The organism is Clostridium sp. UBA5119, from assembly GCF_002414285.1.
Classification (GTDB): domain Bacteria; phylum Bacillota; class Clostridia; order Clostridiales; family Clostridiaceae; genus Clostridium_J; species Clostridium_J sulfidigenes.
Map to the genome: position 1 here is coordinate 1 of NZ_DHYX01000103.1, position 52,554 is coordinate 52,554.

The 52,554-nt window shown below is 31.3% G+C and carries 48 protein-coding genes, 1 tRNA gene and 3 pseudogenes; 50 read left to right on the plus strand and 2 right to left on the minus strand.

Annotated features, from left to right (window positions below):
- The 23 genes and pseudogenes from mreB to B2671_RS15910 form a co-directional block, all read left to right on the plus strand.
- Positions 1-609 (plus strand): annotated as a pseudogene (mreB, locus tag B2671_RS15800) (rod shape-determining protein MreB); the annotation flags it as partial.
- 3 nt (positions 610-612) lie between these two features.
- Positions 613-1,458: a rod shape-determining protein MreC gene (gene mreC, locus B2671_RS15805; protein WP_346871268.1), complete on the plus strand. Its 846-nt coding sequence runs from the start codon at positions 613-615 to the stop codon at positions 1,456-1,458.
- A complete protein-coding gene (mreD, locus tag B2671_RS15810; RefSeq protein ID WP_346871269.1) occupies positions 1,445-1,960 on the plus strand; it encodes a rod shape-determining protein MreD in 516 nt (171 codons plus the stop codon). Before mreC ends, mreD begins: the two co-directional genes overlap by 14 nt.
- A 7-nt stretch (positions 1,961-1,967) precedes the next feature.
- Positions 1,968-4,805 carry a penicillin-binding transpeptidase domain-containing protein gene (locus tag B2671_RS15815; protein WP_346871270.1) on the plus strand — a complete coding sequence of 946 codons (2,838 nt, stop codon included), beginning with the start codon at positions 1,968-1,970 and terminating at the stop codon, positions 4,803-4,805.
- Between the two features lie 158 nt (positions 4,806-4,963).
- Positions 4,964-5,596 carry a septum site-determining protein MinC gene (minC, locus tag B2671_RS15820; protein WP_346871271.1) on the plus strand — a complete coding sequence of 211 codons (633 nt, stop codon included), beginning with the start codon at positions 4,964-4,966 and terminating at the stop codon, positions 5,594-5,596.
- Positions 5,597-5,612: 16 nt separating this feature from the next.
- On the plus strand, positions 5,613-6,422 hold the full coding sequence (gene minD / locus B2671_RS15825; RefSeq protein ID WP_346871272.1) for a septum site-determining protein MinD: 810 nt from the start codon (positions 5,613-5,615) through the stop codon (positions 6,420-6,422).
- A gap of 2 nt (positions 6,423-6,424) precedes the next feature.
- A complete protein-coding gene (gene minE / locus B2671_RS15830) occupies positions 6,425-6,694 on the plus strand; it encodes a cell division topological specificity factor MinE (RefSeq protein ID WP_150843815.1) in 270 nt (89 codons plus the stop codon).
- Positions 6,695-6,769: 75 nt separating this feature from the next.
- Entirely contained in the window at positions 6,770-7,876 is a 1,107-nt protein-coding gene (gene rodA, locus B2671_RS15835) for a rod shape-determining protein RodA (protein WP_346871273.1), read from the plus strand.
- Between the two features lie 11 nt (positions 7,877-7,887).
- A complete protein-coding gene (locus tag B2671_RS15840) occupies positions 7,888-8,256 on the plus strand; it encodes a methylglyoxal synthase (RefSeq protein WP_346871274.1) in 369 nt (122 codons plus the stop codon).
- A gap of 232 nt (positions 8,257-8,488) precedes the next feature.
- Positions 8,489-9,304 (plus strand): M23 family metallopeptidase, encoded by an 816-nt coding sequence (locus B2671_RS15845; RefSeq protein WP_346871275.1) that lies wholly within the window; start codon positions 8,489-8,491, stop codon positions 9,302-9,304.
- 22 nt (positions 9,305-9,326) lie between these two features.
- Positions 9,327-10,175: a site-2 protease family protein gene (locus B2671_RS15850; RefSeq protein WP_035128790.1), complete on the plus strand. Its 849-nt coding sequence runs from the start codon at positions 9,327-9,329 to the stop codon at positions 10,173-10,175.
- A 104-nt stretch (positions 10,176-10,279) separates the two neighbouring features.
- Positions 10,280-12,139, plus strand: coding sequence for a TIGR03960 family B12-binding radical SAM protein (locus tag B2671_RS15855; RefSeq protein WP_346871276.1), 1,860 nt, complete (start codon positions 10,280-10,282; stop codon positions 12,137-12,139).
- Positions 12,114-12,815: a TIGR03936 family radical SAM-associated protein gene (locus B2671_RS15860; protein ID WP_346871312.1), complete on the plus strand. Its 702-nt coding sequence runs from the start codon at positions 12,114-12,116 to the stop codon at positions 12,813-12,815. The genes B2671_RS15855 and B2671_RS15860 overlap by 26 nt, the downstream gene beginning before the upstream one ends.
- Before the next feature lie 11 nt (positions 12,816-12,826).
- Positions 12,827-14,284, plus strand: a complete 1,458-nt coding sequence (locus B2671_RS15865; protein ID WP_346871277.1) for an Rne/Rng family ribonuclease — start codon at positions 12,827-12,829, stop codon at positions 14,282-14,284.
- A 201-nt stretch (positions 14,285-14,485) separates the two neighbouring features.
- Positions 14,486-14,797: a 50S ribosomal protein L21 gene (gene rplU / locus B2671_RS15870; protein WP_035128800.1), complete on the plus strand. Its 312-nt coding sequence runs from the start codon at positions 14,486-14,488 to the stop codon at positions 14,795-14,797.
- Between the two features lie 2 nt (positions 14,798-14,799).
- Positions 14,800-15,147: a ribosomal-processing cysteine protease Prp gene (locus B2671_RS15875; RefSeq protein WP_150843809.1), complete on the plus strand. Its 348-nt coding sequence runs from the start codon at positions 14,800-14,802 to the stop codon at positions 15,145-15,147.
- Position 15,148: 1 nt separating this feature from the next.
- The gene (gene rpmA / locus B2671_RS15880) at positions 15,149-15,451 is read left to right on the plus strand and encodes a 50S ribosomal protein L27 (RefSeq protein ID WP_150843808.1); all 303 of its coding nucleotides are present in this window, start codon (positions 15,149-15,151) and stop codon (positions 15,449-15,451) included.
- A gap of 196 nt (positions 15,452-15,647) precedes the next feature.
- Positions 15,648-16,925 carry a GTPase ObgE gene (obgE, locus tag B2671_RS15885; RefSeq protein ID WP_346871278.1) on the plus strand — a complete coding sequence of 426 codons (1,278 nt, stop codon included), beginning with the start codon at positions 15,648-15,650 and terminating at the stop codon, positions 16,923-16,925.
- A 21-nt stretch (positions 16,926-16,946) separates the two neighbouring features.
- Positions 16,947-17,240 (plus strand): ribosome assembly RNA-binding protein YhbY, encoded by a 294-nt coding sequence (gene yhbY / locus B2671_RS15890; protein ID WP_346871279.1) that lies wholly within the window; start codon positions 16,947-16,949, stop codon positions 17,238-17,240.
- 116 nt (positions 17,241-17,356) lie between these two features.
- On the plus strand, positions 17,357-17,965 hold the full coding sequence (gene nadD / locus B2671_RS15895) for a nicotinate-nucleotide adenylyltransferase (protein ID WP_346871280.1): 609 nt from the start codon (positions 17,357-17,359) through the stop codon (positions 17,963-17,965).
- Positions 17,966-17,968: 3 nt separating this feature from the next.
- Positions 17,969-18,541: a bis(5'-nucleosyl)-tetraphosphatase (symmetrical) YqeK gene (yqeK, locus tag B2671_RS15900; RefSeq protein WP_346871281.1), complete on the plus strand. Its 573-nt coding sequence runs from the start codon at positions 17,969-17,971 to the stop codon at positions 18,539-18,541.
- A gap of 59 nt (positions 18,542-18,600) precedes the next feature.
- The gene (locus B2671_RS15905; RefSeq protein ID WP_346871282.1) at positions 18,601-18,981 is read left to right on the plus strand and encodes a RidA family protein; all 381 of its coding nucleotides are present in this window, start codon (positions 18,601-18,603) and stop codon (positions 18,979-18,981) included.
- 66 nt (positions 18,982-19,047) lie between these two features.
- Positions 19,048-19,947, plus strand: coding sequence for an RluA family pseudouridine synthase (locus B2671_RS15910; RefSeq protein WP_346871283.1), 900 nt, complete (start codon positions 19,048-19,050; stop codon positions 19,945-19,947).
- Between the two features lie 135 nt (positions 19,948-20,082).
- On the opposite strand, the gene B2671_RS15915 is transcribed toward B2671_RS15910, so the two are convergent.
- Complete coding sequence (locus B2671_RS15915; protein ID WP_346871284.1) at positions 20,083-21,378, minus strand: D-alanyl-D-alanine carboxypeptidase family protein; 1,296 nt, start codon at positions 21,376-21,378, stop codon at positions 20,083-20,085.
- A gap of 143 nt (positions 21,379-21,521) precedes the next feature.
- Between B2671_RS15915 and B2671_RS15920 the strand changes: the two genes are divergently transcribed.
- The 8 genes from B2671_RS15920 to holA all read left to right on the plus strand — a co-directional run bounded on the left by B2671_RS15920 (position 21,522) and on the right by holA (position 32,513).
- Positions 21,522-22,193, plus strand: a complete 672-nt coding sequence (locus tag B2671_RS15920) for a ComEA family DNA-binding protein (RefSeq protein ID WP_346871285.1) — start codon at positions 21,522-21,524, stop codon at positions 22,191-22,193.
- Between the two features lie 108 nt (positions 22,194-22,301).
- A complete protein-coding gene (selD, locus tag B2671_RS15925) occupies positions 22,302-23,330 on the plus strand; it encodes a selenide, water dikinase SelD (protein ID WP_346871286.1) in 1,029 nt (342 codons plus the stop codon).
- A 49-nt stretch (positions 23,331-23,379) separates the two neighbouring features.
- Entirely contained in the window at positions 23,380-24,762 is a 1,383-nt protein-coding gene (gene selA, locus B2671_RS15930) for an L-seryl-tRNA(Sec) selenium transferase (protein ID WP_346871287.1), read from the plus strand.
- A 76-nt stretch (positions 24,763-24,838) separates the two neighbouring features.
- The gene (selB, locus tag B2671_RS15935) at positions 24,839-26,746 is read left to right on the plus strand and encodes a selenocysteine-specific translation elongation factor (protein ID WP_346871288.1); all 1,908 of its coding nucleotides are present in this window, start codon (positions 24,839-24,841) and stop codon (positions 26,744-26,746) included.
- Between the two features lie 85 nt (positions 26,747-26,831).
- Positions 26,832-26,928 (plus strand) — tRNA-Sec (locus B2671_RS15940).
- Positions 26,929-27,331: 403 nt separating this feature from the next.
- Complete coding sequence (locus B2671_RS15945; RefSeq protein WP_346871289.1) at positions 27,332-29,611, plus strand: bifunctional diguanylate cyclase/phosphodiesterase; 2,280 nt, start codon at positions 27,332-27,334, stop codon at positions 29,609-29,611.
- A 49-nt stretch (positions 29,612-29,660) separates the two neighbouring features.
- Positions 29,661-31,445 (plus strand): ComEC/Rec2 family competence protein, encoded by a 1,785-nt coding sequence (locus B2671_RS15950; protein WP_346871290.1) that lies wholly within the window; start codon positions 29,661-29,663, stop codon positions 31,443-31,445.
- Between the two features lie 57 nt (positions 31,446-31,502).
- Positions 31,503-32,513 (plus strand): DNA polymerase III subunit delta, encoded by a 1,011-nt coding sequence (holA, locus tag B2671_RS15955; RefSeq protein ID WP_346871291.1) that lies wholly within the window; start codon positions 31,503-31,505, stop codon positions 32,511-32,513.
- A 61-nt stretch (positions 32,514-32,574) separates the two neighbouring features.
- On the opposite strand, the gene rpsT is transcribed toward holA, so the two are convergent.
- A complete protein-coding gene (rpsT, locus tag B2671_RS15960) occupies positions 32,575-32,841 on the minus strand; it encodes a 30S ribosomal protein S20 (protein WP_150844380.1) in 267 nt (88 codons plus the stop codon).
- Positions 32,842-33,070: 229 nt separating this feature from the next.
- On the opposite strand from rpsT, the gene gpr reads away from it, so the two are divergent.
- The 19 genes and pseudogenes from gpr to B2671_RS16055 all read left to right on the plus strand — a co-directional run.
- Positions 33,071-34,084 (plus strand): GPR endopeptidase, encoded by a 1,014-nt coding sequence (gpr, locus tag B2671_RS15965; protein WP_346871292.1) that lies wholly within the window; start codon positions 33,071-33,073, stop codon positions 34,082-34,084.
- An 83-nt stretch (positions 34,085-34,167) separates the two neighbouring features.
- Positions 34,168-35,196 (plus strand): stage II sporulation protein P, encoded by a 1,029-nt coding sequence (locus B2671_RS15970; RefSeq protein ID WP_346871293.1) that lies wholly within the window; start codon positions 34,168-34,170, stop codon positions 35,194-35,196.
- A 92-nt stretch (positions 35,197-35,288) separates the two neighbouring features.
- Positions 35,289-35,573 carry a hypothetical protein gene (locus B2671_RS15975; RefSeq protein WP_346871294.1) on the plus strand — a complete coding sequence of 95 codons (285 nt, stop codon included), beginning with the start codon at positions 35,289-35,291 and terminating at the stop codon, positions 35,571-35,573.
- Between the two features lie 264 nt (positions 35,574-35,837).
- A complete protein-coding gene (lepA, locus tag B2671_RS15980) occupies positions 35,838-37,643 on the plus strand; it encodes a translation elongation factor 4 (RefSeq protein WP_346871295.1) in 1,806 nt (601 codons plus the stop codon).
- Between the two features lie 237 nt (positions 37,644-37,880).
- The gene (gene hemW / locus B2671_RS15985) at positions 37,881-39,008 is read left to right on the plus strand and encodes a radical SAM family heme chaperone HemW (RefSeq protein WP_346871296.1); all 1,128 of its coding nucleotides are present in this window, start codon (positions 37,881-37,883) and stop codon (positions 39,006-39,008) included.
- Positions 39,009-39,217: 209 nt separating this feature from the next.
- A pseudogene (hrcA, locus tag B2671_RS15990) lies at positions 39,218-40,233 on the plus strand (heat-inducible transcriptional repressor HrcA).
- Positions 40,234-40,300: 67 nt separating this feature from the next.
- Positions 40,301-40,927, plus strand: a complete 627-nt coding sequence (gene grpE / locus B2671_RS15995; protein WP_346871297.1) for a nucleotide exchange factor GrpE — start codon at positions 40,301-40,303, stop codon at positions 40,925-40,927.
- 96 nt (positions 40,928-41,023) lie between these two features.
- Positions 41,024-42,883: a molecular chaperone DnaK gene (gene dnaK / locus B2671_RS16000; RefSeq protein WP_346871298.1), complete on the plus strand. Its 1,860-nt coding sequence runs from the start codon at positions 41,024-41,026 to the stop codon at positions 42,881-42,883.
- Positions 42,884-43,049: 166 nt separating this feature from the next.
- Entirely contained in the window at positions 43,050-44,174 is a 1,125-nt protein-coding gene (dnaJ, locus tag B2671_RS16005) for a molecular chaperone DnaJ (protein WP_346871299.1), read from the plus strand.
- A gap of 412 nt (positions 44,175-44,586) precedes the next feature.
- Positions 44,587-45,456, plus strand: coding sequence for a YitT family protein (locus tag B2671_RS16010; RefSeq protein WP_346871300.1), 870 nt, complete (start codon positions 44,587-44,589; stop codon positions 45,454-45,456).
- Positions 45,457-45,732: 276 nt separating this feature from the next.
- Complete coding sequence (gene prmA, locus B2671_RS16015) at positions 45,733-46,668, plus strand: 50S ribosomal protein L11 methyltransferase (RefSeq protein WP_346871301.1); 936 nt, start codon at positions 45,733-45,735, stop codon at positions 46,666-46,668.
- A gap of 26 nt (positions 46,669-46,694) precedes the next feature.
- Positions 46,695-47,447: a 16S rRNA (uracil(1498)-N(3))-methyltransferase gene (locus B2671_RS16020; protein WP_346871302.1), complete on the plus strand. Its 753-nt coding sequence runs from the start codon at positions 46,695-46,697 to the stop codon at positions 47,445-47,447.
- A gap of 1 nt (position 47,448) precedes the next feature.
- Positions 47,449-48,717: a tRNA (N(6)-L-threonylcarbamoyladenosine(37)-C(2))-methylthiotransferase MtaB gene (mtaB, locus tag B2671_RS16025; RefSeq protein WP_346871303.1), complete on the plus strand. Its 1,269-nt coding sequence runs from the start codon at positions 47,449-47,451 to the stop codon at positions 48,715-48,717.
- A gap of 109 nt (positions 48,718-48,826) precedes the next feature.
- A complete protein-coding gene (locus B2671_RS16030; RefSeq protein WP_346871304.1) occupies positions 48,827-49,171 on the plus strand; it encodes a histidine triad nucleotide-binding protein in 345 nt (114 codons plus the stop codon).
- Between the two features lie 147 nt (positions 49,172-49,318).
- Positions 49,319-49,495: a 30S ribosomal protein S21 gene (gene rpsU / locus B2671_RS16035; protein WP_035128888.1), complete on the plus strand. Its 177-nt coding sequence runs from the start codon at positions 49,319-49,321 to the stop codon at positions 49,493-49,495.
- A gap of 21 nt (positions 49,496-49,516) precedes the next feature.
- Positions 49,517-49,966, plus strand: coding sequence for a GatB/YqeY domain-containing protein (locus B2671_RS16040; protein ID WP_346871305.1), 450 nt, complete (start codon positions 49,517-49,519; stop codon positions 49,964-49,966).
- Positions 49,967-50,078: 112 nt separating this feature from the next.
- On the plus strand, positions 50,079-50,369 hold the full coding sequence (yqfC, locus tag B2671_RS16045) for a sporulation protein YqfC (RefSeq protein ID WP_346871306.1): 291 nt from the start codon (positions 50,079-50,081) through the stop codon (positions 50,367-50,369).
- On the plus strand, positions 50,356-51,525 hold the full coding sequence (gene yqfD / locus B2671_RS16050) for a sporulation protein YqfD (protein WP_346871307.1): 1,170 nt from the start codon (positions 50,356-50,358) through the stop codon (positions 51,523-51,525). The genes yqfC and yqfD overlap by 14 nt, the downstream gene beginning before the upstream one ends.
- Positions 51,526-51,539: 14 nt before the next feature.
- A pseudogene (locus B2671_RS16055) lies at positions 51,540-52,554 on the plus strand (phosphohydrolase); the annotation flags it as partial.

The following is a 52,554-nucleotide window of genomic DNA, read 5'->3' on the forward strand; positions in this document are numbered from 1 at the left end:
TGGCAGCGGCTATAGGTGCTGGACTTCCAGTTGGAGAACCTACAGGAAGTATGGTTGTAGATATCGGTGGAGGTACTACAGAAGTAGCAATAATATCTTTAGGTGGAGTTGTTACAAGTATGTCATTAAGAGTTGCAGGTGATGAATTAGATCAAGCAATAANNAGCAATAATAGCATACATAAAAAAACAGTATAACTTAATGATTGGTGAGAGAACTTCAGAAAATATAAAAATACAATTAGGTTCAGCTTACGAGGTAGAAGAAAAGGCAGAAAATATGCAAATTAGAGGAAGAGATTTGATAAGTGGTCTTCCTAAAGTAGTAGAAATAGGTGAAGATGAAGTAAGAGAAGCTTTAAGAGAACCTGTATACTCTATTATAGAAGCTATAAAAACAACACTAGAAAAAACACCACCAGAACTTGCAGCAGATATTATGGATAAAGGTATAATGCTTACAGGTGGAGGAGCTTTATTAAAAGGATTAGATGCACTAATAGCCCATGAAACCCATATGCCAGTAAATATAGCAGAAATACCATTAGATTGTGTAGCTGTAGGAACTGGAAAAGCATTAGATAATGTAGATATTATGAGTAGAAGATAAAAAATGAAGATATTCAAGAATAAGCTGGCAGTAATAGTTATACTACTGTCAGTGTCCTTTTTGGGGTTAATTGGTTATTCAGTTCAAAAAGACAATATGTCCATGGTGGAAAATGGTGTAGGAAGTGCTATAAACTCTGTTCAAGGTGTTGTTTATAAAATAGGTGGTAAAATAAAAAGTTCTTTTAGTTTAGTACTTAATATAGGAAATATAAAAAGTGAAAATGATGAGTTAAAAAAACAAAATGAGAAATTGAAATTTAATGCCATTCAAAATGATATTTTAAGAAAAGAAAATGATAGACTTAGAGGCATGCTAAACTTTGCTGATGCAAATGCTCAGTATAATTATATAGGCGTAGATATTTTGGGTTTAGTTGGAAATAATTTTTTGGATGGATATATAATCAATAAAGGTGAAAAAGATGGAATAGAAAAAGGTATGATTGCATTGGAAGGAGAAGGACTAGTTGGTCGAGTTGCTAGTGTTGGTAGTAATTGGAGTATAGTTCAATCTATTTGTAATGAGAATATGGCTGTAGCAGGATATGTATTGAGCACTGAAGAAAGTAATGGTATTGTAAAGGGGTATAAGGGAAATGAAGATAAATTTCTTACAGAAATTACACGCCTTTCCTTAGATTCAAAAATTAAAGAAGGGGACACTATACTAACCTCTGGACGAGGTGGCATATATCCAAAAGGAATTAAAATAGGAGAAGTTCTAGAAATTTATGAGGATAGAGCAAAGGTTGTGAAGAGTGCAATTGTGAAGCCTGCAGTAGATTTTAACAAGGTAGAGCAACTTGTAATTATAGTGCCAAAGGAAAAAAGAGATGTCAAAAACTAATAATAAATTAAAAAAAATATTATATTTATTTTTAATAATCACCATTCTTTTTATTTTTGATAATACTATTTTAACTTTTTTTGCTATTAAAAATATATATCCAAACGTTATTTTTGTATTTATAGTTTGTTATTCCATGATAAATGGATATGGTGAAGCAACAATTATTGGTGTTATAACAGGGGTTCTTCAAGACATTTATTTTCCAGGAGTCATGGGAATTAACATGTTAATAAACATGTTAATTTGTTTAATGGCAGCTAAAATTGGAAAAGGAATTTTTAAGGATAAGGTTATAATACCTATTTTTTCAACATTCCTACTAAGTTTACTAAAGAGTATTGCTATTTTTGCTATATTTATATTAATAGGAGCTAGTAATAATTTTTTACACTTAATTATATATAAAGCTATTTATGAGATGATAATAGCTTTACTGATATATAGGATTATACTTAAGTTTAGTGAAACCAAAACTATAAAAAAGGAATGGAGATTCTAAAGAAAGTATGAAAAAAAATAAAAAAATAATTAGAAATAAAAAAAATAAAAAAAGTTTTTCAAGATATAATTTATTTTATATATCTATGGTAGTTATCTTCATTGGAATTACTTCAAGATTACTTTTTTTACAGATAGTAATGGTAGAGGATTTTAGAGAAACAGCAAATAGCAATAAATATAAAACAGTATCCGTTGCAGCAGCTAGGGGAGATATAGTAGATAGAAATGGTAAAGTTTTTGCGGAAAGTGTTCAAAATTATGTATTACAATTTAGTGAGACAGAAGAAAGTAAAGAGCATTTCTTTAAAACTATGTCTAGAGTTTTTGAAATATTAGATAAAAAGCAAATACCAATTGTAGATGAATTTCCTATAATTATAAATAATGAAGGAAAGCTAGAATATAACTTCAAAGCTACCGATGAATCAAGTAGAAAATGGCTAGAACTTAGATTTAAAAAGGATAGAGGTTTTTTAGAGCAGGTAGTAAAGAAAGAATATGGTGAGGGTAAGAAGTTTTCAGAGCTTACAGAAGAACAAAAAAATTATATGGATGTTTTGTTATTACAGATAACTGCAGAAGAGGCCTATAAGACTTTAGAGAAAGATTATGGTGTAGATAGATACTATGAATTAACTCTTCATGAAAGAAGAAGATTTTTACTATTAAAAGATGCTATGAAGATGCAAAGTTTTTCAGGTTATAGTCCAGTAGTAATTGCAAACACTTTAGATCAAGAAACAGCCTTTGTATTTGAGCAACTACAACCAGATATGCCAGGTATAATAGTTGATACTCAGCCTATGAGATCTTATCCTAATGGAGAATTAGGTTCTGCGTTTCTAGGGTATATGTCTCAAATTAACCCTTGGGAACAAGATAAATATGAAGAAAAGGGTTATGATGTAAGTACTGATGACATAGGAAAAGCAGGTATTGAGGCAGCCTATGAAGCCTATTTAAAGGGAACTAAGGGACAAGAGAGTATAGAAATTAATAAGCAGGGGCGGAGAGTTAGAACTCTAGGACAGGTAGAAGCTTACCAAGGAAAAACTGTGCAATTAAATATTGATATGGATGTACAAAGAGCTGCAGAAAAGGCACTGGATGAAGTGATGACTAATCTTCAAAAGAGTGGTAAAAATTATTATGGAGATAGTACTAATGCCACTAGAGGAGCAGCAGTAGCCATAAGTACTAAGGGGGAAGTGTTAGCCCTTGTTAGTAGACCTGGCTTTGATCCTAATATATTTACTGACCCTGGAAAATTAACTACTGAATTGTCACAGCAATACTTTAATCCAGATTTAGAAGCTATGGGAAAAGAATATATTAAAAAAAGAGGTCTTGCAAATATAAAGGGTATTTTAACAGATAAGGAATTAACTTTAAGTTTAGCAGAAAGAGAACAACTATTGCTTGATAGAATGTTCCCAATAGATAAAAGTATACCAGGAAATACTACAAGAAGAGAAGATAGATATGATATATTCCCTAAACCTTTTTATAATTACGGAACATTATCATTAGTTCCACCAGGATCTACCTTTAAACCGGCTACTGCGCTTGCGGGGTTAGAGGAAGGTGTTATTACTGGAGATACTGAGATTTTAGATGCTGGTGAATATGGAAAATACGGGTACAGGGGAGCTTGTTGGATATGGAATATGAATAAGCAACATGGGTCCCATGGTCGAATTAATGTTAAAGAAGCCTTAGAAGTTTCTTGTAACTATTTTTTCTTTGATGTGGCAGACCGCCTTTTTACAAAGGGTGGTGGAATGGAAAATACTAAAAATGCTTTAAATTTAATAGCAAAATATGGTTGGCAACTAGGACTAGGATTACCGCAAGGTAGCGATTTAAAAGCTTCTACAGGTATAGAAATTGAAGAAAACTTTGGTCAAATATATAATTATGAATCAAATAAAAATGTTCAAGCCAATACATTTATAAATCGAATGGCTGAAGACTTACAAAAGGGAATTAGCTCTATGAATGCAGCATCTCATTATAAGCCTTTTGACATTGTACAGCAAGAGGAAATTGGAACAGGTAAAGAATTAGAGCAAATAAAACTTACCAATTCTAAGAAAAAGGTTTTAGTGGATGCAATTAGAGAAGAAATAAAAAAAGAAGAGATGTCTACCTCTAATGATATCCTAGAAAGATTTAAACCTTTAATTCAAGATATAATTAATACTAATGAGACTATAAAAGCCTTAGGATATTCTGAAGATGATATAGAAAGCATTGCTGTAGCAATGTTCTATTGTGTAAATGATGCACATTCATATATTAAATCTCCAGCTAATGCCTATGATGCATCCATAGGTCAAGGTATGAATCAATTTACGCCATTACAATTAGCTAGTTATCTTGCTACCCTTTTAAATGGTGGAGAAAGATATGAAGTAAAGCTAGTTGATAAAATCATTGATAGTAAGACTAAAGAAGTTATAGAAGATATAGAACCAAAGCTTATAAGCAAAGCTAGTTTCAATAAGGCAAATATTGAAATTATTAAAGAGGGAATGGGTAAGGTTACTCAAGGAGAAAATGGTACAACTTCAGCTGTATTTAATGGGTTTCCTATACCTACTGGAGGTAAAACAGGTACATCTAATATAATATCAACTGAAGAGATGCAAAAAGCTACTGGAAGGGATGCAGCTTCTGTATATGTAGGCTTTGCACCCTATAAAAATCCAGAGATTGTAGTATGTTCTATAGTATTCGATGCTGCCCATGGTGATGGAACTATTGCCAAGGCAATGTTTGAAGCTTATTTTAAGGAAGAAATATTAAAAACTGATCCTAATTATGAATTTAAATATAAATAAAGAAAATAACAAATGGATTACCATTTGTTATTTTTTTAAAAGAATATTGTTATATAATAAGTATTTCAACAAAAAAATTATTTTTTCTCAATATAAAGAAGGAATTTAGGCTCTATACGTTGAAATAGTAAGAATATCTCGATATGTGGAGGTTGCATATGCAAGATGATGGTATAAAATTTAAAGGCGAAAAAGATGGACTTAATTTAGTTGTAAATATTAAACTCTTTAGCTCTATAGAGAGCTTAATTGAAGCATTGAGAGTAAAGCTTCGAAAGGGGAGAAGATTCTATAAGGGTGCCTCCATTAAAATAACTGTAGATATGAGGCAATTAGAAGCTAGAGATTTAAGAGCAATAAGAGACTTTTTATCAACGGAATTTATGATAAAGGATTGCTCCTTTATAAATTTAGAAGATAGTAATAAAAAGGTTTTTAATGGTATACATGAAGGGAAAACTAAGTTTGTCAGAAAAACTATAAGAAGTGGTCAAAGATTTGAATATTCAGGAAACATAGTTATCGTAGGCGATGTAAATTCTGGAGCAGAGGTATATGCTGAAGGAAATATAGTGGTATTAGGCGCTGTTAAAGGTAGTGTGTATGCTGGTATTAATGGTAATAGTGGTGCTATAATAGCCGCCTTTGCATTAACACCACAAATAATGCAAATTGCTGATCTTATCACTAGATCTCCAGAAGATATGGATAAACCTAGGTATCCAGAATTGGCAAGAATTAAAAATGGAAATATTGTTTTAGAACCATATTCAATAAATAAATATATTTAATCGGAGGTATTAGTAAATGGGAGAGGCCATAGTTATAACATCTGGGAAAGGTGGAGTAGGAAAAACTACTACTACAGCAAATATAGGTACAGCTTTAGCATCAATGGATAAAAAAGTAGTTGTTATCGATGGAGACACAGGATTAAGAAACTTAGATGTTCTCATGGGACTTGAAAATAGAGTTGTATTTACATTAGTTGATGTTATTGAAGAAAAGTGTAGATTGAAACAAGCACTTATAAAAGATAAGAGATTTAACAATTTATTTCTTCTTCCAACAGCACAAACTAGAGATAAAAATGATGTAGATATAAATGAAATGTTAAGAGTGGTAACACAGTTAAAGCAAGAGTTTGATTATGTAATTTTAGATTGTCCTGCTGGTATTGAACAAGGATTTGAAAATGCCATTGTAGGAGCAGATTGGGCTATTGTTGTTGTAAATCCAGAAATCACATCTGTCAGAGATGCAGATAGGGTTATTGGAAAGTTAGATGCTAAGGGGATAGAAAGACAGGAGCTTATAGTTAACAGAATGAACTTTGATATGGCTAAGAATGGTGAAATGTTGACTATAGAAGATATAAAGGAGTGTTTAGCTATTAAAGTTATAGGGGTAGTGCCCGATGATAGAAAGGTAACCATATCTACTAATAAAGGTGAGCCTATAGTGTTAGACAGTTCTGCTTATGCTGGTCAAGCTTTTAAGAATATTGGAAAAAGAATTTTAGGAGAAGAAGTGCCATTCCTAGATTTTAATGAAATATACGGTCAAAAAGGATTTATGGGTGCAATAAAAAAATTATTTGGAGGAGGTAGAAGTTAGATATGGACTTGTTTAAAATTTTTTCAAGCAAAGTATCTTCAAAGGATATTGCTGCAGATAGATTAAAGCTTATTCTAGTCCATGATAGAGCTACCGTTTCGCCAGATTTTTTAGAAAACATTAAAATGGAGTTGCTTAAGACTATATCTAATTATGCAGAAATTGAAAGTGGAGAAGAAATTGAAATAAGAATAACTACTAGTGATGAATATGATGGGAATTCCCCGGCTTTAGTGGCTAGTATACCTATTAAAAAAGTTAAGAGAAGGTAATCAATAAAGCTATGTTTTTCATAGCTTTTTTTCCTTGTTATGATATAATAGGAACAGGTATGGAGGGAGATGCAAATGAATAAATTATTAGAAAAATTTAAAATTAATGATAAGTTAATCAAAAATATAGATTTTAGTATTTTAATTGTAGTATTTTTAATTGTAGCCTTTGGTATAGTTAATATTTACTCTGCCATTGGAGCTAAATATGCCATGCTTCAATTTGCTTGGATGATTGTAGGCATGATAACTATATACTTCATATTAACTTTAGACTATGTGCAAATATTAAATTATGCACCTGTTATATATTGGGCAGCGGTTATACTTTTGCTTTTTAATGATATAACTGGTAAAGCGGTAAATGGAGCTAATGCATGGATTAGTTTGGGAAATAGAGCTATTCAGCCTGGAGAGTTTGCAAAAATTGGTATGATCCTTATGGTTGCAAAGGTTATAGAGGATGCTGAAGGTGATATAAATAATATAAAAACATTTTCTAAAATAGCCATGTATGCAGCTATTCCAATGATACTCATTGTAATACAGCCAGATATGGGGCTTACCATGGTTTCATTTTTTATAATGTTGGGAATTGTAATTGTAGCAAACTTAAATTGGAAAATCATAGTTGGAGGTCTTTCAGCAGTAGTAGTGGCAGTTGTAGGAATTTGGAACTCACCTTTTATGAAAGAATATTGGAAAATAAGATTTAAAGCTGTTATTGATCCAGATAGATATGCACAGGCAGAAGGGATGCAGCTAATTCAATCTAAAATAGCCATAGGTTCTGGCGGAATATTTGGTATGGGATTTATGAATGGGAAGCAATATAAGTTTGTACCAGAAAACCATACAGACTTTATCTTTGCTGTATTAGGTGAAGAATGGGGATTAGTTGGGGCTCTAGTACTTATGATGTTATATGGAATACTTTTATGCAAACTTATAAATATAGCAAAGAACTCCAAGGATATAGCTGGAGGTATTATAGTTGTAGGTGTAATAGCATCTATACTATTTTCAATAATTCAAAATATTGGAATGACCATTGGATTACTTCCGATATCAGGTATAACATTGCCTTTTGTTAGTTATGGTGGAAGTTCTATGTTAACTTATTTTATATCTTTAGGTTTAGCTTTAAATATAGGGATGAGAAAGAATAAAATTAATTTTTAGGAGTGATTTAAATGAGAGTTGCATTGGTTGCACACGATAAAAAGAAGGATGACATCATTGATTTTGCTAATAGATATAAGGATGTGCTAAAAGATCATGAACTTTATGCTACAGGCACTACAGGGAAACTTATTAATGAAATAGTTGGTCTTCCTATATATAGATTTTTATCAGGACCCTTAGGTGGCGACCAACAAATAGGAGCAAGACTTGCAGAAGGAAATATGGATATGATTATTTTTTTTAGAGATCCTCTTACAGCTCAACCCCATGAACCGGATGTAACAGCCCTTATAAGACTCTCAGATGTTCACTGTATACCTCTTGCAACTAATATAGGTACAGCAGAAGTATTCATGAAGGCTTTAAAAAACAGATAATTAAATTAATATTAAATAAAAGAAGCTGTCTCAAGACAATTTGTCAATCTTTTTAAAATGTTGAATTTGTACTTTAATATAAGTTCATGATTAACAGTATTTTAGGATTGGCATATACTGAGACAGCCTTTTTTTATTAGGTTCTGATGAAAATAAATTTTCATACCCATCATAAAGTTAGTTTTTTTTAATATATATAAATTAGTAATAGTAAATTATGGGGGGATATTTTATGGGAATTTATAATGAATATTATCAAAAATATTATTCTAATATAAAAAAGCAATCAGGAACTAGTGAGTATAAACCTACAAAATATAGTGGGAATAGTACTAAAGGTAGTAACTATAAATTAAATAGTAGAAGAAATACCTTCCCCGTTTATTTAAATGTTTTTGGGAAAGGATTTGCCAATATATTGATTATTCAATGCGTAATAATTCTAGTTCTTCTAGCTGGACTATTTCTAGCTAGAACATATCCTAACAGTTATGTTAATAAGGCATATGATAAGAGTATAGCAATTATAAATAATGGTTTATTGAAGGAAAAAAATATAACTATTGAGAATATAGTCCAAGCATTTAAAGAGAAAAGTATATTGGATATATTTAAGGAAGAAAAAATAACTGAAGTTTTTAATGAAGTAAAGTCTATGGTTAATTTTGAAGAAAAGAAAGAAAATTATATAAAAGAAAATTATGTAAACCCCATAGCCATAAAGGATAAAAATCAAATCACTATAAAAGATAATAAACTTTCTTTAAGCTTAACTAGTGAAAGTGATATAAAAGCATCATTTCCAGGAAAGGTAAAGAGTATTACTGAAGGAAAAGAAATTACTTTAATCCTAGACTATGGTGATGGTATTGAGATGAAATATTTTGGCCTAAGCGGTAGCAAAGTTAAAATTGGAGATGCTGTTGATACAGGAGAAGTTATTGGTACAGTTAAGGGAGATGAAGGCAATATATTAAGTATAGAAGTATTTTATATGGGAAATATTTTAAACCCAGAGAAATGCTTTAATTTTGAAACTATGATATAGCAAGATTATTAGGGGGAAATCATTGATACGAATAAGCAAATACTTAATACCCTATATAATTTTAATATTGATTATAGGATTTAAAAGTGAGTTAATTATAGGTTTTATAATCATAATCATCCATGAAATCATTCATTTAATAACAGCAAGAATATTAGGTTATTCAGGATTTTCTATAGACATATTACCAATAGGTACTACTTTAAAATTAAAGGAGCTAGAAGAGGCAACCCCTAAGGAAGATATTATTATATCCTTAAGTGGTCCTATAGGAAATTTTTTAATTGCTTTAACTAGTTATTTTTTAGGCAGATATTTTTCTAATTCTAGTTTTATTGAATTTTGCAATTATAATTTAGTTATAGGTATATTTAATCTTATACCAGCATTTCCTTTAGATGGAGGTCGTATATTAAGAGATATTCTTAATATTAAGCTCATATATAAAAAAGCTAATAAGATTGCGCTAAATATAAGTATAGTAATAGGATATATATTTGGAGCAATCTTTTTAATGGGATTATGCATGGAGCGACTGGTTTTAGATTTTGCATTTTTTTCTATATTTATATTAATGATTTCCTATAAGGAAAAAGGGAGGATAGCTTATATAATAATGGGATATATCATCAAAAAAAAGGAAAAGCTAATAGGTAGAGGATACCTAGAAAATAAAAGTATTTCTGTTTATTACAAAATAAATATATTACAATTAATAGAATTAATAGATAAAAACAAGTATAATGTATTTACTGTACTTGATGATGAAATGAACATGATAGGAGTTTTATATGAAGAGGATATATTAAATGGAATTAAGGAATTGGGAAATATAACTCTTGAAGAACTTCTAGAAAGCTATGAAAAATAGTATAGTTACTTGAAATATTATATAGTTGTGCTAAAATGAAACTTAGTTTCAGCGGATGTAAAATCCTCTGAAGCTAAGTTAAATTAACTTAAGGAGGATACTCAATGAATAAAATTTCCGACGATATTTTGTACAGAGTTGAGAAACCAGCTAGATATATAGGTGGAGAATTAAACTCATATAATAAAGAAAAAAACAATGTAAATATCAGATATGCTTTTTGTTTCCCAGATGTTTATGAAGTGGCAATGTCCCACTTGGGAACAAAAATTCTATATCATCTTATGAATGAGAGAGAGGATACCTTCTGTGAAAGATGCTTTGCACCTTGGCCAGATATGGAAAAACTACTAAGAGAAAATAACATTCCACTAGGAACTCTTGAAACTAAGGATTCCCTTAGTGAATTTGATATTTTAGGATTCACTCTTCAATATGAAATGAGCTATACTAATATCTTAAATATGTTGGATATGTGTAATATACCAGTTAGAGCTTCAAAAAGGGGAGAAGAATATCCTATCATCATGATGGGAGGTCCTTGTGCCTACAATCCTGAGCCTTTATATGATATAGCTGATGTCTTCATATTAGGAGAAGGAGAAGAAGTTACCCATGATGTTTTAGATGTTTATAAGGAAATGAAGGATAAATCAAAGGCCGAATATCTAAGAGCTATTTCAAAGATTCAAGGAGTTTATGTACCATCCCTTTATGACGTAAATTACAACGAAGATGGTACTATTAATGAGATGACTCCAAAGTATGAGGATGTACCTAAAACTGTTAAAAAGAGAATAGTCTCAGATTTTAATGCTAACAATTCTCCAGAAAAATTCATAGTTCCTTATACAGAAATTATTCATGATAGAATAGTTATAGAAACCTTTAGAGGATGTACAAGAGGATGTAGATTCTGCCAAGCAGGAATGATATACAGACCAGTTAGAGAAAAAACCACAGAAAAACTTATGGAAGAAATCGATGTTCTTGTAAAAAACACAGGTTATCAGGAGATTTCTCTAAGTTCCTTAAGTATTTGTGACTACTCTAATATCCAAAACTTAATATTTTCTTTAATTGAAAAGTATGGAGAAGAAAAAATAGGAGTATCTATACCATCAATTAGAATAGATGCCTTCTCTGTAGATTTAATAAAGGAGATACAAAAGGTAAGAAAGACAGGATTAACCTTTGCTCCAGAAGCTGGAACTCAAAGGATGAGAGATGTAATAAACAAAGGTGTAACAGAAGAAGACTTACTAAGATCTGCTAGAAATGCCTTTGAATCAGGTTGGTCAACTATAAAGTTATACTTTGTTATAGGACTTCCTTACGAAACCGTAGAAGACGTAGAAGGAATTGCACACTTAGCAGAAAAGGTAGTAGAGGAATACTTCCATGTACCTAGGGATGTAAGAAAGAGGGGCTTAAGAGTTACAGTAAGTACTTCTATATTAGTACCAAAGCCATTTACACCTTTCCAATGGGCTCCAATGAATCAAGTGGCTGAAGTGAGAGAAAAAATTTCAAGTCTTAGAGATGCTATAAAAAGTAAGGCTATTAACTACAATTGGCATGAATCAGCACTTAGCTACCTAGAAGCAGTATTTGCAAGAGGGGATAGAAAACTTTGTGATGTTCTAGTAAAGGCCTTTGAAAAGGGAGCTAGATTTGATGGTTGGAACGAGTACTTCAACTTTGAATTGTGGCAAGAAGCTTTTGAAGAATGTGGGGTAGATGGAGAATTCTATGCTTATAGAGAAAGAAGTTATGAGGAAATCTTACCATGGGACTTCGTTAATATAGGAGTAAGTAAAAGCTATCTAATAAGTGAAAATGAAAAAGCTAAAGAAATGGTTTTAACACCAGACTGCAGAGAGAGATGTACAGGATGTGGAATCAATACTAGCTTTAAGGAAAGGGAGTGCTTTCATGGTGCGTTATTTAATAAAATACACTAAAGAAAGTGAAATAAAGTTTTTATCTCATTTAGATTTAATGAGAACTATACAAAGAGTTATAAGAAGAGCAAAACTACCAATAGAGTATTCTAAGGGGTTTAATCCTCATATGAGCATATCTATAGCACAACCCCTATCAGTAGGGGTATATTCTACAGGAGAATACTTAGATGCAGTGTTTATTGAAGCTATTGATGAAAAGGAAATTATAAAGACTTTAAATGAAAATACAGTAGGGGGAGTTAAATTTTTATCTGTTACCAAGGTAGCCAGAAAAGAAGGACAGAAAAATCAACAAGCCATGGCTACCATAGATGCAGCTAAATATATAATAAAGTTTAAACTTCGGGATGAGTCTGCACTAGATATGGATTCTTTAATGAATTTAAGTCAATGGACAATTTTAAAGAAATCTAAATCAGGAGAAAAGGAAACAGATATTAAGCCTTTAGTTAAAGAGATAAAGTACTCCATAGATAATAAAATGTTAACTATAGAAGGACTTCTTAGTTGTGGAAGCAGAGAAAACCTATCAGCAAGTTTACTGAGTGAATTTATAAAAACTCACGTAAATGGAATTAAGGAAGATGCCTTTGTTGATATAAAAAGAGTAGAAATGTATGCTTTTAAAGGAAAAGAACTACTTACACTTCAAGAGTATTTTGCACAGTACTAGGAGTTGATTTAATGAAAAAAATATTCATTGAAAGACAAAATACATTATTAAAGATTGCAGTAAAATATGGTGATATTCTTAAAGAGTGTTTTATAGAAGAAGATACAGAAGGACCTAAGGTAGGAGACATATATAGAGGTGTAATTAAAAATATAGTACCTTCTATTCATGGTGCTTTCGTAGATATAGGTTATGAAAAAAATGGATATCTTTCCCTAGAAAAAAATCAGCATATAAACACCATTAAAAAAGGTGATGAAGTTATGGTAGAGGTAGTAAAGGAAGAGATAGATAAAAAAGGCCCAAAGGTAACTAGAAACCTTTCTTTACCAGGAGCCTATGTAGTACTTACTAAAGAACATAGCCATATAGAAATTTCAAAAAAGATTAAAACACCAAATTTTAAAGAATTGATAGAAAAAGCTATATCAAAACCTGAGGATGTTGGAATAATAATTAGAACAAAAGCAGAAAATATTGATATAAACATTTTAAAGGAAGAAATAAGTCAGTTAATACATAGATATGAAGAAATATGTAATAAGTTTACTTACTCATCTAAAGTGGGACCTCTCTATAAAGACAATGGGATCCTAAGTAGGGTTTTAAGAAATTATACTGAAGGTGGAGCTGAGATAGTAGTTGATAATTATGAAGATTACCTTTACTATGAAAAGTTAATTAAAGAAAAGCGCTTAGAAAATATTCATCTCAGCTTTTATGAAGGAACTTTATCCATATTTGATAATTATGGCATAGAAAAAGAAATTTTAGCTTTAAGACATAATAAAATTAACTTATCCAGTGGTGGTAACATTGTGTTAGAACGCACTGAAGCCATGAATGTGGTGGATGTAAATACAGCTAAAAACATAAAGCCATCCTTAAAGGAAAAAAATATTTTAGTAACTAACATGGAAGCTGCTAAGGAAGTAGTAAAACAGATAAGACTGAGAAATCTAGGTGGGATAATAGTAGTAGATTTTGTAGATATGAAATCTAATGAAGATAAAGCTGAAGTTTTAAAAGTTCTACAAGAAGAGTTTAAGGATGATAAGCATAATACTAAAATATATCCTTTCACAGAATTAAATTTAGTTCAGATAACTAGAAAAAAATATGGCAAATCCATATGTGATTATGTTTTTAATTCCTGTGTTCATTGTAAAGGTACAGGAGAAAAAGTATCTTTACAATATATATTAAGCATTTTAAAAGGTAAAGTGAAAAAAATAAAATCAGAGCAGGGAATTAAAAGTATCTATATAGAACTAGATAAAAACTATGAGAATGAAATAAGCAATGATATAGTAACTTTTGTGGATAAATTAGATGCACTAGACTGTGATATTTTTATTAGATTTCAGGAAAATCTAGATAATTTTAAAGCTGAATCTTTAATTTTCCATAGCCAAGTTGAAGCTATGCAAGAATTAAAAGTATTTTCTGCAAAAACTAGATGTAACTAATAATTTTGAAAAACATGGTAGTATTAGAGATGATAGTAACCAATAAAAAAATACCATAAGTTGCTTTACAATCATCAGCGTATGTGTTAAAATGTCATTTGTAGACCGCACACATAAGGTTTTTAAACTAACTTTAAAATTTTGTAAAGAATTTGCAAGTTATACCTGAGATGGCGAGACTGGATTGAGGAGGTGTATTTAATGTACGCAGTTTTACTTACTGGAGGAAAGCAATACAGAGTTCAAGAGGGAGACGTTTTATTCGTTGAAAAACTTGAAGCTGAAGTTGATTCAACTGTAGAATTCGATAAAGTTTTAGCAGTTGGAAAAGAAGACGGTTTAGTAGTTGGAAAGCCTGTAGTTGAAGGAGCTAAAGTTGTTGCTAAAGTAGTAGCACAAGGAAAAGCTAAGAAAGTTATAGTTTTCAAATATAAGCCAAAGAAAGACTACAGAAAGAAACAAGGTCATAGACAACCATTTACTAAAGTTGTAATTGAGAAGATTGAAGCTTAATTATGATTAAGGTAACTTTCAAAAGAACAAAAAGCATGTTAGTATCATTTCATGTATATGGGCATGCTGAGTATTTTGATGTTAAGCAAAATACAACTGTTTATGATGATGTTGTTTGTGGTTCTGTAAGTAATTTAGCCCAGGTAACAATCTTAGGAGTGTTAGAGGTGCTAAAGTTAAAACCTACATATATCGCGGAAGAGGGAAACATAGCTTTAGATGTATCTAAGTTATCTCATGTGGAAATAGAAAGTACACAAGTCCTACTAGAAACGATGTTATTGGGATTGAAAAATTTAGAAATTAGTTATGGAAAATATATCAAAGTTGTAGTAGAGGAGGTGCAGTGATATGTTACTAATAAACCTTCAGTTATGTGCTCATAAAAAAGGAGTAGGTAGCTCTAAGAACGGTAGAGATAGTGAATCTAAGAGATTAGGGGTTAAACGTGCAGACGGACAATTTGTACTTGCAGGAAACATCCTTGTAAGACAAAGAGGAACAAAAATTCACCCAGGTACAAACGTTGGTATCGGTGGAGATGACACTCTTTTCGCTAAGGTTGATGGAGTTGTAAGATTTGAAAGAGTGGGTAAAAACAAGAAAAAAGCTAGTGTTTATCCAATCGATGTAGAAATTGCAATAGCTGAATAGTTAATTAAGCACCCGTAAGGGTGCTTTTTTATGACATAGGACAATTATTTATTCTATGTTATAAAAAAACATCCCTAGGTGTTAATTAATTTTAAAATAAAACATAGGTAAAATTATTATTTTTGTAAATAATAATATACGTATACTTAATTCGTAAAAATATCAAAGGATATTTTGTTAGGAAGGTGAAATAATAATGTTTATAGATACAGCCAAGATTTTTGTACAGTCCGGAGATGGTGGTAATGGTTCCATTCATTTTAGAAGAGAGAAGTTTGCTCCACTAGGTGGACCAGATGGTGGAGATGGTGGAGATGGTGGAAGCGTCATATTAGTAGTAGATAGTAATATGACTACCCTATTAGATTTTTCTTATCACCGTAAATTCGTAGCTCCTAATGGAGGAAAGGGTGAAGGCTCTAAATGCTACGGAAGAGGTGGAGAAGATATTATTATCAGAGTTCCAATGGGAACTATAGTTAAAGACTTTGAAACAGATAAGGTTATGTGTGACTTAGCTCATGACGGCGATAAATTTGTAGTATGTAAAGGTGGAAAAGGCGGAAAAGGAAATGCAAAATTTTGTACTCCTACAAGACAGGCACCAAACTTTGCAGAGCCAGGTATGCCAGGAGAAGAAAGATGGATTAAACTAGAACTTAAACTTTTAGCCGATGTAGGACTTCTAGGATTCCCTAACGTAGGAAAATCAACGCTTTTATCCATGGTATCTAAGGCTAGGCCAAAGATAGCCAACTACCACTTTACTACTATAAAACCAAACCTTGGAGTAGTAGCAGTGAAGGGTATAGAACCTTTTGTTATTGCTGATATTCCAGGTATCATAGAAGGAGCAGCAGAGGGAGTAGGATTAGGATTAGAATTCTTAAGACATATAGAGAGAACTAGAATGCTTATTCATGTAGTTGATATTTCTGGAGTTGAAGGAAGAAATCCTATAGAAGACTTTAAAAGAATTAATGAAGAACTTAAAAAATATAGTATAAAGCTATGGGATAGACCACAGATAATTGCAGCAAATAAATCTGATATGCTCTATGATGAAGAAGTTTATGAAAACTTTAAAAAAGAATTACAAGCTATGGGCTATGATAAGATATATAAGATATCTGCAGCTACCAATGAAGGCGTAGATGATCTTATGAAGGCTGCGGCTGAAATGCTTAGCACAATTCCAGTTAAGGAATTAGAGATTTCAGAAGATGATAAATTTATTCCTGAAGAAAAGAGATTTACATATGAAATAAATGAAGTCGAAGAAGGTATATTTGAGATTACAGGATCCTTTGTAGATAGATTATTAACTAGTGTAAATGTAAATGAGCCAGATTCATTAAGATACTTCCATAAAGTTTTAAGAAACAAAGGAATTATCGATGAGTTAAAGGATATGGGAATACAAGATGGTGACCTAGTAAGATTAAATGATTTTGAATTTGAGTTCTTATTATAAAATTAGGGGGAAATAAATAACATGATAACAACAAAACAAAGAAGCTATCTTAGATCTCTTGGAAGTCAATTAGTACCAATATTCCAAGTAGGAAAAGGTGGCATAGAAGAGAACTTTCTTAAGCAGATAGATCAAGCTCTAGAATCAAGAGAGCTAATCAAGATAAAAACTTTAAATAATAGTGGGATTACAGCAAGAGAAGCTTCAGAAATTTTATGTGAAGAATTAGGTTGTGAAGGAATTCAAGCTATAGGAAGCAAATTAGTTATATATCGTAAATCTAAGAAAAATCCTAAAATAGAACTTCCTAAATAAAATACATTTAATAGAGTTTTAGAAACCTTTAAATATATGTAACTTTTAAACAAGTATTCCATTTATAGTTGGTAAAATACTTCATATATGGTATTATAATTTAAAGAGGTAATAGCATGAAAAAGGCAATTTTTGGAGGAACTTTTGATCCTATACATATAGGACATATTCATATAGCTTATGAAGCACTATATAATTTAAGCCTAGATGAAATCATATTTATGCCAAATGGTAGACCACCACATAAAAGGGCTAGAGCTGTGACAGAAGAGAAAATTAGGTATAAAATGGTTTCTCAGGCCATAAAAGGGGAGAAAAAGTTCTCCATAAGTGATTTTGAGATAAAAAGTGACAGTTTAAGTTATACTTATAATACTCTAATGCAGTTTAACCATAGAGAACCTTATACTCAATGGTATTTCTTAGTTGGAGTAGATAGTTTAATGACTTTAAGACAGTGGAAAAATATTCACATCATATTAGATAACTGCACTTTAGTTGTGTTTTCTAGAACTGGATATGCTATGGATGATGTATTAAAAATGAAAAAGGATTTAGAGAAAGAGTATGGCAAAGAGATAATTTTGTTAGAAATGTCTCTTTTAGATATATCATCTACAGAAATTAAAAAGAAAATTTCAGAAGATAAAATGGTTAATTACCTTCTTCCCCAAGGGGTAGAAGAGGTAATTAATCAATATAATTTATATAGAAATAAGGTGTAAGGTATGTGGCAGGAAAATAGAATAAAAGATTATATAAAAATTCATCTTACCAAGGAGAGATATAACCATAGTTTAGGTGTAATGAAAACTAGTGAAGACCTTGCAAAACATTATGGTATAAATCCTAATAAAGGTAGAATAGCTGGGCTTTGTCATGATTGTGCTAAAAATTTTTCTGCCAATGATTTAATTAATAAAGCAAGGAGTAATGGAATAATTATTTCAGATATATATTACAAATCTCCTCAGCTTTTACATGGTTTAATTGGAGCATATATTTCAAAGGAAATGTTCCATGTGGAAGATGAAGATATTTTAAATGCAATAAAATATCATACTACAGGACGAGAAAATATGTCGACATTAGAAAAAATAGTTTATATTGCTGATTGTATAGAGCCTTCAAGAAATTTTAAAGGTGTGGAAGAATTAAGGACTTTAGCCTATGAGAATATAGATAAAGCTCTTTTAAAATCTTTTGATGATACTATAATGTATATATTATCTAGAAACTCAATAATGCATATAGATACCATTAAAGCTAGAAATTATTTGTTAGTTACTAAAAGAAACTGATATTACTAGGTAAAAATTATCTAATAATATATAATAATTTAAATTGGGGAGGCAAAAAAATGGATAAAATCATAATCAACACTGAAAAAGCACCTGCAGCTTTAGGACCATACTCACAGGCAGTAAAGGTAGGAAATTTACTATACACTTCAGGTCAATTACCAATAAATCAAGCTGGAGAATTAGTAAATGATGATATACAAAAGGCTACAGCTGTGTGCTTAGAAAATGTTAAAGCTATTCTTGAAGAGGCTGGTACATCCTTAGATAAAGTTGTAAAAACTTTAGTATTTATAAAGGATATGAATGACTTTGCAGCCATGAATGAAATATATGGAAAGTATTTCAATGCAAATCCACCTGCAAGATCTTGTGTTCAACCAGGTAAATTACCAAAAGATGCTTTAATAGAAATAGAAGTAATAGCAATAGTAGAATAATTAAGTATATGATTAAGCCTCCTACACAAGGAGGCTTAAATATTTATAAATAGAGGTGACTAGAAGATGAGTGTTATTACATATAAGGTAGGAAAAGAAGGCCAGGATGTGAAGATAAGAGACTACATGAAGGAGAATTTAAATCTTTCTGGTAGATTCATTCGTGGTTCAGCTATGGATAGAAGGTTAAGAGTAAATGGTAAAGAAGTAAAGCTTAACTATAAACTTCAAGAAGAAGATATTATTGAGGTTACTGTAAATGCAGAGGAAAGCCAAAATATAGAAGGTGAAGATTTAAACATAAAGGTTATTTATGAAGATGATGATCTATTAATAGTTGATAAGCCTCCTTTTATGGTAGTTCACCCAACTAAAAATCATCCTATGGGAACCTTAGCAAATGGAGTTATTCATCATTTTAGAAGTAATAATGATAATTCTATAGTAAGATTAGTTAGTAGATTAGATAGAGATACTTCTGGACTTATTATGATAGCTAAAAATCAATTTTCTCACATGAACTTAGCAAAATCCATGGAGAAAAATTTAATTAAAAAGTCTTATTTAGCTATAATTCATAGAAACCTTGAAAATCAAGAAGGTACTATAGACCTACCTATAGGAAGACCTACAGATGAAACAATAAAAAGAGCAGTTTTACAGGATGGTCAAAGAAGCATTACTCATTATAAGGTAAAAGAGAGTTATAAAGAAGGAACTTTAGTAGAATTGGTCTTAGAGACTGGAAGAACCCATCAAATAAGGGTACACTTAAGCTATGTAGGATGTCCTATATATGGAGAACAACTCTATAGTGATTTTAATGATGAAGAATTAATATCTCGTCAAGCCCTACATGCCTATGCTCTAACATTGCCACATCCTCGAAGTGGTGAGATTTTAAACTTTGAAAGTGCTCTTCCAGAGGATATGGCAAAGCTTATACATAGCTTTCAATCCATATAGAAAATTCATAGCCGGAGACCTAGCAGCTCTTTACTCCCACTTTTAAGAAGATAGGAGTATTGGAGTTGGAAGTCATAGGATAAAGAAATGGTGCTTCATTAGTTAATAATGCAGCACCATTTATATTTTGATAAATTAATATTTATTTCTGTATGAATTATAAGAAGAGAAAAGTTTTTTTCGTTTTTTGGCTAATTTTCTTTTCTTAATAATATATATAATAGCTAATATTAGAAGAATAATTCCTAAAACTATTCCACCTATAATCATAAATAGATTTTTATAGCTTATAGTGTTATCATCTGTAGTAACTAGATTACCAACTACAGGAAGCACTTCTTCTTCGTAATCACTACCACTTAAAACCTCACTACTATAGCTTTGACTATTATAATTAACTGCAACAGTAGTAATAGGCTCACCCTTATTAAAAAATTTATTACTAAGAGTATCCTTATTAATTACTATGGATGGCTTTTCTTTAGAACTGTTATCCTTGGTATATAGTATGTCTTTATCAGCCAATAAGGGAATAATTGAACCATTAGTAGTTTCGTAAGTACCTATTTCTTCACCTTTTGAAAAAGCTTTTTCAGTGGAAAAGTTTTTAAAGGCCCAATCAAAAAGTTTAGGAGTTTCATCATAATAGGCTTTATTTTCATCAAATAATATTGCTATTATAAACTTGTCATCCCCTTTACAAGCAGAAGCTACAAAAGAATGACGGGATTCATCAGTATAGCCTGTTTTGCCAGCAATGGCATCTGGATAATAGCATTCATAAGCATCGTGAAGTAGTCTATTATCGTTCCAAAGAGGTCTTTTTTCTTTAAAAATATTTGTAGGCTGTAAGAAAGTAGATTTAGTTTTAGATATTTCAATATATTTTTCGTGATTTAATAATTCTTTTTCTATAAGAGCTAAATCATAAGCTGTAGTTCTATGTTTATCATCATAAAGTCCATGAGGATTTACAAAGTTGGTATTTTTACAACCCAGTTCCTTTGCTCGTTGATTCATTAATACAGCAAACTCTTCAATGGAGCCAGATATATGCTCTGCTAGAGCAGCAGCACAATCATTTGCGGAAACCATTATTACTGAATATAACATTTCTTCTACAGTCATCTTTTCTCCCACATCTACATAGATTTTTGAACCCTCAATGGTAGGAGGAAATTCACCTACAGTTACAACTTCATCTAGATCACAATTTTCTAGAGTTAGAAGTACTGTCATTAGTTTTGTTGTAGATGCTGGTGGATAAGGTTTATTTTCATTTTTACCATAGACCACTGCCCCGGTATTAGCATCCATAACTACTACGCTTTTACCAGTTATTGAAGGTGGGTCTGAGTATGCATATGCATTACCATAACTTAATAGGGTTATAGCAAAAAATGATAATATGATAAATAATAGTTTTTTCATAGAAATCTCCTTACTATACATATTTAATTTTTATCTAGTAACTTTTTTAACACATAATACATTATTATATCAAAAAAAAGTTGGAAGTACGATAATAATTTATAAATATTATGGATAAGATGTTAATTAAGAGGTGTATTAAAGTGAAATTAAAAGAAAAAATAATAGGAGCATTATCCATATTAATACTTAGCATTATATTTTTGGTAGCAGGATACATAATTAATCATAATAAAGAAGAAGAATATAAAGAGGTATTCCTTGATGAACAACAGTATTTCCAGGGCCAAAATTCAAAAGGTAATGGAGAAAATGAAAATACTGAGAATAAAGATAGTGAAAATCAAGAAAAAATAAGTGATAGTAAAATAGTTGTAGATATAAAGGGTGCAGTGAAAGATCCTAAAGAATATGAATTAAAAGCAGGTTCTAGAGTAAGAGACTTAATTGAAATTGCAGGGGGACTGACACCAGAAGCAGATGAGGAAAAGATATATTTTTCTAAAATACTAGAGGATGAACAATGTATTAAAATATATAAAATAGGAGAAGAAGTATTAGATTCAGAAATTGAAGTTGAAGGACAGCAGGAAAAGAGTACAGGAGCTGTAGATTCAAAAGGAAAAATAAATATAAATAAAGCAACGGTGGATGAGCTCATGACAATTCCAGGTATTGGTCAAGTAAAAGCTCAGAGTATAGTAGATTACAGAAATAAAAATGGAAAATTTAACTCCGTAGATGAATTAACAAATATAACGGGTATAGGAGTAAAAACCTTAGAGAAATTGAGAGATAAGGTAGACATAAAATGAGTATTAGTATAGAATTATTAAAGAATTAGTATGATTTTCAATACTAAATAAAGTTTAATTTAATAAAAAATAAAGTTTGTTTTTATTATAAAATAAGGAGGTAAAACCATGTCAAAAAGATTAACAGAACTTTCAAAAACCTCTGGATGAGCAGCTAAAATAGGGCCGGAGACCCTTTCAAAAATACTAGGTAAGTTACCTAAAATGTCAAATGAAAACCTATTAGTAGGAATAGAAACTTCTGATGATGCAGCAGTTTACAAGCTAACAGAGGATATAGCAGCTATTCAAACCTTAGATTTTTTTACTCCAGTTGTAGATGATCCTTATACCTTTGGAGCCATAGCAGCTGCAAATTCCCTAAGTGATGTTTATGCCATGGGGGGAAAGCCTACAGTAGCCATGAATATAGTTTGCTTTCCTAATTGCCTTAATATAGATATATTAGGAGAAATTTTAAAAGGTGGCGCTGATAAAGTCATAGAAGCAGGTGCCGTAGTGATTGGTGGACATACTGTTGAAGATGACGAACCTAAGTATGGATTATCTGTTATGGGAATAGTACATCCTGAAAAGGTCCTTAAAAACCATGGTTGTAAGGTGGGAGACGTACTTATATTAACAAAGCCTATAGGTACAGGAATTGTTAATACAGCTATAAAGGCAGAAATTGCATCCAAGGAAGTATATGATGAAGCTGTAAAGGTTATGAGTACCTTAAATAAATATGCAGGTGAAATTATAGTAGATTACAACATAAATGCATGCACAGATGTTACTGGCTTTGGGATAATGGGTCATGGATATGAGATGGCATCAGCTTCTGATATCACTATAAAGTTATTTAAAGATAAAATTCCAGTGATTAAAGGTGCTAGAGAATATGCTGAGATGGGTTTAGTGCCTGCAGGAACCTATAACAATAAAGGATATTTAGATGGCAAGTATAAATTAGAGGATATTCCAGAATGGCTAGAGGATGCTTTATTTGATCCGCAAACCTCAGGAGGCTTATTAATATCTACTCCTCAAGATCAAGTTCAGTCTATGATGGAAAGATTAATGAAGTTAGATATAAAACCTGCTATTATTGGTGAAGTAATTGAAAAGGGTGAAGTGCCTCTAGTGGTAGAATAGATAATCATCCATAAATTGTATCTTATTAAAAATGCATGGGAGAAGTAAAATGAATAAGGAATTATTAAGAAAATTACCTAAGATAGATGAACTTTTAAAACTTCAATCAGTAAATAAGTTAATAGAAGAAAATTCTAGAACCATAGTTTTAGAATCCTTAAGGGAAGCCATAGAATTTTATAGAAATGGTATATTAAAAGGCAATGTAGATAGTTTAAATACAGAGCAAGTACTAGATTTTGCAGTTCATACCCTAGAAAACAAAAATAAAATGCACCTAGAAAGGGTGATAAATGCCACAGGAACTGTTATACATACTAATTTAGGTCGTTCACTTTTAGGAAAAAAAGCTATAGAAAATGTGATAACAGTGGCAGGTAGTTATAATAATTTAGAATATGACATAGAAAGCGGAAAAAGAGGTTCTAGATATTCTCACATAGAAGAAATTATTAAAAAGGTTACTGGAGCAGAAGCTGCCATGGTAGTAAATAATAATGCTGCAGCTATAATGTTAGTCCTAGATACCTTAGCAAAGGAAAAGGAAGTTATAGTTTCTAGAGGAGAACTAGTAGAAATAGGTGGCTCATTTAGAATACCAGAAGTTATGAAGTTTAGTGGAGCTAAGCTAGTAGAAATAGGAACTACAAATAGAACTCATCTATATGATTATGAGAATAATATAAGAGAAAATACAGGAGTACTTTTAAAGGTTCATACCTCTAACTTTAAAGTTTTAGGCTTTACAGAAGGAGTGGCCTTAGAGCAGCTTGCAGAACTGGGAGAAAAGCATGAAATCCCAGTGGTAGAAGATATAGGTAGTGGAGTTCTTATAGACTTTGGTAAATATGGTTTTACATATGAACCTACCGTCCAGGATAGCATAAAAAAAGGTATTGATGTAGTAACCTTTAGTGGAGATAAAATGCTAGGTGGTCCACAGGCGGGAATCATTGTTGGGAAAAAGAAATATATCGATAGAATGAAAAAGAATCAATTAACTAGGGCCCTAAGAGTTGACAAAATGACTTTAGCAGCATTAGAAGGTACCTTAAAATATTATATAGATGAAAAAGAAGCTATAGATAATATTCCATCTTTAAATATGATTTTGATGCCTAAGGAAGAAGTTAAGAAAAAATGTATACTTCTAAAGAGGAAGTTGCAAAGTAAGACTCAAGACTTAAAATTTTATATAGACAAAGGTGAATCCATGGTAGGTGGAGGGTCCATGCCTACAGAAAAAATTGAAACCTATGTAGTTAAAGTAACCAGTGATAAATTTTCTCCAGAGGATATGGAGAGAAAACTTAGATTAGGAGAAACTCCACTAATAGCTAGAGTTTATAATGATGAACTAGTTTTAGATGGAAGAACCTTATTTAAAGAAGATTTTGATGAAATAGTACAATGTTTTAAGGCTATAGAGTAGATTAGACCAAACAGGTGGGTTACTACCTATCTGCTCTATTAGAAAACAGATGCTTTGAAAGGATGAAGTAAAATAGATGAAGCATATAATTATAGGTACTGCTGGACATATTGACCATGGTAAAACTACCCTAATCAAGGCTCTTACAGGAAGGGAAACAGATACTCTACAAGAAGAAAAAAACAGAGGGATATCTATAAATTTAGGATTTACCTATTTTGACTTACCTTCAGGTAGAAGAGCAGGAATAATTGATGTACCAGGTCATGAAAAGTTTATTAAAAATATGTTAGCAGGAATAAGTAGTATAGATGTGGTGTTACTTGTAATAGCTGCCGATGAAGGAATAATGCCGCAAACCAAGGAACACTTTGAAATATTAAAACTTTTAAATATAAAGAAAGGTATAGTAGTATTAACCAAGTCGGACTTAGTAGAAGCTGAATGGTTAGATATGATAAAGGAAGACATAAAGAAAGAGTTTAAGGATACTTTTTTAGAGGATGCACCTATTCATACAGTATCCTCTAAGACTAAAATTGGTTTTGAAGAATTAATTGTGGATATAGATAAATTAACTGAAGAAGTAGAAGCAAAGGATACAGAAGGTCATTTTAGATTACCAGTAGATAGATCCTTTAGTATAAGTGGTTTTGGTACAGTAGTAACTGGAACTATAATAAGTGGAAAGGTATCCCTAGGTGATACCGTGGAGATATATCCAGGTAAGATTAAGGCTAAAGTTAGAGGAATAAGAGTCCATGATGTGCCTTCAGAACTTGGAGAAGCAGGACAGCGTTGTGCTATAAACCTTTCCAATATTAAGGTATCAGAGGTACAAAGAGGTAATGTGGTAGCTAAAGAAGATATTATGGAACCTTCTTTAATCATAGATTGTAAATTATACCATATAAAAACTGCTGAAAAATCTATAGTAAATAGACAAAGGGTAAGGCTATACCATGGTACAGAAGAAATAATCTGTAGAATTATCCCCTTAGATAAAGAAGAGATTAAACCTGGACAGTGGGCTTACGTCCAGCTGAGATTAGAAAAGCCTATTACAGCTCAAAGAAATGACCGCTACATCATAAGAAGTTATTCTCCTATGAATACCATAGCAGGAGGTATAATAATAGAGCCTAATGCTAAAAAATCTAAGAAGGTTACTGCTGAGTATTTAGAAGAACTAAAACTAAAAGAAAGTGGTAAATCTACTAATATTTTAGAAAATACAGTGAAAAATCTAAGCGATACCTATCCAGATTCTTTAGCTATATTAAAGAGTCTTGGGAAAAATATGGATAACATAGAAGAGGAATTAAAAGTTTTAGAAGATCAAGAGATCATAATAAGACTAGGTGGACAGGATAATAACATATTCATCCATAAAGATTTCTTAAAGGATAAAACTAAAGAATTAAAGTCACTGATAGAAGATTTCCATAAAAAGAATCCATTAAAATTTGGAATATCTAAAGAAGAAGCTAAAAATAAAATATTTACTAAGAAATTAAAACAAAAGAATTATGATGAGATATTAAACATGTTAGTAGAAAAGAAAACAGTAAAAGTTAGTGAAAAATTTATAGCTTTATATGATTTTAATGTAACCTTGAATAAAGAACAAGAAAGAATGAAAAACTTTATAATAAATGAATATAAAAAGTTAAAGTTTACCCCTCCTAAATATGTAGACTTAGCTCAAGGGGAAAAAGATAGAGCAGGATTTAAGATGGTATATGAACTTCTACTAGATAAGGAAATTTTAATTAAATTAAATGAAGACTGTACTCTTCTTAAGGAAGATTATGAAGACGCTAAGAATAAGGTAAGAAATTATATCCTTGAAAATGGCTCTATATCAGCAGCTACGGCTAAAGAAATTTTTGAAAGTAACAGAAAATATACCATTGCTATCCTAGAACATCTAGATAGTATAAAATTCACTAAACGTGTAGAAAATGATAGAGTAATGTATTAATATTGAAAAAAATCAAGTATTGATAATTTTAATACTTGATTTTTTATCTATTACATCTTATAATACCAAGTGTAGGAAGTAATATGGGAGTAGATAGGTGCTGGTGTGCCTGCCGGTCTTCAAAACCGAGTTGCCGTGCTAAGACCACGACGGGTGAGTTCGATTCTCACATATTCCCGCCAAAAAAACAATGGGCTAGCCCATTGTTTTTCATTTTTTGAATTACGTCATTTTGCTGGAATGGGGTCAGACCCCTTCCCATTTTATGGGAGGGGGTCTGACCCCGTTACTTTTTTTGGAATAATACTTGGAACACGCATGAACACAACAAATAGTTAACTAGTCAGCCATACAAATATTTCTATATTTACACATAATTTCATTGATATATTCATACAAATTTATATTTACATACCCTATATTAACTTCAATGAAATTATGAATGAAAAGTTTTATTATATAAATAAAGGATTTTCATCCTAAAAAAAGAATAATAGATATTACATTTAAGAATAGAAAGCTTATATTCTGTATGGGAAATAAGTTATATATTATATTTCTACGATTGTAAGGGAGAAATGGATTATGAAGAAAGTTTTGACAGTGGTATTAATAGCAATTTTATATTTATCCTATTTCGGAGCAACCGTTGTAAAATCAAATTTTTTTGGAAACATTTTATCTCCCATTGTAACTTTTATAACAGCTTATTATGTTTTTAAAGGTTATTATATGGAGGAGAAAAATAAGACATTAAAAACTTCAGGATTATTTTTGGCTCTAAGTATTTTTAACTGGGCTGTTTGTGATGTTATATGGGCAGTGGAAGCCATGATTCTGAAAATTAATCCAGAACAAGTTAGTATTATATCTAATGGGTATTCATTGACTAATTTACTATTACTATGTTCCTTAATTATAGGTGGATATCATCAGTTTAAAAAATGGAATGCGACCCAGGTTTTAATAGATACTGTTGCAATAACAATCTGTACTATGACTTTAGTTTGGGTTATATTTTTTAATACTGATATGCAAAATGCAATAATTATGAAAAGTGATTGGATTTTTATGATTTGTGTATTTGTAGACTTTTTAATATTTATCTGGGTTGCTAGTTGGTTCTTGTCTATAAGAAAAGGGAAAATACCTTTATATTTAAGGGTTACAGCTGGTTCATATATACTCTATATAGTTTTTGATATTATTTATTATTATGAATATTTTTACAGTTTATATGAGCCGAATTCATTATTAGATGCTGCATATGCAATTGCTTTTGGAGTGGTAGCTATAGGATCAATTATTAAAATTAAAACTCAACATAAGATAGAACGTACTGAATTCATGAATAGTGGTAGAAATAAAAAGGGGCTTTTATTATTAACTGCTCCAATAATTTTAATCCTATTTAAAGGGGTGCAGTTAGAATATTTATTATTAATGCTTATAGTTATTACCTTTTACTATATACATTCAAATCATGTTCAAACCAATATACTTAAAGAAGAATTATTAAAAAATGAAAAGCAATTAAACTTAAGGTTGGAAAGCAAGGTTCAGGAAAGAACAAAAGAGTTAAATGATTTGATAAATAAAGATGTAGTTACAGGTTTACATAGTAGAAGATATTTTCTTCAGCAGATTGATAATAATATTAATAATCTGAAGAAAGATGAAAATATTATTCTTTTTTACATTGATTTAAATAAATATAAAATGCTAAAAACTATGTTTGGTAATTATATTGGAGAAAAAGTATTAGTGGAAATAGGAAAGAGACTTAAAGCGTATGTCTATAGAGAAGAAGATATTTTAGCTTCCTTTGGTGAAGATGTTTTTGTTTTTGCTAAGGAAGGTTCTTATACCTACGGAGATGGACTAGAAATGGCTAAAAATCTTATACATTCCTGTAGTGACATATATGCCATTGAAGAGCATGATATACGACTTACTCTAAATATAGGAATATCTATATATCCCCTTGATGCAAAAAATAGAGATGAAATGATAAAACATGCAGATATAGCTATGCTACAAGCTAGGTTATTAGGGTTTAATAGGGTAATGGTCTTTGATAAAAAGCTAGGGGAATTAGCATTTGCTAAAAATGAAATTGAAATTATGCTTAAAAAAGCTGACTTGAATGAAGAATTTCAACTGTATTATCAACCACAAGTATCTATTGAAGATGAAAGTATTATAGGATTTGAGGCACTTATACGATGGCAAAGAAATTATGGAACATTTATTTCACCTGGTGAATTTATTCCCATTGCAGAGGAAACAGGATTTATAATTCCTATAGGATATTGGGTTATGGAAAATGCTATGGCACAGCTATACCAGTGGAAGAAAAAAACTAAAAGACACCTTAGAATGGCAATTAATGTTTCTGTAAGACAGTTAAAGGATAATAGTTTCATTATAAAATTAAAAGAAATCATGGAAAGATATCATATTATACCTGAAGAAGTAGAAATTGAAATTACAGAAACTTTAGAATTGGAAGAAGATGTAAAAGTTAAAGATACATTGTTAAAGATTAATGCAATGGGTATTTCAATAGCTGTTGATGACTTTGGAACTGGATATTCCTCTTTATATTATTTGAAGCAGTTACCAGTGAATAGGGTTAAAATAGCAAAACCTTTAATAGACCTAATAGATAAAGACAACTATGATTATGCAATCGTTAAGGCTGTAATTACCGTTGCTAAAGCAATAGGGGTTCCTGTGATAGCTGAAGGAGTTGAAAGAAAGGAACAATTGGAATGTCTAAGAAAATTACAATGTGATGAGATTCAGGGATATTACTTTGCAAAGCCAATGCCAGCAGAAGAAATATATATAAATTGGTTATAAAACTGAATTACAATTTATTACTTTGGCAATGATACTACAGGGTGATATTATGGATAAATCAATGATTCAGATATGTTTAGCAGGGATTTTTGGATGTACTATATACTTTTTATATAGCTACATGGGAATTTTACCAGCTGTAGTTTTTATAGTAATTTATATACTTTTACTTAAAAAAGATTTTAAGAAGCCCATAGCTTTTATAGTTATGGGGTTTTCTATGTTATTTTTTATAAACTGCATTATATATTTTTATTCCATGGACCTAGGTGAAAATGTTAAGTGCAGAATCGTGGAGGAAGGCAAGGATTACTATATTGGTAGTCTTAAAAATAGAAGAATTAAAATTTTTCCTAAGAACAAGGAGATTCAATTAGGAAGGCAGTACATATTAAAAGGAGAATTTCAGAGAAAGGTAGATTATAGCAAAGGAATTGTAGGAGAGTATAACCTAATAGCTTCAAAGCCTTTAAAAGACGATTTAATATACAAGGGATACTTGATAAAAAGTCATCTTTATAATAAGCTTTTAGCTGTTACTGATGAAGAAGGAGCTGCTATTATACTAGCAGTAAGTGGTGGCGATGATAGCTATATTGATTATGATAAAAGAGAAGAATTTAATGCTTTAGGTATATCTCATATAATAAGTGTATCAGGACTTCATGTATCATTAATTTATGGAGTACTTCAAAGTATAATTGGATATAAACTAGCTTTAATAGTTCTTTTCTTTTATGTTATATTTACTGGAGGAAAAAGCTCTACCTTTAGAGCCTTTATAATGATATTTTTGCTGGTATTAGGCCCTAAGGTGAAAAAGACATATGAAGGTATATCAGCCTTAGCATTTGCAGCATTTTTACTTCTGCTAATAAAACCTTACTACATATTAGATATAGGTTATGTACTTAGTTTTTTAGCCGTATTAGGAATCCTCACTTTAAATAATAAAATTAAAAGGAAATTTTATAAGCTCCCTAATTTTATAGCTACATCCCTTAGTTTAACCTTTAGCTCTATGATTTTCACTACACCCTATATAATAATGAGATTTAATGCTGTGAGTTTAGGTGGACTTATTTCTAATTTATTTTTGATTCCATTTTACACATTCCTATTAGTTTTAGGTAATCTTCTACTTCTTTTTATTAAAGTTCCAACAGTGTTTAATCTTTTATCTCTAATTACTAACTCAGTGCTACTTATAATTAATACAATGGAGGAATTCTTAGTTAATCTTTTGCCCTTACCCTTAGAATTTACTTACATAGAAGGGGTTATGATTCTCATATTATACCTAAGTTATATCCTCATAAGAAGAGGGGTGAAGTCTTTGAGATACTTGCCTATATTACTATTTCTTTTAACTATAAAGCAGCAATATATAATTTACCCGGAAATAAATTTTATAGGGGGTAAAAAGGCTGATATTATAGAAATAAACTATGGTACCAGAAAAGTAATGGTATGTAAGCAAAAGGTGAAGTTGAAATATGTCTATGAAAATTATAAGAGTTTAGATAGAATCTATGATGAATTTGAAGAAGAGCTAACCTTAAAACTTTCAAAGCATTGTACTATAGATGTAGAAGATAAGTACGGAGTTCTCTCTTTAAAAATAAATCATAGAGGGAAAATTAGTAATATAATTATAGACAAGGAATATGAAAAAGAAGCAGTTCAATGCTGTTATAAAAGCAATTCTTCATCAACAAGTCCAAACTATGATATAATAAGGATTAATAGAAAAAGAGAAGGAATTATTCTAGGACATTATTATGAAAACTATAAACTCATAGGTGGAGAATTATATCATAATTATGTTCACTAGAATAAGTATTATGCTGAAATAAGTATTATACTGAATTAAAGAGTGGAGGAATTTTTCTTGATAACCTTAGAACAACTTGAAAAACACATAAAAGAAAATAAACTAAAAAATTGTTATATACTTTGTGGTTCTGATGAAGGACTTATAAAGACAGCTATAAAAAAAATAAAAAATTTAAAGATAGATGAAAGTTTTGCTGATTTTAACTATACAAGAATTTCTGGCGATAAACTAGATGTAGATGCTTTAATAAATAATTGCGAAACTATTCCCTTTATGAGTGAATATAGAATGGTAGAAATCTTTAGAGCTAACTTTTTAAGAGATAAGGGAGAAGATATAGATAGCCTTAGAAACTATCTTAAGGATATTCCTCATTATACCTTTTTAATTATGTACTATGTCTTTGAAGATGATAGAGAAAAGCTTAGTAATAAAGTTAAGAAGCTTCAAAATGTATGTGAGGTTGTAAAAGTTGATAAACTAAAGGGCATGGGTCTTCAAAGTAAAGTAAAAGCCATGTTTGAAGAAAAGGGAAAGTCCATAGGAAAAAGTGAAGTTGGATATTTTTGCTCTATCATAGAAAATAACATGAACATAGTAGATAACGAGATAGAGAAGCTTATTTTATATACTGAAGGAAGGGAGATAACTAGAGAAGATATAATAAAGATGTGTCCCTATGAAAAGGAGAATGATATATTTAATTTAGTATCCTATCTTTCAGAAAGAAATATAAAGGCAGCCATAGATACTTTAAATCAATTGATATATAGGGGTGAAAAACCACCTAAAATTTTATCTATGATAGAGCGTCAATTTAAGCTTTTATTTGCTATAAGAATAAAGATTGGAAAAGGGATTAGAAAAGAAGACATAGTAAAGGAATATAACCTAAATCCCTATATTGCAGATAAGATGATAGTTCAAAGCAAAAAGTTTTCTCAGGAAGCTCTAAAGAAAAATATAGAAAATTGCATTGAAACGGAAAGTGAAATAAAAAGTAAATCTGTAGATCAAAAGAATTCCATTGAAATGCTTATGGTAAAGACCATGATGAATAAATAAAAAGGTTAAAATTTAATATATGCAAAAAAATAAATAACCGGTGAATACACCGGTTTATTTATTAAGCAGATAATCCATTTAACTTAGCTGCTAATCTAGATTTTTTCTTAGCTGCTTTATTCTTATGTATTATGCCTTTAGAAGCAGCCATATCAAGGGCTTTAACTACAGTTTTAAAGCTTTCTTGAGCAGCAGCAACGTCATTGCTAGCTAGAACAGCTTCAAATTTCTTTATAGTTGTCTTTAAAGAAGACTTTATCATAGTGTTTCTCATAGTCTTAACTTGAGTAACTTTGATTCTTTTTTTAGCTGACTTAATGTTTGCCATTATTAATTCACCCCCTTGTATTTTTATCAATCTCTCAGCGGCAGCTTTGGGGAAGTCTGCTTACGAGTTTCATATAACAAAAGCTATTATAACATTAAATTTTGCGTACTTCAAGTAGAATTTACCTTTAATATATTAGTATATGAAAGAAACTTTGGGAAAAGATAAATATACATACTAATGTATATAGGAATAATATGAAAAATACCATAAATGAGGTGTAATGATTATGATGAAGGAAAGCAAGTCTAAGGATAAAGAAGAGGTAGTTTACAGTGTAAGGACAGATTTAGCGTTAGAAGCTAAAGAGATTTATAGTGAAAATAATCCTGGAAAATTATCAGGAGTAAAATCAGAGGAATACATAGATAATAACGTTAGAGTTACTGCTGTAAAAATATTAGATGAAGAAGGAGCTAAAAACATAGGAAAACCTGTTGGTGAATATATCACCTTAGAGTTTCCAGAATTCGTATACTATGATGGTGAGAGAATAATAGATGTAAGTGAAGTCATGGCCAAGGAATTATCAAAGCTGATAAATCTAAATGAAGATATGGTAGCTTTAGTGGTAGGTTTAGGTAACTGGAATATTACCGCTGATGCTGTAGGACCAAAGGTAGTGTCAAAGATAATGATAAGTAGACACTTAAAAGAATATGTGCCAGATAGCATTGATGAGGGGGTAAGACCAGTGTGTGCTATATCACCTGGTGTCTTAGGACTTACAGGTATGGAAACCAGCGAAATTATAAAGGGTATAGTAGATAAAGTAAAACCTAGTGTAATAATTTGCATAGATGCTCTTGCTTCTAGGAAAACACAGAGGGTAAATAGAACTATACAGCTAGGTAATACAGGGATATCTCCAGGAGCAGGAGTGGGAAATAGAAGATTAGAACTCAGTGAGAAGACCTTAGGAGTCCCTGTAATAGCCATAGGAGTCCCTACAGTAGTAGATGCAGGAACTATAGCTAATGACACCATAGACTTAGTTTTAGAAAGTTTAATCAAGTCTTCAACTAAGGGAGGGGCATTTTATAGCATGCTTAAGGAAGTTGACAGAGATGAAAGACAGACATTGATTAGAGAGGTTTTAGACCCAGAATTAGGGGGCATGGTAGTAACTCCTAAAGATATTGATAAAGTCATAGATAGTGTATCTAAAATAATTGCCAATGGCATCAACATAGCCCTTCAACCGGCTTTAACATTAGATGATATAAATACCTATTTAAACTAAGGTAATAAAATTTATTACCCCCTCATATAAATTATTAGAGTAATTAATTATACCTATGTATAACTCAAACAGGGGGGGATACGGTGAATAACAAAAGTAAGACAAATGCTGGAAAGTATTGTTCTAGAGCTATCCTTGCTATAATAGCAGTAGTCATGGTAATATCTATAGGTTTATCTAGGTCAACTCAAGCCTTAGATGATGATAATTTAGAAAGTATCAATAGAACTAATTTTTTTATGAAGCTCATAGGGCAAAGTGTCACTGCTTTAAAGCCAGCAGTAAATAAGGATGATACAAAATTTATAGGTAATTTTACCTTGAATCCTTTGGATATAGTTAGGAAGGAGATAAGCTTTTTAGACGAAGAAAATTTAAGGGATAAAACTGCTCTAGAAAATGTGAAGGAACATGCTAAGGTAGTACAGAAAATCACAATAAATCCCTTCGAACTAAAAGATACGGACATAAATAAATTTCAAGAAGGGGTAGATGTAGTTGGTGATCCCAAAGATAATTCTAAAAAGAAGATATTGATATATCATACTCACACTAATGAAGCTTATGCAGAAGGAAATAGGGGATTACCTACCACTGTAGCAGGAGTTGGGGATGCTCTTACTTCTGAACTAGAAAAATTAGGCTTTACAGTTGTCCATGACAAAACAATACATGATAAGGCTGATTATAATAGAGCTTATCATGCTTCTAGAGAAACCATAGGTAAAAATATAAGTAGTTATGGAGAGTTTGATTTAATAATAGATCTTCATAGAGATGGTGGTCCTAGAAAAGAAGATGTTACTGGAAACATAAAGGGAGAGGATGTTGCAAAGCTTACTTTAGTAACAACTATGCAGGACCCTAAATATCCTAAGCATATAGAAAATGTTAAATCCATAGTTGCTATAGCAAATAAGCTTTATCCTGGGTTGTATAGAGACAGGAGTATTATAGCCTATGACCATGGCGGTATTTTATTTTATAACCAAGATTTAAGTGATAATGCTATACTCATGGAGGTTGGAGCAGATACCAACAAATTACAAGAAGCTAAAAACTCAATGAAATATATGAGTATAGTTTTTGCACAACATTTAAATTCTAAGTAAGAGAGAATAAAAATATAAGAAAAAGTACATCATTAAATGTGAGGTACTTTTTTATTTTGAGAATCCATAATAGGCAAAGGAGAAAAGATAAGATGAATAGTAAGACACTAAGGACAGGAATATGTAAATTTTTAATAATAATTTCAGTGGGATTTATGATATATGGAATTTTAGTGGTAAATATGAATTTACCTCAGGTGGTGAGACAAAACTCTAGGTTTTATGTAAGCTCTAATGAGAGGGACTCAAAGGTTAATATAAAGATAGGAGAATTTAATATAGTCCTTAATGGCAAGCCATTTAAGAATTTTGTTAAAGGTACTAAGGTTGTAGGAGATACTATTAAGGAACTAATATTGCCATCCCATGAAACTTAAAAAGTTAACATTATAAAGTATATTGACAACGAACCTTTATTTTATGGTATAATTTATCCGATGACGACCTCTCTAATATTCCCATCTTCTTCAAAGCGGGAATAAAGAGCGGTTAACGTCCCTGGATAACGATTTCTAAGCTTCGAAGAAGCTAAGAACTCTGTTTACTTTGGTTTATTATCTAATTGAGTATAGTTGATAATTAGATTAAAAAGAGTGACTTTAATAAAGAGTTAATATAAATTTACGGGGGTATTTGAGTAGATGCAGACTAACAGACAAAAAAACATAAGAAATTTTTCAATAGTAGCACATATAGACCACGGCAAGTCTACTTTAGCAGATAGATTACTTGAAAAAACAGGTACTTTAACAGCTAGGGAAATGGAAGCCCAAGTACTAGATAATATGGAATTAGAAAGAGAAAGAGGAATTACAATCAAGGCTCAAGCAGCAAGACTTATACATAGAACAGAAGAGGGCGAAGAGTATATTTTAAATCTAATAGATACTCCAGGTCACGTAGACTTTAACTATGAGGTTTCAAGAAGTTTAGCAGCTTGTGAAGGAGCTGTATTAGTTGTGGATGCAACTCAAGGTATACAAGCACAGACCCTTGCAAACTGTTATTTAGCCCTAGATCATGATCTTGAAATTGCTCCAGTTATAAACAAAATAGATCTTCAAAGTGCAAGACCTGATGAGGTTAAGCAAGAAATTGAAGATGTTATTGGAATTCCAGCAGATGATGCACCATTAATATCTGCTAAAACAGGGTTAAATATAGAGGATGTAATTAAAACTGTTATCGATAAAGTGCCAGCACCAGAAGGGGATGAAGAAGCTCCTCTTAAGGCGTTAATCTTTGACTCTTACTATGACTCATATAAAGGTGTAGTAACCTATATCAGAATATTTGATGGGGTAGTAAAGCCAGGAACTAAAATTAAATTAATGAACACCAATAAAGTCTATGATGTAACTGAGGTAGGAGTATTTACTCCAGGTCCATTAAAGGTGGATGAACTTAGAGCTGGAGACGTTGGATATTTAAGTGCAGCTATTAGAAATGTAAAAGATGCTAGAGCTGGAGATACCATCACAGAAGCAGGAAGACCAGCAGCTCAACCTTTAGAAGGATATAGACCAGCTATACCTATGGTATTTAGTGGTATATACCCTGTAGATGGAGCTAAATATGAAACCTTAAAGGAAGCTCTTGAAAAGCTACAGCTTAACGATGCGGCTTTATCCTTTGAACCAGAGACATCTATAGCTTTGGGTTTTGGATTTAGATGTGGATTTTTAGGATTGCTTCACATGGAGATAATTCAAGAGAGAATAGAGAGAGAGTTTAATCTAGATATAATTACCACTGCACCTTCTGTTGTTTACAAAGTAGCTAAAACTGATGGGGAAATTATAGAGATTACAAACCCAACTAACTTACCAGAGCCAAGTGAAATATCGTATATGGAAGAGCCAGAGGTTAAGGCTTCAATAATATCACCTTCAGATTATGTAGGAGCAATTATGGAGTTATGCCAAGAGAAGAGAGGAACATTCATAGATATGCAGTATATCGAAGAAACTAGAGTTGTAATTAACTATGATATTCCACTTAATGAAATAGTCTATGATTTCTTTGATGCTTTAAAATCTAGAACAAGAGGATATGCATCCTTTGACTATGAACTTAAAGGATATAAGAGAACTCAACTTGTTAAGCTTGATATACTTCTTAATGGAGATGTAGTGGATGCACTATCTATGATAGTACCAGCAGATAGAGCTTACCACAGAGGAAGATCCATGGTAGAAAAGCTTAAGGAGATTATTCCAAGACAAATGTTTGAAATTCCAATTCAAGCAGCCATAGGAGCTAAAATAATAGCTAGAGAAACTGTAAAAGCTATGAGAAAAGACGTACTTGCTAAGTGTTATGGTGGAGATATCTCAAGAAAGAAGAAACTTCTTGAAAAACAAAAAGAAGGTAAGAAACGAATGAGACAAGTAGGAAGCGTTGAAGTTCCACAAGAAGCATTCATGGCAGTACTTAAAGTTGACTAGATAGTAGTACTTATAATTAATTAATTTATTAATGTTATGAAAATTCTTCTCCATGCCAAGGTTAATCCCTAGGAAACTAAATTTCATTTTAGAAATTTATGATTGTTTCTACGGTGATTACCTTTTGGCATTACGAAGAATTTTCAGAAGTTAATAAAGTAAATATAAGTTACACTAAATAATATAACCATATTATATAGTGTATATAAAGATAGTGGATATTAAAGGAGAAGAAAAATGGATACAGTGGGATTATATATTCATATACCCTTTTGTAAGATGAAATGTCATTACTGTGATTTTCCTTCCTATAGTGGTAAAGAAAATTTAATGATGGATTATGCTAAGGCATTGAGTGAGGAAATTAAAGTTTCTTGCCAAGATAAAATTATAAGCACCATATTTATAGGTGGGGGAACTCCCACCTATTTGTGCATTGATGGGTGGAAAATTATAGAAAAATTTTTAGGGGGATTAAATAGGATAGAAGAAGGTTTTGAGTTTACCATAGAGGGAAATCCTAGGACCTTTAATGAGGAGCAACTAAAAATTTTTAAGGCTATGGGTGTAAATAGAATTTCTATGGGACTTCAAGCAGTGCAACAGTGTCACCTTACTTCGCTGGGACGAATCCATTCCCTTGAGGACTTTAAACATAGCTATGAAATGTTAAGAAATTTTGGTTTCAATAATATAAATGTAGATTTAATGTTTGGACTTCCAAATCAAAGTTTAGCTCAGTGGAAGGAAACTTTAAGTCAGGTTGTAGAGTTAAACCCAGAGCATATTTCTTGCTACAGTTTAATCATAGAAGAAGGAACTAAGTTTTATAATCTTTATGAAAAGGATAAATTAATTTTACCTGATGAAGATGTGGAAAGGGACATGTATGCTGAAGCCATTAATTTTTTAGAGATAAAAGGATATCACCAGTATGAGATTTCCAATTTTGCAAAGGATGGATTAGAGTGCAGGCATAATAAAATATATTGGAATTTAGAAAATTATATTGGTTGTGGCTCAGCTTCCCATTCCTATGTTAATGGTATTAGGTATAGAAATGAAGAAAAAATAGAAACCTATATTATGTCTATGGAAAATAAAAGCTCTGCAGTGGTGGAGAGTAATGAAAATTCCTTAAAGGATAATATAGAAGAGTTCATGTTCTTAGGATTAAGAAAAATAGAAGGTATAAGTATAGAAGAATTTAAAAGAAGGTTTAACATCTCCATTTTTGAAAAATATAAAGAGGTTATAGATAAGTATGTAAAGTTAGATTTATTAAATTTAAAGGGAGATAGATTATACCTTACTAAAAGAGGTATAGAACTGAGTAATCAAGTTATGTCAGATTTAATCCGATGACCACCAGCTCATACTCCCATCTTTTTCAAAGTGGGAGTTAGATCTGGTACGTCCCTGGATAACGATTTCTAAGCTTCGAAGAAGCTAAGAACTCTGTTAATTTTGTAAATAATTTATGAATCATATTGACATTGAATTTTATAAGTGATATATATTAAATATAGTCATTAGCACTCGTGAGTAGTGAGTGCTAACAAAGAGGTGATAACATGGATATGGATGAAAGAAAGATTAAAATCTTGCAGGCTATAATAAATGATTATATAACTTACGGAGAACCTGTAGGTTCAAGAACCATATCTAAAAAATACGATTTAGGAATAAGTTCAGCTACTATTAGAAATGAAATGGCTGACCTTGAAGAAATGGGATTTTTAGAACAACTCCATTCATCCTCTGGAAGACGACCTTCTGATAAGGGTTATAGACTTTATGTAGATAGACTTATGACCCCTAGCAGACTTACAGAAGAAGAGCATGAAACTATAAGACATGACTTGATAAAGGACACATCTATAAGTNNGATAGTATAATTAAGGGTGCTATAGATGTACTTTCTAATATAACTAGACTAACTTCTGTAGTGAAAGTTGCTTCTGTTAAAAAGTCGAGTATTAAGTATATAAAGTTATTAGCGATAGAAAAGCACATAATTTTATCTACAATAATAACAGACAATGGTAATATAAAAAATAATACTATTAGAGTAACAAATCCAGTAGATGACAATAAGCTAGTAAAAGTAAATAATGCTCTTAATAGACTACTTGTAGGGATTAGTATAGAACAAATTACTCTAGATTTCCTTGTTAATTTGAAAAATGAATTAGTTGGTTACGAAGAGATATTTGACTGTATAATTCCTGTTCTTCATGAAACACTGGTGTTGGGAGATTATGGTGAGATCTATACTAAGGGTGCTACAAATATATTTAACANNGCAAAGGCATTTTTAGGGTTAGTAAATAATGAAGAAAACCTAAATGAAATTCTTAGTAAAGGAAACAAAGAATCTTTATTTATTAGTATAGGAGAAGAAAACTTTGTGGAGTGTGCTAAGGAGTGCAGTATAATCACTGCTAGCTATAGTTGTAATGGACGTATTATGGGTACCATAGGAGTTATAGGACCTACAAGAATCCATTATGATAAAGTTATAGCTGTTCTTGATACTGTGGTTAATGAGATAAACGACAAGATCTCTAGCATATATGATCCAGATTAACTATGGGTTTATATATATTCAAAATTCAAAGTAAATGAGATAAGCATTTAGATTGGAGGAAAGAGCATTGGAAAATAATATGGAAGAAAACCAAGAGCTAGATAAAAAAGATATGGAAGATAATGCGGATGAAATTTTAGAAAATGATCCTTCTGAAAAAGATCAAAATCAAGAGGAAGGCACTTCTGGTGAAGAAACCTCAGAGGTTAAAGAGGAAGATGATAAGGAAGATGAGATGAAAAAATTCAGAAATCGCAAAGAAGAAATTAAAGAGCTTAAAGAAGAAAATGATTCTTTGAAAGATAAATTATTAAGAACTGTAGCTGAATATGATAACTTTAGAAAAAGAACCTCTAAGGAAAAAGAAAATATATATACAGAGGCTTGTGCTGATGTATTAAAGGAAATACTACCTGTATTAGACAATTTAGAAAGAGCTGTTGCAGTAGATGGTAGTGCAGAAGATCTTAAAAAAGGTATTGAATTAACTATAAATCAGTTTACAGCTTCCTTTGAAAAGCTAGGCGTTGAAGAAATCTCATCTGATGGAGAATTTGACCCTAACTTCCATGATGCAGTAATGCATATAGAAGATGAAAACTTAGGAAAAAATCAAGTAGCTGAAGTATTCCTAAAGGGTTATAAAAAAGGCGATAAAGTATTAAGACATAGTATGGTTAAAGTAGCAAATTAATCTATGATTTATAAAGATTTCAATCTTTAATTAAAAATAAATGTATATAGTAAATTAAAAGAAAATAAATGTATTAATTTATAGGAGGAAATTACAATGGCAAAAATTATAGGAATTGATTTAGGAACAACAAACTCTTGTGTATCAGTTATGGAAGGTGGAGATCCGGTTATAATACCAAATGCAGAAGGTGCTAGAACTACTCCATCAGTAGTATCTTTCTTACAAGACGGTGAAAGACTTGTTGGTCAAGTAGCAAAAAGACAATCAATAACAAACCCAGATAAAACTATAATCTCAATTAAAAGAGAAATGGGAACAAATCACAAAGTAAATATAGATGGAAAAGAATATACTCCACAAGAAATATCTGCAATGGTACTTCAAAAATTAAAAGCAGATGCTGAGGCTTACTTAGGAGAAACAGTTACAGAAGCTGTTATCACAGTTCCAGCATACTTCAATGATAGCCAAAGACAAGCAACTAAAGACGCAGGAAGAATAGCAGGTCTTGATGTTAAGAGAATCATAAACGAGCCAACAGCTGCATCTCTTGCTTATGGTCTTGACAAAATGGATACAAACCAAAAGATATTTGTATATGACCTTGGTGGTGGTACTTTCGACGTATCTATCTTAGAGCTTGGAGATGGGGTCTTCGAAGTTAAATCTACAAATGGAGATACTCGTCTTGGTGGAGATGACTTTGACCAAAAGGTTATGGATTATATAGCTGAAGATTTTAAAGCTTCTAATGGAATTGATTTAAGAAATGATAAAATGGCACTTCAAAGATTAAAAGAAGCTGCTGAAAAAGCTAAAATAGAATTATCATCTTCTACTCAAACAAACATCAATCTTCCATTTATCACAGCTGATGCTACAGGTCCAAAACATATAGATATGAACCTAACAAGAGCTAAATTCAATGAGTTAACTCATGATTTAGTACAAAGAACTATTGAGCCAATGAGAAAAGCTCTTCAAGATGCTGAGCTTTCAATAGGAGAAATTGACAAGGTTGTATTAGTTGGTGGATCTACAAGAATCCCAGCTGTTGTAGAAGCAGTTAAAAACTTTACAGGAAAAGAACCATCAAAAGGAGTTAACCCAGATGAATGTGTTGCAGCAGGTGCAGCTATTCAAGGTGGAGTTTTAACAGGAGATGTTAAAGATGTATTACTTCTTGACGTTTCACCATTAACATTAGGAATTGAAACTTTAGGAGGGGTTGCTACTCCATTAATCGAAAGAAATACAACAATTCCAACTAAGAAGAGCCAAGTATTCTCAACTGCAGCAGACGGTCAAACATCTGTTGAAATTCACGTAGTTCAAGGTGAAAGACAAATGGCAGCTGACAACAAAACTTTAGGAAGATTCACTCTTTCTGGAATTGCAGCAGCTCCAAGAGGAATTCCTCAAATTGAAGTAACTTTTGATATAGATGCTAACGGTATAGTTAAAGTTTCTGCTAAAGATAAAGGAACTGGAAAAGAAGCTAATATAACTATCACAGCTTCAACTAACTTAAGTGATGATGAAATCCAAAATGCAGTAAATGAAGCAGAAAGATTTGCAGAAGAAGATAAGAAGAGAAAAGAAGCTATAGAAGTTAAAAACACTGCAGATCAAATGGTTTACCAAACAGAAAAAACTTTAACTGACCTAGGAGATAAAGTTTCTGCTGATGATAAAGCTAAGGTAGAACAAAGAATCCAAGTATTAAAATCAGTTAAAGACGGAGAAGATATAGAAGCTATTAAAAAAGCTACAGAAGAGTTAACACAAGAATTCTACGCTGTATCTTCAAAGGTATACCAAGCTGAAGGCGGACAGCCAGGAGCAGAAGGTTTTGATCCAAACAACATGGGTGGAGCAGCAGGAGCAGGAGCTCAAGATGCACCACATGATGATAATGTTGTAGATGCAGATTTTAAAGTAGATGGAGAATAATATTCATTAAATTAGTTAAGGGATGATGAAACACTCATCCCTTAAAACTGATTTTAATGTTAAGTTTTAATGTGAAATTTTAATGTTCCCATTAATACATGGTTGCAATTATACATAATATATCTTAATATATTATTCGAAGTAAAATAGGTGGTGAATTTTAAATATGGCTAATAAAGATTATTATGAAGTACTTGGCTTAGATAAAAGTGCCAGTGATGATGAGATAAAAAAGGCTTTCAAAAAGGCTGCTTTAAAGTATCATCCAGATAGAAATCAAGGAAATGCTGAAGCAGAAGAAAAGTTTAAAGAAATAAATGAAGCATATCAAGTTTTATCAGATCCAGAGAAGAAACAGAGATATGATCAATTTGGTACTACAGACTTTAACGGAGCCCAAGGTTTTGATGGATTTGATTTCGGTGGAGGTTTTGGAGGCTTCGGAGATATTTTTAGCGATATCTTTGGTGGAGGATTTTCCTCTTCATCTAATAAAAATGCTCCAAGAAAGGGTGCAGATTTAGAATTTAATTTAAACTTAACCTTTGAAGAGGCTGTATTTGGCTGTGAGAAGGAAATTAAAGTTACTAGAAGAGAAAAATGTGAAACTTGTGGAGGCACAGGAGCTAAAAAAGGTACTACTCCTAAAACTTGCTCTAAGTGTAGTGGTAGAGGTAAGATAAATATTCAAAGAAGAACTCCGTTAGGAGTGATTTCTACAACTACAACTTGTGATGCTTGTGGAGGTAAAGGTACTATAATAGAGGAATCATGCTCAACTTGTAGAGGAACTGGGAAAGAAAGAAAAACTAGAAATTTAACAGTGAATGTTCCAGCAGGTGTTGATACAGGTAATGTAATGCCACTAAGAGGACAAGGTGAAGCAGGAGAAAATGGAGGTCCAGCAGGAGATCTTTATATAAATATAAGAGTTACATCTCATAGTATATTTAAACGTAAAGGCTTTGACATCCACATGGAAACTCACATATCCTTTGCGAAGGCTGCTCTTGGTACAGACATAAAGGTTCCAACAGTGGATGGAGATGTTACTTATAAGGTTCCAGCAGGAACTCAACCTGGAACTGTATTTAGATTAAAAGCTAAAGGGGTTCCTAGAGTTAACTCTGCAGGTAGAGGAGATCACTATGTTAAGGTAATAGTAGATGTACCAAAATCTCTTAATGAGAAACAAGCAGAAGCTCTAAGAATGTTTATGGAGGCTAGTGGAGAAGCTCCAGAAACTACTGCGGAAAAGAAAAAACACAAAAAAGGAATATTTGGAAAGTAATAAAGAGGATTAATTAACCTACAAATATTTTTAATATAGCTAAAGTCTTGTAACAGTTGGTATAGGACTTTAGCTATTTTTAGTGCTTATATATTCTATTACTGTAATTATCAATAGAGTCAATTTAAATCAAAGTCTTGAAATTAAGTATATTAATGGTGAAATTAACCATTAGCGAAACAGAGATAACAATACGAATATTTTAAAAATTTAATAATTGACTTTTTTAGACAAAATATTTATAATATTACTGTAGAATTTAATGATATTTTAGGGTTTATTGCGCTTTTATTACTAGTGGTGTAGAAGTTAAGTTTTTTAGTGGATGTAAACCTTTTATTCATGTCTAAATTATGTTACTTTCTACAAAATCATAAGATATAACTTTAATAAAGAGGTTGGAGGCAATAACATGAAAATTGAAAAACAAAAGATCTATGACATTACCATTGATACCTTCTATGACATCATTGGTAGTATACTTTATGCTGCTGGTATTTATACCTTTGCATTATCAGCTAACTTTGCTCCTGGTGGAATTTCAGGTTTATCAATAATTATAAACTTTTTTACTAAAATGCCAATAGGTGTATGTAGTTTATTACTTAACATACCAATAATAATAATTAGTTATAAAGTGTTAGGAAAATGGTTTTTAGTTAAATCTCTAAAAACCATGGTAATTTCAGCCTTCTTTATGGATGCAGTGTTCCCACTTATCCCAATTTATTCAGGAAATCCTATACTTGCAGCTGTGTTTGCAGGAGTACTATCTGGAGCTGGACTAGCACTCATATATATGAGAAATTCATCTACTGGAGGAACAGACTTTTTAATTCTTTCTGTAAGAAAAAAAGCACCTCACCTATCTATTGGGCAGATTACAATTGCTATTGATGGTTGTGTTATTCTTCTAGGTGGATTAGTATTTGGAACTATTGATGCTGTTTTATTAGGAATTATTATGACTATATCAAGTTCTACAATTATAGATAAGATTATGTCTGGTTTTGAAGCAGGAAAAATGGCAATGGTAATAACTAATCATGGAAAGGAAATTGCAGATGTCATTGGAAAGGAAGTTGGACGAGGAGTAACTATAATGAATGTTACTGGTGCTTTTTCAGGAGAGAGTCGTCAAATGTTAATGTGTGCTTGTAGTAAATCTCAGGTATATAATTTGCGTAGAATTGTAAGTACCATAGACCCAACAGCAATGACTATGATTTCTTCCTTTGATGAAGCCTTTGGTCTTGGATTTAAAGATAACCTAATTGACTAAGGCTCTATAGAACAATAAAATAATAGGTTCTGTTGAAAATACAGAGCTAAACAAAACTCTTTCTTGCAATAGAAAAGATTCACTATTGAAAAGGAAGAGTTATTTTGTTATTTTGAAATATGTAATTACACAATAAAGATTATTTAGTGTATAATAAATTTTGTTATAATACCATAGACATCTTTTAAATTAAGGGCAATAATATTAATTAAAACTTATTAACTATTGTTCATATAACTTAAGTATAATTTATATATAGATATGGAGGAAGTTGAAATGGATCAGGATTGGATTGAAATAACGGTACTTACAAGCAGTGAGGCTACAGAAGCTGTGGCTGGTTTTCTTTATAACTGTGATGTAGAAGGAGTTTCCATAGAAGATGTGGCAGATGTGGAATTTAAGAAGGAAAACTTGGGCTTTGCAGATTTTATAAATGAGTCAGTTTTAACTATTGAAGAAGGGGCTATGGTTAAAGGGTACTTTAAAGATAGTGAAAACTTTATGAATACACTAAACTACATAAAGGAAAGTGTAGATAAATTAGGTGAATTTGGCTTTGATAAAGGTGAAGGCATAGTAACCTATCATAAGGTAAATGAAGATGATTGGGCAAATAACTGGAAACAGTACTATAAACCAACTAAGGTTGGGGAGCACATTGTAGTAAAGCCTACATGGGAAGATTATGAAGAAAAGCCTGGAGAGGTTGTAGTAGAGCTAGACCCAGGAATGGCCTTTGGAACAGGAACCCACGAAACTACAAGAATGTGCATAAAAGCACTAGAGAAGAAAGTTAAGAAAGATACCACTGTATTTGACATAGGTACTGGTTCAGGAATATTATCTATAGCTGCAGCTAAATTAGGAGCAAAACATGTAGTAGGAGTAGATTTAGACCCAGTAGCTGTAGAATCTGCAAAGAAAAATCTAGAGTTCAACAAGGTAAATAACATCGAAATTCTTTATGGAGATTTAATGGAAGTAGTAGAAGGTAAAGCTAATATAGTAGTAGCTAATATCTTAGCTGATATAATCATGTTTTTAAGTGAAGGTGTAAGAGCCTTTATAGAAGATGAGGGATACTTTATAGCTTCTGGTATCTTAAACACTCAAAGAGATAAAGTAACTGACAAGTTAAAGGCCCTAGACTTTATAATTGAAGAAGTCATGGAAGATGGAGAATGGATTTGTATTATTGCTAAAAAGTAAAATTGTGTGATGGGAGTATAATTAAAATGCATAAATTTTTTGTGGAAGATAATAGCATAAATGAATCTCTGTGCATCATTGAAGGCGATGATGTTAAGCATATATATAAGGTGCTTAGACTTAAAGAAGGGGATAAAGTAAATATCAATAACTGCAAGGGTGTTGAATATATAGGAGAAATTTTAGAGGTAAATAAAAAAGAAGTAAGAGTAAACCTAATTGAAAAGGTTCCTTTAAATAATGAAAGTCCTTTAAGAGTTCAGCTTTTTCAAGGATTACCAAAGGCAGCTAAAATGGATTTAATAGCTCAAAAGTGTACTGAGCTAGGAGTCAGTGAAATCACCCCTATAATTACAGAGAGAGTTGTAGTTAAGGGCAATGAGTCCTCAGAATTTAAAAAGGTGGATAGATGGAATAGAATTGCATTAGAAGCTTGTAAACAAAGCAAAAGAAGTATAATTCCAACTATAAACCAACCTATAGATTTTAATAACCTAAAGGAAGAGATAAAGAACTTTGATTTAGTCATAGTACCCTATGAAAATCAAGAAAATCAAGGAATAAAATATGTAAAAAACCAAGTATCAGATAAAAATATAGAAACGGCAGCCATTATCATAGGACCTGAGGGTGGCTTTGAAGAGTATGAAATTCAGGCATTAAAGGATGCTGGAGCATTTATAGTAACCTTAGGGCCTAGAATACTAAGAACGGAGACTGCTGGATTTGTAGCTCTTAGCTTAATTATGTATGAGCTTGGTGACTTAGGAGGAAATTAAAATGAAAGTAGCACTATATACACTAGGATGTAGGGTTAACTCTTATGAATCAGAAGCCATGGCAGAAAAATTCATAAAAGAGGGATATGAAATTGTAAGTTTTGATGAATTTTCAGATGTGTATGTTATAAATACCTGTACAGTAACTAACATGGGAGATAAAAAGTCAAGACAGATGATAGGAAGAGCAAGACGTCATAATCCAGAGGCTATAATAGCAGTAGTTGGATGCTATTCACAAATAGCTTCCGATGAAATAGCACAAATTGAAGGTGTAGATGTAGTATTGGGAAGTAGAAATAAAGGAGACATTGTTTACTGGGTTAATAGAGCAAGAGAAGAAAGTAAGCAAGTAGTAGAAGTTAAAGATGTACTTAAAAACAATAAATTTGAACAGCTAGCTATAAGTGAATATCAGGATAAAACTAGGGCCTTTTTAAAGATACAGGATGGATGTAATAGATTTTGTTCATACTGCCTTATTCCTTTTGCTAGAGGGGGAGTTTGTAGTAAAGAACCTGAGAAAATATTAAAGGAAGTAAAAGAACTAAGTAGAAATGGTTTTAAAGAAATAATTTTATCTGGAGTTCACACTGCTTCCTATGGAGTAGATTTAGAAGGTAATTGGGATTTAGTTAAAATCCTAGAAGAGATAAATAAAATAGAAGGAATAGAAAGAATTAGAATAGGTTCTATAGATCCAACCTTCTTCACTGAAGGGGTAATAGAGAGAATCTGTAACCTACAAAAGATGTGTCCACATTTCCATCTATCCCTTCAAAGTGGCTGTGATGCAACTATTAGAAGAATGAATAGAAAGTATACAGCACAGGAATATAAGGATGTAGTAGAAAATCTTAGAAAGTATATGAAGGACGTGTCTATAACTACAGATATAATTGTAGGTTTCCCAGGGGAGTCTAATGTTGAATTTGAAGCTACCTATGAGTTTTTAAAAGGGATAAAACTAAGCAAAATGCATATCTTTAAGTATAGTAAAAGAACAGGAACTAAGGCAGCGGAAATGCCTTTCCAAGTAGATGGTCTTATAAAGGAAGAAAGAAGTAAAAAGTTAATAGAACTAAATAATGTCTTAGAAGTAGAATTCATGGAGAAATTCATAGAAAGAGAAATGAGAGTACTTTATGAGGAAGCTATAAGTGGAAAAGAAAACACTTATGTAGGATATACAGAGAACTATATAAAAGTAATAACAGAAAGTGATGAAAACCTAGAGGGCAAAATAGTGCCTACAAAACTTNNAATATAGATACACTAACATGGATTTTTAGAGTATAATATAAGATATGAGATATCATATTATACATTATAGGAAACTATAAATGTAGGTTTTTACTACTGAGAATGGAGGTGAAAAGATGTCAGATTGTTTATTTTGTAAAATTGCAAAGGGTGAAATTCCTTCAACAAAGGTCTATGAAGATGATAAGATATTAGCATTTAATGACATAAGTCCTGAAGCACCTGTGCATATTCTTATAATCCCAAAGGAGCACATAAGCTGCGTTAATGATATAAATTATGAAAACAGTAGCATTATAGCTCATATTTTCGCCATCATACCAGAACTAGTAAAAAAGTTAGGAATAGATAAAAGTGGATATAGAGTTGTAACTAACACCTTAGACCATGGAGGTCAGACTGTTCCACATTTACATTTTCATTTGTTAGGTGGAAGAAATTTAAAATGGCCACCAGGCTAAAATTAAGGACTAAAAATATGTAAATAAAACTAATGAAAATCTTGACATAAGTTAATGTGAATTGTATAATTGAAAATGTGCTATTTAGGCCTCGCATTGGCTACTTTTAATTAAAATTAAATTGAGCTAGCGGAGGGAGGGATATAAATGTCAGAGATAAAAGTTGGAGAAAATGAATCATTAGAGAATGCATTAAGAAGATTTAAAAAGAAATGTGCAAGATCAGGTGTGCTTTCAGAAGTTAGAAAGAGAGAACATTACGAAAAACCAAGCGTAAAGAGAAAGAAAAAATCAGAAGCTGCTAGAAAAAGAAAATTTAAGTAGAATTTGAAAGAAGGTTTATTAATGTCATCCATTAGGGAAACATTACAGGACGACTGGAAAAATGCTATTAAACAAAGGGATAAGTTTAAAGCAAATGTAATAAGCATGGCTAAAGCTGCTGTTTTAATGGTTGAAAAATCAGGGGCAGGAGAAGTAGATGATAGTAAAGTCATTGAAATTTTAGCAAAGGAAGTTAAACAAAGAAGAGATTCTTTGGTTGAGTTTGATAAAGGAAATAGACAAGATTTGGTTGATCAAACAAAAGCTGAAATCGAAATCTTATTACAATACCTTCCTCAGCAGTTAACGGAAGAAGAAATCCGAAAAATTGTTCTGGAGTCAGCCGAAAAACTTGGTACTAGTAGCATTAAAGATATGGGAAAACTTATGGCAGATGTTAGACCTAAGGTAAATGGTCGAGCAGATGGCAAAGTAGTTAGTCAAATAGTAAAAGAATATTTGAATAAATAAAGAACTCAGTTTACTGAGTTCTTTTTATTTTAAGTAATTTATCATGAAAAGAAATCATAAAATTTAAAAGAGAAACTTTGTAAGTAAAAATTATGATTTAGAGGTGATGAAGTTGAGTGATAAATTAGTGAGGGTAAAGGAAAAAGTCATTTATGGATTAGACTTACCAGTAGATGTAGCCCTTAGTTTACCTAAAATAATAGTGATAGCAAGAAAAGAAGTAACAGTAGAGAATCATAAAGGGATAATAAAATTTAGTGACAGTGAATTAGTTATAAATACAAGTATTGGACCTTTGAAAATTTTAGGTGAGGATTTTGAAATTATTTTTGTAGGAGGTACCACCATAACTTTAAGTGGAAATTTTAAATCTATGGTGTATGAAAACTATGAAGAAGATTAATAATTTTAATAAAAGCTATATAACTGTTCAAGTAGATTCCCTTGAAGGAGAAAAAATTCTCAATTATCTCTGGAATAAAAATGTAAGTGTAAAAAATATAAAAAGAAATAATGCCTTTTCTATAACACTAGAAATATCAATATCAGATTATCTTCATTTAAAAGAAGCTGTTAAAAAAGTAAAGGGAAAAGTGAAGATTTTGCATCGTAAAGGGATAAACTTTTTTTATCTTAGATTAAGTACTAGGAAACTTTTAATTGCAGGTATTGCTGCATTTTTCGTTATTTTATACTATTTGAGTAGCTTTATCTGGAGTGTAGATATAAATACAGATAAATATCTAGCTCCCCTTGAAGTTAGAAATATACTGAAAAGCTATGGAATAATGGTTGGAAGTAAAAAGGGTTCAATAGATGTTCTAAAAGTTGAAGAAAAGTTAGTTGCTGATATAGATGAAATAATGTGGGTTAAAGTTAGAATTGAAGGTTCTATGCTCAGTGTAGATATAGTAGAGAGGCAAGAACCACCAAAGATAAAAGAAAAGGAGTACACAGGAGATTTAATAGCTAAAAAAAGTGGAGTTATAAATAGAATATATACTAGCGCTGGAACTCCTGTGAAACAACTTGGCACAGTAGTTGATAAAGGTGAGTTAATTGTAAAAGGTCAAGAAGGAAAAGAAGGCATGGAGTTCTCTGTAAAGGCTGAAGGAAAAATATATGCTACTACTTTTTATGAAGAATTTACAAAGGTACCTATATCTATTACCTCAAAAAGAAGAACAGGAAATAAGCAGGTACGATATGGAGTAAATGTAAACAATAATAAAATTTATATTAAGAAATCATTAAATAACTATACAACTTATGATAAAATAGAAGAAAACTGGGGCATCTTTATAAAAGAAACTTATTATGAAACAGAAGAGGTGGAAGAAGCTACTGACACTGACACTGTAATAAAGGAATTACAAAACAAAATTACATTAAATTTAGATAGAGGAGTTAAAATACTAGAGATAACTCCAGAAGTTAAAAAGCAAGAGAAGGAATATGAAATTAGAGTATTAGTTACTGTAGAAGAAGACATAGCAGAAAGTCAAGTTGTAGCTACAGAAACAGAAAGAGAAAAGGAAGATGAATCCCCTGAGACTTAAAAAGAGGTGTAAATATGGGACATAAAAAAAGATTATCAAGGATAAGATTTCCAAGAGTAAAACCCTATATTACTTTTATAATTACAACTTTAATAGTTTATTTGATTTTAAGCACTGTAGTAGTAAGTAAAAAATATAACCTTCAAGTAGGTGAAATAGCTAAATTTGATATTAAAGCACCAAGAGATGTGGAAGATAAGGTAGCAACTCAAAAAAGTATTGAAGAAGAGCTAAAACACGTACAAGAAACCTATACCTATGATGCTAATATAAGAAAGGGTGCTTTAGATAATATAAATAAACTTTTTGAATTAGTTAAAAAGATAAATTCTGAAAATCCTCCTTATAATTCTTCTAGTGAAGATGATAATGAAAAAATTAAGTCAGAACAGGATAAAATCAATGAGATAAAGCTGAAAAAATTAAAAGAGGAAAGTGTTATAAAAAATCTTTCTACTGAAAACTATGGATTACTTTTATCCTTAAATGATACTGGATTAAATAGCCTAAATGAAGAGATAGTAAAATGTATGAATAATTTATATGATACTACCCCTATATACGAGAATAAACCTCAGGATATAGTTTCAGCACAAGGATATATAACCGCCTTCTTTAATAATACTAGCTATGCTAAAAATGTTAAGGATTTAGCTATGGCCATAGGTTATTCACAAACTAAGGCCACCTATTTTGTAGATCATGAAAAGACAGAAGAAGCAAGACAAAACATAACTAAAAATGTAACACCTGTAATCTATAAAAAGGATCAAACTATAATAGCAGAAGGTCAACCTATTACTGAATCACAAATTGAGCTTCTAAATGACTTAGGCCTTCTAGATAATGATAAATCTACAGGCATTTATATGAACCTAGTTTTACTTCTAGTTGTTGCAGGAGTATTAGGATTACAGTGGAGATATATAAAAGAAAAGCGTAGAGACATATATGAAGATAATAGTAAGGTTATACTGATAAACCTACTGACAGTACTAACTGTAGTATTAGCTAGGATATCTATTCTCA

What these genes read in the sequence shown, in the direction of transcription:
- mreC (WP_346871268.1), top strand. Translation starts at nt 613, where the DNA reads ATGAAGATATTCAAGAATAAGCTGGCAGTAATAGTTATACTACTGTCA.
- mreD (WP_346871269.1), top strand. Translation starts at nt 1,445, where the DNA reads ATGTCAAAAACTAATAATAAATTAAAAAAAATATTATATTTATTTTTA.
- B2671_RS15815 (WP_346871270.1), top strand. Translation starts at nt 1,968, where the DNA reads ATGAAAAAAAATAAAAAAATAATTAGAAATAAAAAAAATAAAAAAAGT.
- minC (WP_346871271.1), top strand. Translation starts at nt 4,964, where the DNA reads ATGCAAGATGATGGTATAAAATTTAAAGGCGAAAAAGATGGACTTAAT.
- minD (WP_346871272.1), top strand. Translation starts at nt 5,613, where the DNA reads ATGGGAGAGGCCATAGTTATAACATCTGGGAAAGGTGGAGTAGGAAAA.
- minE (WP_150843815.1), top strand. Translation starts at nt 6,425, where the DNA reads ATGGACTTGTTTAAAATTTTTTCAAGCAAAGTATCTTCAAAGGATATT.
- rodA (WP_346871273.1), top strand. Translation starts at nt 6,770, where the DNA reads ATGAATAAATTATTAGAAAAATTTAAAATTAATGATAAGTTAATCAAA.
- B2671_RS15840 (WP_346871274.1), top strand. Translation starts at nt 7,888, where the DNA reads ATGAGAGTTGCATTGGTTGCACACGATAAAAAGAAGGATGACATCATT.
- B2671_RS15845 (WP_346871275.1), top strand. Translation starts at nt 8,489, where the DNA reads ATGGGAATTTATAATGAATATTATCAAAAATATTATTCTAATATAAAA.
- B2671_RS15855 (WP_346871276.1), top strand. Translation starts at nt 10,280, where the DNA reads ATGAATAAAATTTCCGACGATATTTTGTACAGAGTTGAGAAACCAGCT.
- B2671_RS15865 (WP_346871277.1), top strand. Translation starts at nt 12,827, where the DNA reads ATGAAAAAAATATTCATTGAAAGACAAAATACATTATTAAAGATTGCA.
- rplU (WP_035128800.1), top strand. Translation starts at nt 14,486, where the DNA reads ATGTACGCAGTTTTACTTACTGGAGGAAAGCAATACAGAGTTCAAGAG.
- B2671_RS15875 (WP_150843809.1), top strand. Translation starts at nt 14,800, where the DNA reads ATGATTAAGGTAACTTTCAAAAGAACAAAAAGCATGTTAGTATCATTT.
- rpmA (WP_150843808.1), top strand. Translation starts at nt 15,149, where the DNA reads ATGTTACTAATAAACCTTCAGTTATGTGCTCATAAAAAAGGAGTAGGT.
- obgE (WP_346871278.1), top strand. Translation starts at nt 15,648, where the DNA reads ATGTTTATAGATACAGCCAAGATTTTTGTACAGTCCGGAGATGGTGGT.
- yhbY (WP_346871279.1), top strand. Translation starts at nt 16,947, where the DNA reads ATGATAACAACAAAACAAAGAAGCTATCTTAGATCTCTTGGAAGTCAA.
- nadD (WP_346871280.1), top strand. Translation starts at nt 17,357, where the DNA reads ATGAAAAAGGCAATTTTTGGAGGAACTTTTGATCCTATACATATAGGA.
- yqeK (WP_346871281.1), top strand. Translation starts at nt 17,969, where the DNA reads ATGTGGCAGGAAAATAGAATAAAAGATTATATAAAAATTCATCTTACC.
- B2671_RS15905 (WP_346871282.1), top strand. Translation starts at nt 18,601, where the DNA reads ATGGATAAAATCATAATCAACACTGAAAAAGCACCTGCAGCTTTAGGA.
- B2671_RS15910 (WP_346871283.1), top strand. Translation starts at nt 19,048, where the DNA reads ATGAGTGTTATTACATATAAGGTAGGAAAAGAAGGCCAGGATGTGAAG.
- B2671_RS15915 (WP_346871284.1), bottom strand. Translation starts at nt 21,378, where the DNA reads ATGAAAAAACTATTATTTATCATATTATCATTTTTTGCTATAACCCTA.
- selA (WP_346871287.1), top strand. Translation starts at nt 23,380, where the DNA reads ATGAATAAGGAATTATTAAGAAAATTACCTAAGATAGATGAACTTTTA.
- selB (WP_346871288.1), top strand. Translation starts at nt 24,839, where the DNA reads ATGAAGCATATAATTATAGGTACTGCTGGACATATTGACCATGGTAAA.
- B2671_RS15945 (WP_346871289.1), top strand. Translation starts at nt 27,332, where the DNA reads ATGAAGAAAGTTTTGACAGTGGTATTAATAGCAATTTTATATTTATCC.
- B2671_RS15950 (WP_346871290.1), top strand. Translation starts at nt 29,661, where the DNA reads ATGGATAAATCAATGATTCAGATATGTTTAGCAGGGATTTTTGGATGT.
- rpsT (WP_150844380.1), bottom strand. Translation starts at nt 32,841, where the DNA reads ATGGCAAACATTAAGTCAGCTAAAAAAAGAATCAAAGTTACTCAAGTT.
- gpr (WP_346871292.1), top strand. Translation starts at nt 33,071, where the DNA reads ATGATGAAGGAAAGCAAGTCTAAGGATAAAGAAGAGGTAGTTTACAGT.
- B2671_RS15975 (WP_346871294.1), top strand. Translation starts at nt 35,289, where the DNA reads ATGAATAGTAAGACACTAAGGACAGGAATATGTAAATTTTTAATAATA.
- lepA (WP_346871295.1), top strand. Translation starts at nt 35,838, where the DNA reads ATGCAGACTAACAGACAAAAAAACATAAGAAATTTTTCAATAGTAGCA.
- hemW (WP_346871296.1), top strand. Translation starts at nt 37,881, where the DNA reads ATGGATACAGTGGGATTATATATTCATATACCCTTTTGTAAGATGAAA.
- dnaK (WP_346871298.1), top strand. Translation starts at nt 41,024, where the DNA reads ATGGCAAAAATTATAGGAATTGATTTAGGAACAACAAACTCTTGTGTA.
- dnaJ (WP_346871299.1), top strand. Translation starts at nt 43,050, where the DNA reads ATGGCTAATAAAGATTATTATGAAGTACTTGGCTTAGATAAAAGTGCC.
- B2671_RS16010 (WP_346871300.1), top strand. Translation starts at nt 44,587, where the DNA reads ATGAAAATTGAAAAACAAAAGATCTATGACATTACCATTGATACCTTC.
- prmA (WP_346871301.1), top strand. Translation starts at nt 45,733, where the DNA reads ATGGATCAGGATTGGATTGAAATAACGGTACTTACAAGCAGTGAGGCT.
- B2671_RS16020 (WP_346871302.1), top strand. Translation starts at nt 46,695, where the DNA reads ATGCATAAATTTTTTGTGGAAGATAATAGCATAAATGAATCTCTGTGC.
- B2671_RS16030 (WP_346871304.1), top strand. Translation starts at nt 48,827, where the DNA reads ATGTCAGATTGTTTATTTTGTAAAATTGCAAAGGGTGAAATTCCTTCA.
- rpsU (WP_035128888.1), top strand. Translation starts at nt 49,319, where the DNA reads ATGTCAGAGATAAAAGTTGGAGAAAATGAATCATTAGAGAATGCATTA.
- B2671_RS16040 (WP_346871305.1), top strand. Translation starts at nt 49,517, where the DNA reads ATGTCATCCATTAGGGAAACATTACAGGACGACTGGAAAAATGCTATT.
- yqfD (WP_346871307.1), top strand. Translation starts at nt 50,356, where the DNA reads ATGAAGAAGATTAATAATTTTAATAAAAGCTATATAACTGTTCAAGTA.